This is a genomic window from Pseudomonas saliphila, assembly GCF_008638345.1.
Taxonomy (GTDB): Bacteria; Pseudomonadota; Gammaproteobacteria; order Pseudomonadales; family Pseudomonadaceae; genus Halopseudomonas; species Halopseudomonas saliphila.
This window is the reverse complement of record NZ_VTVA01000016.1, coordinates 57,672-110,949: the sequence shown is the minus strand read 5'-3', so window position 1 is coordinate 110,949 and position 53,278 is coordinate 57,672. Positions and strand designations below refer to the sequence as shown.

At 58.3% G+C, this 53,278-nt stretch carries 51 protein-coding genes (1 of these 51 running past the window's edge); 33 read left to right on the top strand and 18 right to left on the bottom strand.

All coding sequences use genetic code 11. The features are described 5' to 3' along the window. Window positions 1-83: 83 nt before the first annotated feature. The 4 genes from FHK95_RS16025 to FHK95_RS16010 form a co-directional block, all read right to left on the bottom strand. Window positions 84-1,247, bottom strand: a complete 1,164-nt coding sequence (locus FHK95_RS16025; RefSeq protein WP_150305637.1) for an isovaleryl-CoA dehydrogenase — start codon at window positions 1,245-1,247, stop codon at window positions 84-86. A gap of 187 nt (window positions 1,248-1,434) precedes the next feature. Next, window positions 1,435-2,448 carry a zinc-binding alcohol dehydrogenase family protein gene (locus tag FHK95_RS16020; protein ID WP_150305636.1) on the bottom strand — a complete coding sequence of 338 codons (1,014 nt, stop codon included), beginning with the start codon at window positions 2,446-2,448 and terminating at the stop codon, window positions 1,435-1,437. 210 nt (window positions 2,449-2,658) lie between these two features. After that, on the bottom strand, window positions 2,659-3,717 hold the full coding sequence (locus FHK95_RS16015; RefSeq protein ID WP_150305635.1) for an aminopeptidase: 1,059 nt from the start codon (window positions 3,715-3,717) through the stop codon (window positions 2,659-2,661). A 2-nt stretch (window positions 3,718-3,719) separates the two neighbouring features. Further along, the gene (locus tag FHK95_RS16010; RefSeq protein ID WP_150305634.1) at window positions 3,720-4,628 is read right to left on the bottom strand and encodes a LysR family transcriptional regulator; all 909 of its coding nucleotides are present in this window, start codon (window positions 4,626-4,628) and stop codon (window positions 3,720-3,722) included. Window positions 4,629-4,752: 124 nt separating this feature from the next. On the opposite strand from FHK95_RS16010, the gene trpB reads away from it, so the two are divergent. Then, the gene (gene trpB / locus FHK95_RS16005; RefSeq protein WP_150305633.1) at window positions 4,753-5,967 is read left to right on the top strand and encodes a tryptophan synthase subunit beta; all 1,215 of its coding nucleotides are present in this window, start codon (window positions 4,753-4,755) and stop codon (window positions 5,965-5,967) included. Next, complete coding sequence (trpA, locus tag FHK95_RS16000; RefSeq protein ID WP_150305632.1) at window positions 5,964-6,776, top strand: tryptophan synthase subunit alpha; 813 nt, start codon at window positions 5,964-5,966, stop codon at window positions 6,774-6,776. Before trpB ends, trpA begins: the two co-directional genes overlap by 4 nt. Before the next feature lie 37 nt (window positions 6,777-6,813). On the opposite strand, the gene aroE is transcribed toward trpA, so the two are convergent. The 5 genes from aroE to FHK95_RS15975 all read right to left on the bottom strand — a co-directional run bounded on the left by aroE (window position 6,814) and on the right by FHK95_RS15975 (window position 11,371). Then, the gene (gene aroE, locus FHK95_RS15995; RefSeq protein ID WP_150305631.1) at window positions 6,814-7,620 is read right to left on the bottom strand and encodes a shikimate dehydrogenase; all 807 of its coding nucleotides are present in this window, start codon (window positions 7,618-7,620) and stop codon (window positions 6,814-6,816) included. Next, complete coding sequence (gene hemF, locus FHK95_RS15990) at window positions 7,620-8,543, bottom strand: oxygen-dependent coproporphyrinogen oxidase (protein ID WP_150305646.1); 924 nt, start codon at window positions 8,541-8,543, stop codon at window positions 7,620-7,622. The genes aroE and hemF overlap by 1 nt, the downstream gene beginning before the upstream one ends. Before the next feature lie 18 nt (window positions 8,544-8,561). Next, the gene (locus FHK95_RS15985; RefSeq protein ID WP_150305630.1) at window positions 8,562-9,119 is read right to left on the bottom strand and encodes an L-threonylcarbamoyladenylate synthase; all 558 of its coding nucleotides are present in this window, start codon (window positions 9,117-9,119) and stop codon (window positions 8,562-8,564) included. Window positions 9,120-9,179: 60 nt separating this feature from the next. After that, window positions 9,180-10,280, bottom strand: a complete 1,101-nt coding sequence (dprA, locus tag FHK95_RS15980; protein WP_150305629.1) for a DNA-processing protein DprA — start codon at window positions 10,278-10,280, stop codon at window positions 9,180-9,182. A 65-nt stretch (window positions 10,281-10,345) separates the two neighbouring features. After that, window positions 10,346-11,371, bottom strand: coding sequence for a LysM peptidoglycan-binding domain-containing protein (locus FHK95_RS15975; protein WP_150305628.1), 1,026 nt, complete (start codon window positions 11,369-11,371; stop codon window positions 10,346-10,348). Window positions 11,372-11,519: 148 nt separating this feature from the next. On the opposite strand from FHK95_RS15975, the gene def reads away from it, so the two are divergent. The 5 genes from def to FHK95_RS15950 all read left to right on the top strand — a co-directional run bounded on the left by def (window position 11,520) and on the right by FHK95_RS15950 (window position 17,232). Further along, complete coding sequence (gene def / locus FHK95_RS15970; protein ID WP_150305627.1) at window positions 11,520-12,032, top strand: peptide deformylase; 513 nt, start codon at window positions 11,520-11,522, stop codon at window positions 12,030-12,032. Window positions 12,033-12,098: 66 nt separating this feature from the next. Then, window positions 12,099-13,052, top strand: coding sequence for a methionyl-tRNA formyltransferase (gene fmt, locus FHK95_RS15965; protein ID WP_150305626.1), 954 nt, complete (start codon window positions 12,099-12,101; stop codon window positions 13,050-13,052). Next, window positions 13,049-14,401, top strand: coding sequence for a 16S rRNA (cytosine(967)-C(5))-methyltransferase RsmB (rsmB, locus tag FHK95_RS15960; protein ID WP_150305625.1), 1,353 nt, complete (start codon window positions 13,049-13,051; stop codon window positions 14,399-14,401). The genes fmt and rsmB overlap by 4 nt, the downstream gene beginning before the upstream one ends. After that, on the top strand, window positions 14,398-15,771 hold the full coding sequence (trkA, locus tag FHK95_RS15955; protein WP_150305624.1) for a Trk system potassium transporter TrkA: 1,374 nt from the start codon (window positions 14,398-14,400) through the stop codon (window positions 15,769-15,771). Before rsmB ends, trkA begins: the two co-directional genes overlap by 4 nt. A 12-nt stretch (window positions 15,772-15,783) precedes the next feature. Next, window positions 15,784-17,232 (top strand): TrkH family potassium uptake protein, encoded by a 1,449-nt coding sequence (locus FHK95_RS15950; RefSeq protein ID WP_150305623.1) that lies wholly within the window; start codon window positions 15,784-15,786, stop codon window positions 17,230-17,232. Window positions 17,233-17,272: 40 nt separating this feature from the next. Here the strand turns inward: FHK95_RS15950 and FHK95_RS15945 are convergent, their stop codons facing one another. The 3 genes from FHK95_RS15945 to FHK95_RS15935 are packed head-to-tail and all read right to left on the bottom strand — an operon-like array spanning window position 17,273 to window position 19,100. Continuing rightward, window positions 17,273-17,542 carry a PilZ domain-containing protein gene (locus FHK95_RS15945; RefSeq protein ID WP_150305622.1) on the bottom strand — a complete coding sequence of 90 codons (270 nt, stop codon included), beginning with the start codon at window positions 17,540-17,542 and terminating at the stop codon, window positions 17,273-17,275. A 39-nt stretch (window positions 17,543-17,581) separates the two neighbouring features. Then, complete coding sequence (locus FHK95_RS15940) at window positions 17,582-18,469, bottom strand: lysophospholipid acyltransferase (protein WP_150305621.1); 888 nt, start codon at window positions 18,467-18,469, stop codon at window positions 17,582-17,584. 49 nt (window positions 18,470-18,518) lie between these two features. Then, window positions 18,519-19,100, bottom strand: a complete 582-nt coding sequence (locus tag FHK95_RS15935; protein WP_150305645.1) for a DNA-3-methyladenine glycosylase I — start codon at window positions 19,098-19,100, stop codon at window positions 18,519-18,521. Window positions 19,101-19,272: 172 nt separating this feature from the next. On the opposite strand from FHK95_RS15935, the gene glyQ reads away from it, so the two are divergent. The 5 genes from glyQ (at window position 19,273) to FHK95_RS15910 (ending at window position 25,168) form a co-directional block, all read left to right on the top strand. Continuing rightward, window positions 19,273-20,220 carry a glycine--tRNA ligase subunit alpha gene (gene glyQ, locus FHK95_RS15930; RefSeq protein ID WP_150305620.1) on the top strand — a complete coding sequence of 316 codons (948 nt, stop codon included), beginning with the start codon at window positions 19,273-19,275 and terminating at the stop codon, window positions 20,218-20,220. Further along, window positions 20,220-22,274 (top strand): glycine--tRNA ligase subunit beta, encoded by a 2,055-nt coding sequence (gene glyS, locus FHK95_RS15925; protein WP_150305619.1) that lies wholly within the window; start codon window positions 20,220-20,222, stop codon window positions 22,272-22,274. Before glyQ ends, glyS begins: the two co-directional genes overlap by 1 nt. 9 nt (window positions 22,275-22,283) lie before the next feature. Further along, the gene (gene gmhB / locus FHK95_RS15920; RefSeq protein ID WP_150305618.1) at window positions 22,284-22,817 is read left to right on the top strand and encodes a D-glycero-beta-D-manno-heptose 1,7-bisphosphate 7-phosphatase; all 534 of its coding nucleotides are present in this window, start codon (window positions 22,284-22,286) and stop codon (window positions 22,815-22,817) included. Window positions 22,818-22,819: 2 nt separating this feature from the next. Further along, window positions 22,820-23,554 (top strand): lysophospholipid acyltransferase family protein, encoded by a 735-nt coding sequence (locus FHK95_RS15915; protein ID WP_150305617.1) that lies wholly within the window; start codon window positions 22,820-22,822, stop codon window positions 23,552-23,554. Window positions 23,555-23,992: 438 nt separating this feature from the next. After that, window positions 23,993-25,168 (top strand): glycoside hydrolase family 5 protein, encoded by a 1,176-nt coding sequence (locus FHK95_RS15910; RefSeq protein ID WP_150305616.1) that lies wholly within the window; start codon window positions 23,993-23,995, stop codon window positions 25,166-25,168. 286 nt (window positions 25,169-25,454) lie between these two features. On the opposite strand, the gene FHK95_RS20075 is transcribed toward FHK95_RS15910, so the two are convergent. The 5 genes from FHK95_RS20075 to dnaA all read right to left on the bottom strand — a co-directional run bounded on the left by FHK95_RS20075 (window position 25,455) and on the right by dnaA (window position 32,078). Then, window positions 25,455-25,631 (bottom strand): hypothetical protein, encoded by a 177-nt coding sequence (locus FHK95_RS20075; protein ID WP_178114825.1) that lies wholly within the window; start codon window positions 25,629-25,631, stop codon window positions 25,455-25,457. A gap of 278 nt (window positions 25,632-25,909) precedes the next feature. Beyond that, window positions 25,910-28,324: a DNA topoisomerase (ATP-hydrolyzing) subunit B gene (gyrB, locus tag FHK95_RS15905; RefSeq protein ID WP_150305615.1), complete on the bottom strand. Its 2,415-nt coding sequence runs from the start codon at window positions 28,322-28,324 to the stop codon at window positions 25,910-25,912. 19 nt (window positions 28,325-28,343) lie between these two features. Then, a complete protein-coding gene (recF, locus tag FHK95_RS15900) occupies window positions 28,344-29,438 on the bottom strand; it encodes a DNA replication/repair protein RecF (protein WP_150305614.1) in 1,095 nt (364 codons plus the stop codon). An 8-nt stretch (window positions 29,439-29,446) separates the two neighbouring features. Beyond that, a complete protein-coding gene (gene dnaN / locus FHK95_RS15895; protein WP_150305613.1) occupies window positions 29,447-30,550 on the bottom strand; it encodes a DNA polymerase III subunit beta in 1,104 nt (367 codons plus the stop codon). Window positions 30,551-30,602: 52 nt separating this feature from the next. Continuing rightward, window positions 30,603-32,078: a chromosomal replication initiator protein DnaA gene (gene dnaA / locus FHK95_RS15890; protein ID WP_150305612.1), complete on the bottom strand. Its 1,476-nt coding sequence runs from the start codon at window positions 32,076-32,078 to the stop codon at window positions 30,603-30,605. 589 nt (window positions 32,079-32,667) lie between these two features. On the opposite strand from dnaA, the gene rpmH reads away from it, so the two are divergent. The 5 genes from rpmH (at window position 32,668) to mnmE (ending at window position 36,604) form a co-directional block, all read left to right on the top strand. Continuing rightward, a complete protein-coding gene (gene rpmH, locus FHK95_RS15885) occupies window positions 32,668-32,802 on the top strand; it encodes a 50S ribosomal protein L34 (protein ID WP_150305611.1) in 135 nt (44 codons plus the stop codon). 14 nt (window positions 32,803-32,816) lie between these two features. After that, the gene (gene rnpA / locus FHK95_RS15880; protein ID WP_150305610.1) at window positions 32,817-33,215 is read left to right on the top strand and encodes a ribonuclease P protein component; all 399 of its coding nucleotides are present in this window, start codon (window positions 32,817-32,819) and stop codon (window positions 33,213-33,215) included. Then, window positions 33,208-33,459 (top strand): membrane protein insertion efficiency factor YidD, encoded by a 252-nt coding sequence (gene yidD / locus FHK95_RS15875; RefSeq protein WP_206668599.1) that lies wholly within the window; start codon window positions 33,208-33,210, stop codon window positions 33,457-33,459. The genes rnpA and yidD overlap by 8 nt, the downstream gene beginning before the upstream one ends. After that, window positions 33,456-35,153, top strand: coding sequence for a membrane protein insertase YidC (gene yidC, locus FHK95_RS15870; protein WP_150305608.1), 1,698 nt, complete (start codon window positions 33,456-33,458; stop codon window positions 35,151-35,153). The genes yidD and yidC overlap by 4 nt, the downstream gene beginning before the upstream one ends. A gap of 80 nt (window positions 35,154-35,233) precedes the next feature. Beyond that, the gene (gene mnmE / locus FHK95_RS15865) at window positions 35,234-36,604 is read left to right on the top strand and encodes a tRNA uridine-5-carboxymethylaminomethyl(34) synthesis GTPase MnmE (RefSeq protein WP_150305607.1); all 1,371 of its coding nucleotides are present in this window, start codon (window positions 35,234-35,236) and stop codon (window positions 36,602-36,604) included. 41 nt (window positions 36,605-36,645) lie between these two features. On the opposite strand, the gene FHK95_RS15860 is transcribed toward mnmE, so the two are convergent. Continuing rightward, window positions 36,646-37,980, bottom strand: a complete 1,335-nt coding sequence (locus tag FHK95_RS15860) for an amidohydrolase (RefSeq protein WP_150305606.1) — start codon at window positions 37,978-37,980, stop codon at window positions 36,646-36,648. 500 nt (window positions 37,981-38,480) lie between these two features. Between FHK95_RS15860 and mnmG the strand changes: the two genes are divergently transcribed. The 16 genes from mnmG to FHK95_RS15780 form a co-directional block, all read left to right on the top strand. After that, window positions 38,481-40,379 (top strand): tRNA uridine-5-carboxymethylaminomethyl(34) synthesis enzyme MnmG, encoded by a 1,899-nt coding sequence (gene mnmG / locus FHK95_RS15855; RefSeq protein WP_150305605.1) that lies wholly within the window; start codon window positions 38,481-38,483, stop codon window positions 40,377-40,379. A gap of 5 nt (window positions 40,380-40,384) precedes the next feature. After that, window positions 40,385-41,044 (top strand): 16S rRNA (guanine(527)-N(7))-methyltransferase RsmG, encoded by a 660-nt coding sequence (gene rsmG, locus FHK95_RS15850; protein ID WP_235906809.1) that lies wholly within the window; start codon window positions 40,385-40,387, stop codon window positions 41,042-41,044. A gap of 9 nt (window positions 41,045-41,053) precedes the next feature. Further along, complete coding sequence (locus tag FHK95_RS15845; RefSeq protein WP_150305603.1) at window positions 41,054-41,857, top strand: ParA family protein; 804 nt, start codon at window positions 41,054-41,056, stop codon at window positions 41,855-41,857. 21 nt (window positions 41,858-41,878) lie between these two features. Beyond that, on the top strand, window positions 41,879-42,739 hold the full coding sequence (locus FHK95_RS15840) for a ParB/RepB/Spo0J family partition protein (protein WP_150305602.1): 861 nt from the start codon (window positions 41,879-41,881) through the stop codon (window positions 42,737-42,739). A gap of 202 nt (window positions 42,740-42,941) precedes the next feature. Further along, the gene (locus FHK95_RS15835; RefSeq protein WP_150305601.1) at window positions 42,942-43,346 is read left to right on the top strand and encodes a F0F1 ATP synthase subunit I; all 405 of its coding nucleotides are present in this window, start codon (window positions 42,942-42,944) and stop codon (window positions 43,344-43,346) included. A 14-nt stretch (window positions 43,347-43,360) separates the two neighbouring features. Continuing rightward, window positions 43,361-44,215, top strand: a complete 855-nt coding sequence (atpB, locus tag FHK95_RS15830; protein WP_150305600.1) for a F0F1 ATP synthase subunit A — start codon at window positions 43,361-43,363, stop codon at window positions 44,213-44,215. A 63-nt stretch (window positions 44,216-44,278) separates the two neighbouring features. Then, window positions 44,279-44,518, top strand: a complete 240-nt coding sequence (gene atpE, locus FHK95_RS15825; RefSeq protein ID WP_150300005.1) for a F0F1 ATP synthase subunit C — start codon at window positions 44,279-44,281, stop codon at window positions 44,516-44,518. A gap of 91 nt (window positions 44,519-44,609) precedes the next feature. Next, window positions 44,610-45,080: a F0F1 ATP synthase subunit B gene (locus tag FHK95_RS15820; protein ID WP_150305599.1), complete on the top strand. Its 471-nt coding sequence runs from the start codon at window positions 44,610-44,612 to the stop codon at window positions 45,078-45,080. Window positions 45,081-45,092: 12 nt separating this feature from the next. Beyond that, on the top strand, window positions 45,093-45,629 hold the full coding sequence (locus FHK95_RS15815; protein ID WP_150305598.1) for a F0F1 ATP synthase subunit delta: 537 nt from the start codon (window positions 45,093-45,095) through the stop codon (window positions 45,627-45,629). A gap of 15 nt (window positions 45,630-45,644) precedes the next feature. Continuing rightward, window positions 45,645-47,189 carry a F0F1 ATP synthase subunit alpha gene (atpA, locus tag FHK95_RS15810; RefSeq protein WP_150305597.1) on the top strand — a complete coding sequence of 515 codons (1,545 nt, stop codon included), beginning with the start codon at window positions 45,645-45,647 and terminating at the stop codon, window positions 47,187-47,189. Window positions 47,190-47,244: 55 nt separating this feature from the next. Then, window positions 47,245-48,105, top strand: a complete 861-nt coding sequence (gene atpG / locus FHK95_RS15805; RefSeq protein ID WP_150305596.1) for a F0F1 ATP synthase subunit gamma — start codon at window positions 47,245-47,247, stop codon at window positions 48,103-48,105. A gap of 50 nt (window positions 48,106-48,155) precedes the next feature. Beyond that, window positions 48,156-49,532 carry a F0F1 ATP synthase subunit beta gene (gene atpD / locus FHK95_RS15800; RefSeq protein WP_150305595.1) on the top strand — a complete coding sequence of 459 codons (1,377 nt, stop codon included), beginning with the start codon at window positions 48,156-48,158 and terminating at the stop codon, window positions 49,530-49,532. 42 nt (window positions 49,533-49,574) lie between these two features. Continuing rightward, window positions 49,575-50,018 (top strand): F0F1 ATP synthase subunit epsilon, encoded by a 444-nt coding sequence (locus tag FHK95_RS15795; protein ID WP_150305594.1) that lies wholly within the window; start codon window positions 49,575-49,577, stop codon window positions 50,016-50,018. Window positions 50,019-50,215: 197 nt separating this feature from the next. Continuing rightward, window positions 50,216-51,580 carry a bifunctional UDP-N-acetylglucosamine diphosphorylase/glucosamine-1-phosphate N-acetyltransferase GlmU gene (glmU, locus tag FHK95_RS15790; RefSeq protein WP_150305593.1) on the top strand — a complete coding sequence of 455 codons (1,365 nt, stop codon included), beginning with the start codon at window positions 50,216-50,218 and terminating at the stop codon, window positions 51,578-51,580. 187 nt (window positions 51,581-51,767) lie between these two features. Then, on the top strand, window positions 51,768-52,952 hold the full coding sequence (gene cfaB, locus FHK95_RS15785; protein WP_150305592.1) for a C17 cyclopropane fatty acid synthase CfaB: 1,185 nt from the start codon (window positions 51,768-51,770) through the stop codon (window positions 52,950-52,952). Window positions 52,953-53,048: 96 nt separating this feature from the next. Then, window positions 53,049-53,278: the 5' portion of a DUF192 domain-containing protein gene (locus tag FHK95_RS15780; RefSeq protein ID WP_206668598.1), read on the top strand. 232 nt of this gene lie beyond the right edge of the window; 230 of the gene's 462 nt are visible here — the first part of the coding sequence; it begins with the start codon at window positions 53,049-53,051; its stop codon lies off the right edge, out of view.

Here is a 53,278-nt window from a genome sequence, read left to right as displayed (position 1 = left end):
CAGTCTCGCCTGCGCTACGCCAAGGGTTCAGGTCGCCGCAAAACCCTCTGTTTAGGCGGACCTCTTTAAGCCCCGGAATGCTCTCAGCGCGTCTCATTAAACAGCTCCCGCCCAATCAGCATGCGCCGTATTTCACTGGTGCCCGCGCCGATTTCGTAGAGTTTGGCGTCGCGCAGCAGGCGGCCGGTGGGGTAGTCGTTGATGTACCCGTTGCCACCGAGAATCTGAATGGCATCCAGCGCCATTTGCGTGGCGCGTTCGGCGGTGTACAAAATGACCCCGGCGGCATCCTTGCGCGTGGCTTCGCCGCGGTCACAGGCCTGCGCCACGGCATACAAATAGGCGCGGCTGGCGTTGAGCTGGGTGTACATGTCAGCGACCTTACCCTGAATCAGCTGAAATTCGCCGATGGCCTGACCGAACTGCTGACGCTCGTGAATATAGGGCACCACAGTATCCAGACAGGCCTGCATGATGCCCACTGGTCCGCCGGACAGCACCACGCGCTCGTAGTCCAGACCACTCATCAACACCCGCGCGCCACCGTTGAGTTCGCCGAGCAGATTGTCCTCAGGCACCTCGACATCATCGAAAAACAGCTGACAGGTATTGGAGCCACGCATCCCCAGCTTGTCGAACTTGTCGCCCCGGCTGAAGCCGAGCCAATCGCGCTCGACAATGAACGCGCTGATGCTGCGCGATCCGCCCTCAGGTTCGGTTTTGGCGTAAATCACATAGGTATCGGCATCCGGACCGTTGGTAATCCAGGTTTTGCTGCCGTTGAGCACAAACCGGTCGCCGCGGCGCTCGGCGCGCAGCGACATGCTCATCACATCCGATCCGGCGTTGGGTTCGCTCATCGCCAACGCACCCACGTGCTCGCCGCTGATCAGTTTGGGCAGATAATGCGCCTTCTGTTCGGCGGTGCCGTTGCGGTTGATCTGGTTGACGCAGAGATTGGAGTGCGCGCCATAGGACAGGGCGACTGAAGCAGAGCCGCGGCTGATTTCCTCCATGGCGATAACGTGGGCCAGGTAGCCCAGTCCGGCGCCACCGTATTGCTCGTCAACCGTGATTCCGAGCAGGCCAAGGTCGCCGAAACGGCGCCACATGCCGGCAGGAAACTGATTATCACGATCAATAGCAGTCGCCTGCGGGGCCAACTCTGCCGCGACAAAGGACTGCACCTGGTCGCGCAGCATGTCCAGCGTTTCACCAAGGGCGAAGCCCAGGCTTGGGTAACTCATGATTCCACCTGCCTGTTTTTTATTGTAGGGAGCAATGCCGTTCTGCGGCATCCGGACGTCAAGCACCGTCGGCAAGGCCAACGCCGATTACGATCAGGCGTCAGCCAAACACTAACAGATTAGGTAAAACCGAAGAACGCCGCCAGAGGCCAGTTCGATGGAATCGATCGCGGCGGCGCCGACGCGGCTAGTCAAAGCCCTCGAGCACGATCTTGCCCCGGGATTTATGGCTTTCCAGCAGCCGGTGAGCGCGGATCAGGTTGGCGGCATTGATGACGCCGAAGTGTTCAGCCAGCGTGGTGCGTAATTTGCCCTTGTTCGCCATGGCCGCAATGCGGTCCAGCAGCAGCCCCTGCGCATGCATATCCGATGTCTGATGCAGGCTGCGGGTAAACATGAATTCCCAATGCAGGGAAATACTTTTGGGCTTGAGTTTGCGTATATCCAGCGTCTCGAAATCATCAATCAGCGCGAGCTTGCCCTGCGGCGCCAGACATTCAACGTATTGATCAAAATGTTCGGCGGTGTGGGTCAGCGAGGCCACCATGGTCACCGGGCCGAGCCCCTGAGCGTGCAGTTGCGGCAGAAAAGGCTGGCTATGGTCGATGATGAATTTCGCGCCAAGTTCCTGCACCCACTCGACGCTTTCGGGGCGCGCAGCGGTGGCGATCACTTTCAATCGCGTCAGGCGGCGGGCCAGTTGAATCAGCACGGAACCAACGCCACCGGCGGCGCCGACGATCAAGAGACTCTGTCCGGCGCCGCCACCCTCAGGCACACCGAGACGATCAAACAGCAATTCCCAGGCGGTGATTGCCGTGAGCGGCAGCGCGGCGGCTTCGGCGTCGCTCAAACTTTCCGGGGCATGGCCAACGATGCGCTCGTCGACCAGTTGATATTCGGCATTGCTGCCCGGGCGGTTAACTGCGCCGGCGTAGAACACTCGGTCACCCACCGCGAAGCCACTGATTTCCTCGCCGATGCCTTCGACAATGCCCACGGCGTCCCACCCAAGGACTTCGGCAACATCTGATGCCGGCTCGCGGGTGCTGCGGATTTTGGTGTCGACTGGATTGACTGACACGGCATTGATTCTGACTAAAAGGTCCCGGGGTCCGGGAGAGGGGATCGGCAAATGGATGTCGATGAGCGCGTCTGAACGATTGATGTCGCCAGCCTGATGATATCCAACTGCTTTCATGGGTAGGCCTCGGTTGCGTTATTTTTCTGTAGAGTACCATGCTAGACGCTTCGCAGTGGAGTCGGACAAATATGCAAAGTGTCTCATCGGCCCATTATTGCACTACTGGACCGCTGAAAAGTATCGATTCGACGCACCTGTTTAACGGGACGGGGCGCGGTGCTCCATCGGCTATAAGCACGAAAACGCGGAACAACCGGTCGACTGTTATTAGCGGCCAGCGAGCTGAGCGAGACGTCGGGTTCTGTCCGCTTCCGGCAACTGACCAAGCTGTTCAACAGCCGCATAAAACGCTGACCAATCTTGCCCCACTTGTTGAAAAAGTCGTGCAAACGCTGGCACCCATTGATCATACAGGCCGAATGGCAGCAGAGCGGCATTATTCAGGGAATCTCCGAACCACTGATCGAATCCGGCGAAGCCCTCCCATTGTTCGTCGCGCAGCGCCCGGTAATCAGCCTGCAGGCGTGCAAAACGCTCTGTCTTGGCGGCGCGTTTATCGGCGTCGTTCTGTTCGCTGGCGTAGAGCGCCGCCAGATCTTCGCGGGCCGCCAGGACCAGTTCGGTAAGCTGCTGTTGGCGCCGGTCTAGCGTCATGTCCGGCGGCGGCAAGCCCCGGGACGCGCGCCATTCACGCAGCCCTTGCTCGCCAACAAAGCTGGCGAAGGACTCGTTGAACGCGGTGTCGTCCTTGATATAGAACTGCTGGTGCGCCAACTCATGGAAAATCAGTTTGGCCATGTAGTCATCGTCCCAGTGCATCATCGAGCTGAGTACCGGGTCGTCGTACCAGCCCAGCGTGGAATAGGCCGGCACACCGCCGACGAACACATCCATGCCCTGCTCACTCCAGGCAGAGGCTTCCTGGTGGGCGCTGGCTTCCTCGAAATAGCCCTTGTAGGCGACACACCCGGCTACCAGGTAACAATGCTCCACCGCATCCAGCGAGAACTCCGGCGTGATAAACAGATTCCACACTACATAGGTGCGGGGCAAGGCGGTGTAGCGGGTATAGCTGGGGTTATCCGGCAGGGCGAGCGCGTCACTGGCGAAACGTCGTGCCTGCAGTGCGGCGGTCAACCGGTCCTGCAGATGCGGGTCGGCGGCGGGATCCTCAACAATGGCGTGGATCGGCACGCTGTCACGAATCACCGCGCGCTGGCCTTGCCACGCCTGATGGGCATATTCCACCGTACTGCAGCCGGCGAACAGGCCAGCCAGCGCCAACAATGCAATGCTTCGGATGGATCTGGCGAGGGTCATTCGCATCTTTACTCCGCTGAACCGGGATTGGTCGAGTCGAGATTGCGCTTCAGCCATCCAGCCAACAGCTCTGCCTGGCGTTGCGGTTGTCTCGCGGGCACCCAGAGCGCCAGCTGACTGGTTGTTTCGACAAACCCCCAGGGCGCCAGCAATCTTCCAGCAGCGACATCATCAGCGACCAGAAGTGCTGGCGCGATGGCCACGCCGAGGCCTGCGAGGGCCGCTTCGAGCAGATAATACAGGTGCTCGAAACCTTGTCCGGTGTGCAGCGATGCCGCGTCCAGCCCAGCCGCGCGTGCCCAGTCAGTCCAGGCCTGCGGACGTGACAAGGTATGCAGCAGGGGCTCGGCGGAGAGACCGGCGGCGCTTTGACTCTGCAACACCGCAGCGCGCGTATAACCGGGACTGAATACCGGCCCGATCCGCTCGTTAGTCAGGGGGTACACCCGCATATCCGCCGGCCAGGGTGGCGGCGCGAACAACAGCGTAGCGCTGACGCCGGGGCGGCGCGGATCCAACTCGCCTTCACTGGCGGACAAATGCAAATTGAGCTCCGGCAACTCGGCATTCAGGCGATCGAGACGGGGGATAAACCAGCGCGCCAGCAGACTGCCCGGGCAGGCCAGCAGGAACGGAGCGCCTACCCGCAGCTCGGCTATTTCCGCACAGGTGACGCGCAACAGATCGAAGGCATCACGACTGCCATCGCGCAACCGTCTGCCGGCGGGGGTTAACCGCACGCCGCGACCGGACTTTTCGAACAGATTGACCCCGAGCTCCTGTTCCAGCAACCGTATCTGGCGACTGACAGCACCGTGGGTAACGTTCAGCTGCTCTGCGGCCAGGCTCACGCTTTCCAGGCGAGCGGCCGCTTCGAAGGCTTTCAGTGCATTGAGCGAGGGCAGATCGCGGGTCATGGATATGTCACTTTTTCTCACGTGTTGCAGCTATCTTATCGATTTTTTCCGGTGTTTGCCTGGCTTAGTATCCTTGGCATGCCTTGTCGCAGCCGCGACACCAAAAGATAACGAGGAACCAGTCATGCAGACAGCCACACCGCGTTTCAGTCAGGGCGCCGACGCCCAGGGCCAGTTCGGCACCTTCGGCGGTCGCTTCGTCGCGGAATCCCTCATGCCGCTGATTCTGGAGCTTGAGCAGGCGTTCAATACCGCCATGGCCGAGCCCGGTTTTCTGGCCGAACTGGATCGTTTCCAAGCCGAATTCGTCGGGCGACCCAGCCCGCTGTATTTCGCCGAGCGGCTGACTGCGCTCTATGGCGGAGCAAAGATCTACTTCAAGCGTGAGGAGCTCAATCACACCGGCGCGCACAAGATCAACAATTGCATCGGGCAGATTCTCCTGGCGCGGCGCATGGGCAAGACCCGCATCATCGCCGAGACCGGCGCCGGTATGCATGGCGTGGCCACGGCCACCGTAGCAGCCCGCTTCGGCCTGCAATGCGTGGTGTACATGGGCGCAACCGATATCGAGCGCCAGCGTGACAACGTGGCGCGCATGCGCTTGCTGGGCGCCGAAATTGTCCCCGTTACCTCCGGCACAGGCACCTTGAAAGATGCCATGAACGAGGCGCTACGCGACTGGGTCACCAATATCGACGACACCTTCTATCTGATCGGAACCGTCGCCGGGCCGCATCCCTACCCGACCATGGTCCGTGAATTTCAGGCCGTGATTGGCCGCGAGACGCGCCAGCAAATGCTCGACCGCGAGGGGCGTCTACCAGACAGTCTGGTGGCCTGCATCGGTGGCGGCTCCAACGCCATGGGCTTGTTCCATGCCTTTCTGGACGATGCCACCGTGCGCATGATCGGCGTTGAAGCTGCCGGAGAAGGCCTCAAGAGCGGCAAGCACGCTGCCAGTCTAAAGGGCGGCTTCGCCGGTGTGCTGCATGGCAACCGCACCTATCTGTTGCAGGATGACGACGGCCAGATCACCGATGCCCATTCCATCTCGGCCGGGCTCGACTATCCCGGCATCGGTCCCGAGCATGCCTGGTTGCACGAGCAGGGCCGGGTGGAATACACCGCCATCGATGATAAGCAGGCGCTGGAGGCCTTTCACACCTGCTGTCGTCAGGAAGGCATCATCCCTGCGCTGGAAACCGCGCATGCCCTCGCCGAAGTATCCCGGCTGGCACCGCAATTGCCGGCTGATCACCTGATGGTGGTCTGCCTGTCCGGGCGCGGCGACAAGGATATGCCTACCGTGCTGCGTCTGATGGAGGAACAAGCATGAATGCCCGTATCCAGGCGCGTTTCGCGCAACTGACCGCTGAAAACCGCGCCGCGCTGGTCACTTATATCTGCGCCGGCGACCCTGACTACGACACCAGCCTGAAACTGCTCAAAGGCTTGCCGGGCGCAGGCGCCGACATCATCGAGCTGGGCATGCCGTTCAGTGATCCCATGGCAGATGGCCCTGCCATTCAGGCCGCGGCGCTGCGCGCCCTGCGCGCCGGCCAGACCCAGCGTAAAACCCTGGAAATGGTGCGCCAGTTTCGCCAACACGATAAGACCACACCACTGATCTTGATGGGGTATTACAACCCGATACACCGCTACGGTGCAGCCGATTACATGCGTGATGCCAGCGAGGCGGGCGTTGATGGGTTACTGGTCGTCGATCTGCCCGCCGAGCACGACGCCGAGCTGGGACCACTGGCGCGGCAATACGGCATCGACATGATCCGCATGGCAACCCCCACCACCGATGCCCAGCGCTTACCCAAGGTTCTTGCCCAGGCCAGCGGCTTTCTCTACTACGTTTCGCTTAACGGCGTGACTGGGGTAGGCCAGGCGGATGGGGCGCGGGTACGCGATGCAATCGGCGCCATCAGGCAGCAGTCTGCGCTACCGGTATGCGTGGGATTCGGCGTGCGTACTCCGCAACAGGCCGCCAGCTTCGCCCGCGACGCCGAGGGGGTAGTTGTGGGCTCGGCACTGGTGGACTGTATCGAACGCGCGGAGACAGGAGAAAAAGCCCTCGAGGCGGTACTGGAGCTGACCGGGCAACTGGCTGCAGCGGTGCTATCGGCGCGGCAGTGATGCTGCGCAGCTGAGCGCAGCAGTTCTCAGCGGTTTCCTAGCGCAGGGCCGTCAGCACCGGAGCGGTATCTGGGCGTACTCCCCGCCAGAGCAGGAAGGCTTCGGCTGCCTGCTCGACCAGCATCCCCAGCCCGTCAATACAACGCGCGGCGCCCTGTTCGCTGGCCCAGCGATTGAATGCAGTCGGTTCCTTGCTATACATCATGTCGTAGCACCAGGTATGTCCCGGGCGAATCAGATCCGGAGACATCGCCGGCACTTCGCCGTGCAGGCTGGCCGAGGTGGCATTGATGATCAGGTCCACCGGCTCTTCGATCCAGTCGAATCCCGCGGCGCTGATCGGCCCCATATCAGCGAAGATGGCCGCTAGATGCTCGGCTTTTTCCACAGTGCGATTGACGACACAGAGCTGTTCCGGGGCAGCCTCGAGTAACGGCTGCAGCACCCCGCGGGACGCTCCACCCGCGCCGACCAATAATATCTTCAGGCCCGCCAGCGAGAGTCCGGCATTGTGCTGAATATCGCGCACCAGACCCTTGCCATCGGTGTTGTCCCCCAACAGCTGGCCATCGGGCAGACGCAGGATGGTGTTCACCGCCCCGGCACGCTCGGCAGCGGCGGTGCGCTGATCGACAATCGCCCAGGCCTGCTCTTTGAAGGGCACGGTGATGTTCACGCCCTGACCTGTCGCCAGAAACTCGCGCAGGGTGCCAGTGAAATCATCCAGGGGTGCCAGCAGCGTCTCGTAGGACAGCTGTTGCCCGGTTTGCTCAGCAAACATCCGGTGAATCAGCGGAGACTTGCTGTGCTCGATCGGGTTGCCGATCACGGCGTAATGGTCCATCAGGAGTGCTCCTTCAGCCAATCGCGGGCGAGCAGGAAGTCTTCGACAAGGCGCGCCTCGGGGCTGCCCGGTTCCGACTGCCAGTTATAGCCCCAGCGTACCGTGGGCGGCAGCGACATGAGAATGGATTCGGTACGCCCGCCGGTCTGCAGCCCGAACAGGGTGCCGCGGTCGTACACCAGGTTGAATTCGACGTAGCGACCACGGCGGTATTCCTGAAACACCTTTTGTTCGGCAGTGTAGGTCTGCAACCTGCGCCGTTCGACGATAGGCAGATACGCTTCGAGATAGGCATCGCCAATGGCGCGCATGAATTCGAAGCTGCGCTCGAAACCCCACTGGTTTACATCGTCGAAGAACAGGCCGCCGATTCCCCGCGCTTCCTGCCGATGCTTCAGGTAGAAATACTCGTCACACCAGGCCTTGAAGCGAGGGTAGACATCCTCGCCGAAGGGCGCGCAGGCATCCCGGGCGACGCGATGCCAATGCACGCAATCTTCTTCATGTGCGTAGTAGGGCGTCAGATCAAAACCGCCGCCAAACCACCAGACCGGATCCGCATCCGCCTTCTCTGCAATGAAGAAGCGCACATTAGCGTGGGAAGTCGGTATGTGCGGGTTCTCCGGATGCATGACCAGCGATACCCCCATCGCCTGAAAATGCCGGCCGGCCAGCTCCGGACGGTGCGCTGTCGCCGACGGCGGCATGCCCGCGCCGAAGACGTGGGAGAAGCCCACGCCGCCTTTCTCCAGCAGACCGCCATTCTCGATGATCCGCGAGCGTCCGCCACCGCCGCCCGGGCGTTGCCATTCATCTTCGGCGAAGTGCGCCTGACCGTCGATCTGTTCCAGGGCTGCGCAGATGCGATCCTGCAGCCCGGTCAGATAGGACTTTACGGCGGCAACATCGGCGGGTTGGGGGATCTCTTTCACAGCGGACTCTCAGGCAGGGCGAATGATGGCTTCGGTTCTCAGGTCCCTGATGATACTCGGATTGCGCTGGCCTCCCAACGGGCCGACCACGACGTCATCCAGTGCGCCATGGAAATACTGCTCTATTCGCAGCCGCGAGCGGGCCGGCGGTCGGCCTGCCGGATTGGCAGAAGTGGACACCAAGGGGCCGGCCACCGCGCACAACTGCCGTACGGTCGGATGATTCGTCACCCGCAGCGCGACCGTATCATGATCCCCGGTTATCCACGGCGGCAGTCGACCCCCATGCGGCACCAGCCAGGTATTGGCGCCCGGCCACGAGAGCCGTAACTTGGCCAACTGTCCGTCGGGCAGATCCCATAGCAGGAAGTCGAACTGTTCAATGGCGCCGGCGATCAGGATAAGACCCTTTTCCACCGGGCGCTGCTTAAGGTTAAGCAGACGCTCTACGGCATCGCCCTTCCAGGGATTACAGCCCAAGCCCCACACTGCTTCAGTCGGATAGGCTATGACACCGCCCGCGTGTAGAACTCTGTCCACCTGCCTGATTCGCCAGTTCGCCAACATGCCATGCCTCGTCTCGATTACCAGTAACGACAGTATCCGAGCCAGACGGGCGGCTCAAGATCAACGGCGCGAATAACCGTGCGGCGTCTGCTGCACGATGCCTTCCAGCTCAAGCTCGAGCAGGTCCTGCAATACCCGCTGCACTGGCACACCGCTGTGTTGACTGAGCCAGTCGGCACTGACCGGATCATGACTCAGCCATTTAGCGAGGGGATGCTCAGTCCTGCTTGCGGCGGCAGGTTCGGCAAGGGCTGCGGTAAGTGGGACATGCAATACGTTGAGCACATCCTGCACGGTCTCCACCAGCGTAGCGCCTTCACGGAGCAGGCGGTGACAGCCGCGCGCCTGGGCATTGTGGATCGAGCCGGGCATGGCGAAGACCTCGCGGTTCTGCTCCAGTGCCAGACGGGCGGTGATCAACGAACCGCTGTTGAGGCTGGCCTCGACCACCAGCGTGCCCAGACTCAGGCCGCTGATGATGCGGTTGCGCTTGGGAAACTGGCTCGCATGCGGCCCCATCGCCGGCGCCAATTCCGAAACCAGTGCACCGCCATTGGCCAGAATGTCCTCGGCCAGCCGGCGGTGGCGCTTGGGATAACAATTTTCCAGCCCGGTGCCCCAGACGGCGATGGTCTGTCCGGCAACATCAAGCGCGCCCTGATGACAGGCGCCATCAATCCCCAGGGCCATACCACTGGTGACCACCAGACCACTTTCGGTAAAGCTGCGCGCAAAGGCTCTGGCTGTCGCGGCGCCATGTGGCCCGGGATGTCGGGTACCGACCATGGCCAGCTGCGGATCTATCAACAGTGAAATATTGCCGCGCACGAAGAGCACCGGCGGCGGGTCGGCAATCTCGCGCAATAATGGCGGATAGTCCGGTGACTCAAGGCACAGCAGATGACAATCGGGCGCGTCGAGCCAGGCCAACGCGGCATGGATGCGGTCACATAACGCCGGATCGCCTTGTTGCAGTGTCTGGATGCTCGCCTGCAACCGGGGGCTCACGCCCACGCGCTGCAAGGTCATGAAATCGGCAGCAAGGGCTTCGGCAGGAGAAGGAAAATATTCGAGCAGACGCTGCAGGGAGCGCGGCCCGAGACCATCGAGCATGGACAGGGCGAGCCAGGCCTGCCGCGGGTCGGACAGCTGAAGTGCCATGGATCATCCTTGATAAAGAAGCGGCGCCGATTGGCGCCGCTAGGTACTGGATTACTGCCTGGCGTTTAGGGATTACGGACCTTGTCCATGATCGCCAACTGACGACTGGCGTTGAGGACGATTCCGTAGCTCATCCGATCGTAGACGCGGAACACCATCATCAAACCGCCACGCTCATCGGGCAATTGCACCTGCTGATTCTCGATGCGGTCACGCACCACTTCGCCGGTCTTGTAGATCGCCAGCACGTTACCTTCCTTCAGGCCATCCTGGGCGCCCTTGTTCAGCAGCACCACATCATACTGACCGATCTGGGTCACGCCGTTCGGCACGTCGAGAATCAGCCCGTTGACTTCCTGATCCGGGTCGCTGGGGAAGAACGTGGACGCCACTGCGCGCTCCTCGGTCTCCATCATACGGTCACCGATCCGCACTTCCTGACGGCTGCGGGTGATATTGAGCGTGGTGATATCGCGCTCGGTGTCCAGGACCTGACCGTTGCCGATTTCCTGCACATGGATGCCGAGGAATTCGCCGCTATCGGGATCAGTATAGGAACGACCACGTCGGTAGATGCCGTAGGCAACCACGTTCTCGTCGGTTTCACCGCGGGCATACACCCGGTTGCCAGCACCGGCGACAACGCTCTCGGCTTCGCCGCCGATCATGTAGGGCGCGCGTTCCAGTGCTGCGTCATCGTTGAGAATCCGGCCAGCATCGAGGAACGCGTTGATCGCCTCGAGCGGAATGGTCGGGATGGCCTCGGCAACCGGACGTGAACGGATGGTCGGCGACAGCTTGATGGTGCCACCCTGCCCACGATTGACTGTCAGCCGTGGCTGGCCATCAACGTAGATCAGCGAAATGATATCGCCAGGGTAGATCAGATGAGGATTGTCGATTTGCGGGTTGGCATGCCAGATTTCTGGCCATTTCCATGGCAAACTGAGGAATCTTCCTGATATGTCCCACAACGTATCGCCCTTCACAACCTGATACCGTTCCGGGTGATCTTCCTTGAATACCGACTCCTGCGCTTGAGCTAAAAAGCTCGAAGCCACCAACAGGAGGCCGAGTAATGTTTTCCTCATGACACGAATCCCTTTATTATGTAGGTCAGCACCTGAGGTCTGAGTACATACTCCTGCGCTACGAGGAGCCAGACCCGCTTTATTTCCTAGCTGCGATCATCTTAGCAGCACAACTTATATCTGATCCACAAGTGCATCACAAACCGATATGGCTATATTAAATATTCTTGAATTTCCTGATCCGCGACTGCGTACTGTCGCCAAACCGGTGGTCGAAGTTGACGATACGGTGCGCCAGCTAGTCAGCGATATGTTCGAAACCATGTACGCAGCGCCGGGCATTGGCCTGGCGGCGACTCAGGTCAACGTGCATCAGCGCATAGTGGTCATTGATGTGTCCGAGAATCTGGACGAACCGCTGGTGTTCATCAATCCCGAGTTCGAGCCGCTGACCGAAGACCTCGAAGAGATGCAGGAGGGCTGTTTGTCCGTCCCCGGCTTCTATGAAACGGTCACACGCCCGGAGCGCGTGCGGGTCAAGGCGCTTGATCAGGACGGCCAGCCGATTGATCAGATCTGTGAAGGCCTGCTGGCGGTCTGCATTCAGCATGAGTGCGACCATCTGAACGGCAAGTTGTTCGTCGACTACCTTTCCAACCTCAAGCGTGACCGTATCCGCAAGAAGCTGGAAAAGCAGCATAAACTGCAGGCCAACGGCTAAGCCTGGCCGCACCCTGGTAGACAGTCACAAGGCTTGCTTCGGCAAGCCTTTTCTTTACGGATCCCCATGAAAGCGTCAGACCTTCGCATCATCTTCGCCGGCACGCCCGAGTTCGCCGCGGCCCATCTTCAAGCCTTGATCGACCAGGGTCTGAATATCGTGGCGGTGTATTCCCAGCCCGACCGACCTGCGGGCCGTGGCCACAAGCTGGCTCAGAGTGCGGTGAAAAAACTAGCGCTAGAGCACGGGCTGCCGGTTTACCAACCGCAGACCCTGCGCAACGCCGACAGCCAGACTGAGATGGCTGCACTGCAGCCGGATGTATTAGTAGTGGTTGCCTATGGGCTGATTCTGCCGCAGGCGGTGCTGGATATTCCGCGACTGGGCTGCATCAACAGCCATGCTTCGCTGCTGCCACGCTGGCGTGGCGCAGCGCCGATCCAGCGTGCAATAGAGGCAGGTGATAGCGAGTCAGGCGTGACCGTCATGCAGATGGAAGCAGGGCTGGACACCGGCCCGATGCTGCTCAAGGCGGTTACGCCGATCAGCCCTGAGGATACCGGCGGCAGTCTGCATGACCGGCTTGCCCAGATGGGCCCGCCGGCGGTAATTGCCGCGATAGAACAATTGGCCAGCGGTGGGGCCAAGCCAGAAATCCAGAACGACAGCCTGGCCACCTACGCACACAAATTGGGCAAGAGCGACGCCCGGATTGACTGGAACCGACCAGCTGTCGAACTTGAGCGCATGATCCGCGCCTTCAATCCCTGGCCACTGGCCCATGCACGCTGGAATGATCAGCCGCTCAAGGTGTGGGCTGCACGGCCGGAAGCGGGGAAGGGTTCGCCTGGGGAAGTGCTTGCAGTGGACAAGGCCGGCCTGCTGATCGCTTGCGGCGATGGCGCGCTGCGTCTGACCCGGGTGCAACTGCCCGGTGGCAAACCCCTGGCGTTCGCCGATCTGTATAACGCACGACGCGACCAGTTCACCCCGGGGCTGACATTGGAAAACGGTCAGTGAGTCCCCGCCTGGCGGCGGCCAACGCGCTGACGCTGGTCATGGCTGGCAAGGCGTCCCTCGGGACCAGCCTGCCGGGCCAACTGAACCAGGTGGTTCCGCGTGATCACGCGCTGACCCAGGAATTGGCCTTCGGCACCGCACGCTGGTTCTTTCGGCTCGACGCGCTGGCCAACCGCCTGCTGGACAAGCCACTCAAGCCGGCCGACCGCGACCTGCAGGCGCTATTGCTGGTGGGTCTCTATCAATTGTTCTATACCCGCATTCCCGCCCACGCCGCGATCGACGAAACCGTCAGCGCCGCCAAGACGTTAAAGAAACCCTGGGCCAAGGGCATGCTCAACGCCGTATTGCGCCGCGCGCAGCGTGAAGCCGATGAGCTGTTTACCGAGATGGCGCGCGATCCGGTGGTGCGCCTGGCGCATCCTCGCTGGCTGCAAAAGCAGCTCAAGGCGGACTGGCCGCAGCAGTGGGAAGCCATCTGCGAGGCGAACAACGCGCACCCTCCGATGACGCTGCGCATCAACCAGCGCCGGACCGAACGCGATGCCTATCTAAACCAACTTGAACAAGCCGGCCTCGCCGCAGAGGCCTGTGTCTACAGCCCAGTGGGCATCCGGCTGCTGCAGCCCTGCGACGTGCAGCTGCTGCCAGGGTTTGCCGACGGACAGGTCAGCGTGCAGGACGAGGCAGCGCAACTGGCCGCGCCACTGCTGGAAGTCCGGCCCGGCGATCGGGTGCTGGATGCCTGCTGCGCGCCAGGCGGCAAGACCTGCCAGATCCTCGAGCAACAACCGGCATTGACTGAACTGGTGGCGCTGGATCTTGAGCCCGCGCGCCTGCTGCGGGTACAGGAAAACCTCGATCGACTGGGCCTCTCCGCCACGCTCACCGCGGCCGATGCACGCGACATCGATGCCTGGTGGGATGGGCGTCCGTTCAACCGTATCCTGCTCGACGCGCCCTGTTCCGCCACGGGCGTGATCCGTCGTCATCCGGATATCAAGCTGGCCAGACAACCGGCCGACATTACTGAACTGGCGACGCTTCAAGCGAGTTTGCTCGATGCACTGTGGGACACACTGGAGGTCGGCGGCATTCTGGTTTATGCCACCTGCTCGGTATTGCCTGAAGAGAATACCCGGGTGGTGGAGGCGTTCCTGCAGCGCGAACCGGGCGCTCGCGAAGTGTCGATCGGCGCAACCTACGGTGAACCGCAGCCCTGCGGCCGGCAACTGTTGCCACAAGATAACGGTCATGATGGCTTTTATCTGGCCAAATTGGTCAAAATAGCCGCTACTACCCACTGCGACAGGTTGTCTGTCGAAGATAAGGAGCCGTCTGCGTCATGAAGATCATCATTCTGGGTGCCGGTCAGGTGGGTAGCAGTCTGGCATCCGAACTGGCCAGCGAAGCTAACGACATCACAGTGATCGACACCGACGCGGTCCGTTTGCGCGATCTGAGTGATCGACTGGACATCCGCACTGTGGTCGGCCGCGGCTCATTTCCCACCGTACTGCGCCACGCCGGGGCCGACGACGCCGACATGCTGATCGCCGTCACCAGCAGCGACGAAACCAACATGATCGCCTGTCAGGTGGCCTACACCCTGTTCCGTACACCGACCAAGATCGCGCGCATACGTGAATCGGCGTACCTGGCCCGTGGCGGCCTGTTTCACAACGATGCGATACCTATCGATGTATTGATCAGTCCCGAACAGGCGGTGACTACTTATATCAAACGCCTGATCGAGAATCCCGGCGCCTTGCAGGTGCTGGACTTCGCGGAAGGCAAGGTTCAGCTGGTGGCCGTTCGGGCCTATTACGGCGGACCGCTGGTGGGTCAGGAGCTGCGCTTCCTGCGTCAGCATATGCCTGGCGTGGAAACGCGGGTCGCTGCGATTTTCCGCAAGGATCGCCCGATCATCCCCAAGGGCGATACCGTGATTGAAGCTGACGATGAAGTGTTCTTTGTGGCCGCCACACCCGATATACGCGCCGTCATGAGTGAGCTCAGACGCCTGGACAGCACCAACAAGCGTGTGCTGATTGCCGGCGGCGGCAATATCGGCGAACGTCTGGCCGAAGCCATGGAGACGCGATATCAGGTCAAGATCATTGAAAAGAACAAGAGCCGCGCGGATTACCTGGCACAGAACCTCGACCGCGCCGTGGTGTTACACGGCAGTGCCTCGGACAAGGAGCTGCTGATTGAAGAAAACATCGAGGAAGTCGATATCTTCTGTGCGGTCACCAATGACGACGAAGCCAACATCATGTCATCCATGCTGGCCAAGCGGATGGGCGCGCGCAAGGTCATGGCGCTGATCAATAATCCGGCCTACGTCGATCTGGTGCAGGGCGGCGAGATCGATATCGCCATCTCGCCATCACAGGCCACTATCGGCACCTTGTTGGCGCACGTGCGACGGGGCGATATCGTCAACGTCCATTCCTTGCGACGCGGCGCCGCCGAGGCGATCGAGGCTGTGGCACACGGCGACTCGCGGTCGTCCAAGGTCGTCGGTCGGGCCATCGGTGAAATCGATCTGCCGCCGGGTACGACCATTGGCGCCATCGTTCGCAGCGATCAGGTGCTGATTGCGCGCGACGCCACCGTTATCGAGTCCGAGGACCACGTGATCATGTTCGTGATCGACAAGAAACACATCCGTGATGTCGAGCGCCTGTTCCAGGTCGGGCTGACATTTCTCTAAGGTACCGTCTGCATGCAGTATCCACAGATCCAGCGCATCATCGGTATTCTGCTGATGTTGTTTTCCACCACCATGCTCCCCTCGGCCGGGGTGGGCTGGTTCTATGGAGAGCATGCCCGTGAAGCCTTCGTCACCGGCTTTCTGATTACCTTTGCGGTGGGCGTGCTGGCGTGGCTGCCGGTTCGCGGTAGACGCAACGAACTGCGCACCCGCGATGGTTATCTGATTACCGTCCTGTTCTGGCTGGTACTTGGGCTGTTCGGCGCGGTGCCGCTCTACCTGCTGGACATGCCGGATCTGACCGTAGCCGATGCGGTGTTCGAATCCTTCTCGGGGCTGACCACCACCGGGGCGACGGTCATTACCGGGCTCGACACGCTACCCCGGGCTCTGTTGTTCTACCGCCAGCAACTGCAGTGGTTCGGCGGCATGGGGATCATTGTGCTGGCGGTGGCCATCCTGCCTCTGCTGGGTGTGGGGGGCATGCAGCTCTACCGCGCCGAGATGCCCGGCCCGCTGAAAGAGAACAAGCTGACGCCGCGGATTGCCGAGACGGCCAAGGTGCTCTGGCTGATCTATACTGGGCTGACGGTGGCCTGTGCGCTGGCCTACTGGCTGGCGGGGATGGAGCTATTCGACGCCATCGGTCACAGCTTCTCGACTGTGGCCATTGGTGGGTTCTCGACCCATGACCTGAGCATCGGCTACTACGACAGCCCCGTTATCGAGCTGATCTGCATGATCTTTCTGATCATCTCGGGAATCAACTTTGCCCTGCATTTTCTGGCCTGGCGTTTCCGTTCACTGAAGAGCTATTGGCAGGACCCTGAGTGCCGATCCTATCTATTGATACTCGCCGCACTCTTCGTCGTCTGCTGCGCCATGCTGATCCATGTAGAGTACTTCGATACCTGGACATCCATCCGCTACGCTGCATTCCAGACCATTTCGATCGCCACAACAGCCGGCTTCAGTGTCACCGATTTTTCGGTGTGGCCGACTGTGCTGCCGTTCCTGCTGCTCTACGCCAGCTTCATCGGTGCCTGCGCAGGCTCCACTGGCGGCGGCATGAAGGTCATCCGCGTCATCCTGCTATACAAGCAAGGCACGCGTGAAACCAAACGCCTGCTGCACCCGCACGGGGTATTTCCGGTCAAGCTCGGTAACAAGCCGGTGCCGGATCGGGTGGTTGAGGCGGTATGGGGATTCTGTGCGGTGTACGTGTTCGCCTTTGCCGTGATGTTCCTGATCCTGCTCGGCACTGGCCTGGACTTCGTCACGGCATTCTCGGCGCTAGCGGCCTGTATCAACAATCTCGGGCCGGGCCTGGGGGATGTGTCCGCGCACTATGGGAACCTGTCCGCCACGGTGAAATGGATACTCAGCTTCGCCATGTTGCTGGGACGGCTTGAGGTCTTCACGCTGATCATATTGCTGACACCCATGTTCTGGCGGCGCTAGCCACGCCGGGCTCAACGCTGCCCGATCAGGCACCAGCCACTTACTCCTCGTCGAGGAACGCCAGTCCCGCGCCTTCGCCTGCGATGACCCGCTGAACCATCATACGCAGCACCGGCGCCTCGATCGGCATGTCCTGCACCTGCCCCTGGACCTCAGAGCCGGGGGCGAGTGACGCCAGATCAGCGTTTTCCACGAATACCCCACCGTCGGACAGATCGCGGGTCTGCCCGTACACATCGCCCAGGTCGGGATGGCTGATCTTGATCCGGCATTTCATCATGGTGCGTGGATGCTGACGCTGATTGGCCATGTTCAGGCTCCTGTTATTGTGTTTTTGTCCCAGTCGCACTCAGTACCAGCGCTTCTCGCCGGCAGGCCGCTTCTTGAAACGTTTCATGCTCCACATGTACTGACTTGGCCACCGACGGACGTAGCCTTCGATCACCGCACTCATGGCGGCTACTGCTTCGGTCTCGTCCTCACTGTAAAGCGCCTCGGGCGCCTCTTCCAGAATGATTCGGAATCCACTGTGGTCTGGCAGTCGTATGCAATGCAGGAACAGCGCCCGTGCCTTGCCGCCCCTGACCAGCCCCGGAACAAACTTCCCGGTCAGCGCCTGCACTGCAAAGAAGGGTACGAACACGCCACTCTTCAGTGCCGGCTCCGGATCCGCCGGAATGCCCACTGCGCCGCCCTTGCGCACTTCACGGATGACGCTGGTGATACCTTCGCGGGTCGACGCTGCGACCTGGTTACCGAGCTGCGTGCGCTGAAGCTTGAGCAGATCATCCACAGCTTTCTGCTTGGGTGGCCGATAGAAGATAAGCGGCGAGCATTGCGAGCAGTAGTAGTGGTTGAGTACTTCCCAGTTGCCCAGATGGCTGGTGATACAGACCACACCATCGCCCGATGCCAACGCCGCCTGCAGCAGGTGCTCGCCCTCGACTTCCTTGACGTAACTCAGCGTCTTGGCCGGTTTCCACATCCAGGCACAGGCACTTTCCGCGACGCTGCGACCGGTGTTGATCAGCGTCTCACCGACCAGCGCTTCGCGTTCCTCGGCGCTCAACTCGGGCATGCAATGGGCCAGGTTGGTGCGCACCACTTCCCGGGAGCGATTGGGCAGCTTCCAGGTGAGCCAGCCCATGCCCGCACCCAGACGCTGCGCCCAGCGGAACGGCAGCATGGAAAACAGTCGGAGAAAGCCGACAATCAAAGCGCCCTTGAGCCGTTCCACAGGTAACCCCACACAGTCTGGAAAAAAGTATTGTAATGGCAGCGGCGCGTCAGGGCGAGACACCGCCAGATGATCGCGTAAGCGCGGGGTAGCGAAAGCAGTCTTTTGTGTGGTCCATGACCATGCCGGTAGCCTGCATGAAGGCATAACAAATAGTCGGCCCGACAAAGGAAAAGCCGTTTTTTTTCAGTGCCTTGCTCATTGCCTCCGCTTCGAGGGTAATGGCCGGTACCTCAGCGATGCTGGTGAAGTGATTGATGCGCGGCGCGCCGCCGACAAATTGCCACAGCCACTGCGCCGGGTCGGTCTGCTCCCTGAGTGCCAGCCATGCCCGTGCGTTTTGCCTGGCTGCGCGGACCTTCAACCGATTGCGGATAATCCCCGGATCCGCCATCAGCTGCAGAAGATCGTCATCCGTTTGATTGGCCATGAACTCGAGATCGAAACCGCGGTAAACCTGACGGTAACGCTCGCGTTTCTTGAGGATGGTGATCCAGGACAAGCCCGCCTGCAGGCCGTCCAATACCAGCTTCTCGAACAGCCGATTAGCATCAAACTCGGGGACACCCCATTCAGTGTCATGGTAGGCCTGATAAATTGGATCGTCAGAACACCACTGGCAACGGATGATGGGCGTTACGGATGTGATCATGGGCGCTTCGCTGTCTCAGTTGTCGAGCTGCAAGTGTACCCCAGCAGCGGTTGAGCTTTGAGTCGTCGACCAGGCCTTGGTCTCCGCCTGTATGTCACCCCTGTCTGAATGTATACTTCCGCCTTTCTTTACAGCCTAACCGGGTGAAAACGTGACTCAGACCAATCCAGCCGTCCATACCTTTCAAGGACTTATCCTTGCCCTGCAGAGTTTCTGGGCAGAGAAGGGTTGCGTGATTCTGCAGCCCTACGATATGGAAATGGGCGCCGGGACCTTCCATACAGCGACTTTTTTGCGTGCGATCGGCCCGGAGACCTGGAATGCAGCCTACGTTCAGCCCAGCCGCCGCCCAACTGATGGCCGCTACGGCGACAACCCCAACCGGCTGCAGCATTACTACCAGTTCCAGGTGGTGCTCAAGCCGAATCCCGATGATATCCAGGAACTGTATCTGGAGTCGCTGAAGCACATCGGCGTGGATCCACTGGTGCATGACATCCGCTTCGTTGAAGACAACTGGGAATCGCCAACCCTGGGCGCCTGGGGTCTGGGTTGGGAAGTCTGGCTCAACGGTATGGAAGTCACCCAGTTCACCTACTTCCAGCAGGTAGGCGGTATCGAGTGTTATCCGGTGACCGGCGAGATTACCTACGGCCTTGAACGGCTGGCAATGTATCTGCAGGGCGTCGACTCGGTCTACGATCTGGTGTACTCCGATGGCCCCTTGGGCCGAGTGACCTACGGCGATGTGTTCCACCAGAACGAAGTGGAACAATCGACCTACAACTTCGAGCACGCCAACGTCGACAAGATGTTCGAGCTGTTCGACTTCTATGAAGGCGAAGCCAACCGCCTGATTGCCGCGGAACTGTCGCTGCCGGCCTACGAAATGGTCATCAAGGCGTCGCATACTTTCAACCTGCTGGATGCACGCCGCGCCATCTCCGTTACCGAGCGTCAGCGCTACATTCTGCGGGTGCGCGGACTGTCCCGCGCCATCGCCCAGAGTTATCTGCAGGCCCGGGCGAAACTCGGCTTTCCCATGGCCACCCCCGCATTGCGTGATGAAGTACTGGCCAAACTGAAGGAGGCCGAATAATGCTGCCGCTCGATTTTCTGGTAGAACTGGGTACTGAAGAATTGCCGCCCAAGGCGCTCAAACGCCTTGCCGAAGCCTTTCAGCAAGGCGTCGAGAAGGGCTTGAAGGACGCCGGGCTGAGCTATGATTCAGCGCGCTACTTCGCCGCTCCGCGTCGACTGGCTGTATTCATCGGGCAACTGGCTACCCAGCAGCCTGACCGCATCAGCCAAATGGATGGCCCGCCCGTGCAGGCGGCCTTTGATGCCGAGGGCAATCCGACCAAGGCCGCTCAGGGCTTCGCCCGCAAATGTGGAGTCGAGGTCTCGGAGCTGGACCACAGCGGCCCGAAACTGCGCTATGTGGAAACCATTCCCGGACAACCCGCGCACGATCTGCTGCCCGATATCGTCGATACGGCGCTGGCGGCGTTGCCGATTCCCAAACGCATGCGCTGGTCTGACCGCAAGACCGAGTTCGTCCGCCCGACCAAGTGGTTGGTGATGATCCAGGGCGACTCGATGATCCCCGGCGAGATCCTCGCTCAACAGGCTGGACGGACCTCACGCGGCCACCGTTTCCATCATCCCGATGAAGTGCGCATCACCACGCCGGCCAGCTACGCCGACGATCTGCGTGGGGCGAACGTGATTGCCGATTTCAACGAGCGCCGCGAGATGATTCGCCATCGCGTTGAACAGCTTGCCGCCGAACAGCAGGGGACGGCGATCATCCCCGATGACCTGCTGGATGAAGTCACCGCCCTGGTCGAATGGCCTGTGCCGCTGGTGTGCAGCTTTGAGGAACGTTTCCTCGAGGTCCCCCAGGAAGCGCTCATCTCGACCATGCAGGACAACCAGAAATACTTCTGTCTTCTGGATGCCAACGGCCGTTTGCTGCCACGTTTTATCACGGTTGCGAACATCGAAAGCCATGATCCAGCGCAGATTATTTCCGGCAACGAGAAAGTCGTGCGTCCGCGGCTGACCGATGCCGAGTTCTTCTTCAAGCAGGACCAGAAGCAGCCGCTGGAAAGTCACAACACACGCCTGGCCAATGTGGTGTTCCAGGCTCAGCTTGGCAGTGTGTACGACAAGGCTGTGCGCGTCTCTAACCTGGCTGCATTCATCGCCACTCGAATCGGCGGCGACCCAGAGCAGGCGGCCCGCGCCGGCCTGCTGAGCAAATGTGATCTGTCGACCGAAATGGTCGGCGAATTCCCCGAACTGCAGGGTATCGCCGGCTACTATTACGCCCGGCATGACGGGGAAGCGGAAGATGTCGCGCTGGCGCTGAATGAGCAATATATGCCGCGCGGCGCGGGTGGCGAGCTGCCGACAACGCTGACCGGCTCGGCGGTCGCACTGGCAGACAAGCTCGATACCCTGGTCGGTATTTTCGGCATCGGCATGCTGCCCACCGGCAGCAAGGATCCCTACGCACTGCGCCGTGCTGCGCTTGGCGTGTTGCGTATTCTGATCGAGAAGAAGCTGGAGCTGGACCTGCATACCGCGCTGGAAACAGCTGTTGCCCAGTACGGCGAATCAGTGACGGCCGAAGGGCTAGTCAATCAGGTGCAGGACTTCATCTTCGACCGCCTGCGTGCGCGCTACGAAGATGAGGGCATCGACGTTGCGGTGTACCAGTCAGTACGCGCCGTCACCCCCACCTCGCCACTGGATTTCGATCAACGTATACAGGCCGTGCAAGCCTTCCGCCGGCTGCCGGAAGCCGAAGCGCTGGCCGCGGCCAACAAGCGCGTCGCCAACATTCTGTCCAAGGCCGACATCGCCATCGAGACCACCGTCGATTCAGCCTTGCTCAACGAACCGGCCGAGGTGGAACTGGCCAGGGCAGTCCAGGACGCCGAGCGGGCAGCCGAACCACTGGCACGCAATCGCCAGTACACCGGCAGCCTGGAATCACTCGCGACGCTGCGTGAGCCAGTCGATGCGTTCTTCGATCAGGTACTGGTGAATGCCGAGGATCCTGCGATCAAGGCCAACCGTTATGCCTTGCTGGCCCGGCTGCGTGGCTTGTTCCTGGGGGTAGCGGACATTTCGCTGCTGGGTTGATCAAGGTTTATGAAACTGATAATTCTGGACCGCGATGGCGTCATCAACCGGGACTCCGACGATTTCGTCAAAACGCTGGATGAATGGATTCCGTTACCTGGCTCGATCGACGCCATAGCGGCGCTGAGCCGCGCCGGCTGGACTGTTGCGGTCGCCACCAACCAGTCCGGAGTGGCGCGGGGGTATTTCACCCGGGCCACACTGGAGGCCATGCACCAACATCTGCAGGAGCTGGTGGCTGAGCAGGGCGGTCGGATTGATTTGATTGTGCATTGTCCGCACGGGCCCAATGACGGCTGCGACTGCCGCAAACCCCTGACAGGCCTGTTTGAACGTATCGCTGCGCATTTCAACATTCCCCTGGACGGCGTTCCGACAGTCGGGGACAGCCTGCGGGACTTACAGGCAGGCGCAGCGGTGGGCTGCCGTCCCATTCTGGTCCGCACCGGAAAGGGCACCGCTACCGAGAAAAAATCGCTGCCGCCTGGCACCCTCGTATTTGACGATCTGGCCGCCGTGGCCGCTCACTTGCTGGAAGCCTGAACATGTCCTTTTTGATGCCCCTGCGCGTCACGCTCTTTTATCTGTTGCTGTCTGCCAGCGCCGGAATATGGGGATTGCTGATGCTCATCGTAGCGCCTTTTTTGTCCCCACACTGGCGCTATACCCTGATCGTTGGCTGGTGGAGCCGCATGGCGATCTGGCTGACCCGGCACCTGGTCGGGATCCGCTATGAGGTCATTGGTCGCGAGAATATTCCCGATCAGGTAGGGGTGGTGCTGGCTAATCATCAAAGCACCTGGGAGACCTTCTTCCTGCAACAGGTGTTTCATCCGCAGACGCAACTGATCAAGAAAGAGCTGTTATATGTTCCTTTCTTCGGCTGGGCCTTTGCGTTGGCCAAGCCCATCGCCATTGACCGCAGCAAGGGTCGCGATTCGCTCAAGCAACTTGCAAAAGTCGGCGGCGAGCGGCTGGCGGAGGGATTCTGGATTCTGGTCTTTCCTGAAGGTACCCGTGTGCTGCCTGGTACTACCATCAAGTTTTCCCGCGGCGGCACTGCACTGGCCTGCAGCAACAACGTACCTGTAGTACCGGTAGCGCACAATGCCGGTGAATTCTGGCCCAAGGTTGGCTGGGGCAAGCGCCCTGGGACGATCACGGTCAAGATAGGCCCTGCAATGTATCCCACCGGCAGCGACCCGCGGTCTATCGTCGAGCTGCACAAGCGCGCCGAGCAATGGGTCAATGAAGCCCTGACTGACATGCGCACACGCTAGTGTCGACTTAAGCTCGACACGCACTACCCAGCACGCAATATTCTTCAGCCCGGCAGTGAACACAACGCCGGGCCGAGACCTCTTTATTGAGCCTGCCTCAGCCTCCCGTTTGAACCCAACACGTCGGAAAAAGCCGACAAGACCAAACATCGAGAAACAAGGCATTAGGCCATGAAGCACGGGGGTTTGCGGCTGACCATCAGGCATATAAAGTGCCGGTTACAGGGTCATCCGAGGGCCTGAATTGGCGGTCTTTGCCGCTGCGTTTTGCGACACCAGTCACCCTTCCTGACCCCCAGCCAAACCTTGGTCACACTCTGGCATCGCCTCGGCCACAAATCGCCATCTGCCTCTTACTATCTTCTGCCCCGATCCCAATCGAACAAGAAGGTTTTACCCATGAGGACAGACAACCTCCATCCCCTGCAAAGATGGCTGATGCCTGTCGCGCTTGGTCTGATTGTAGTTTCCAGCCAAGGTTGTCGTAGCGGCAGTGACGATAGCGAACCCGAATTTGACGATCCCGGCGTCGAACAAATCGAACAACAACCGGAGCCGACGCCAGACGCGACTATCGGCGATGACAGCACCGAGGCCAAGCAATCAGTCAGCGCCAAGACTGTTCAAAAGGAGCGCGCTGGGGACATTGATACCGGTGGGCCGATTGCTCTGATCGGTCTCAACGTCGCGGGGGCCGAGTTCACCAGCAGCGAACTACCTGGCAAGGAGGGCACGCATTATTTCTTCCCACCGGATGCCTACTTCGATCGTTGGGCGGCAAAAGGTATCACCTCAGTGCGTTTTCCGATCAAGTGGGAACGCCTGCAGCCAACGCTCAACGGCAAATTGGACGAAGTTTATGCCGGTCACATCGACGACATGCTCGATCAGGCCGAGCAAAATTACATTGATATCTTGCTCGATGTGCACAATTACGCCCGCTATCGCGGTAACGTGATCGGCACCGAAAAAGTACCGGTAGCGGCCTTCAGAGACCTGCTGTCGCGTATCGCCAAGCGGTGGAGCGATCATCCCGCGCTATATGCTTACGACATCATGAACGAGCCCTACGGCGCCGACGATAAATGGCCGGCGGCGGCCCAGGCGGGTATTGACGGGGTACGCAAACACGACAGGCTGAAGCCTATCTTCATCGAAGGCACCTCCTGGTCGAGCGCTGCCCGTTGGCCGAAGTATGCTGATGCGCTACTGGAACTGGACGACCCGACGAATAACCTGGTTTTCTCAGCGCACGTGTATCTGGATCCGGATGCCAGCGGCAGCTACAAACAAAGCTATGACAAGTTCGACCCCATGGTCGGCGTTAACCGGGTGAAACCGTTCGTCAACTGGCTCAAGGAAAACTATAAGCGCGGACATATTGGCGAGTTTGGCGTGCCGAATGATGCCCAGTATCTGAAGGCCATGGATAACATGCTCGGCTACCTGCAGGAAAATTGCATCCCGGTGAGCTATTGGGCGGCGGGTCCATCCTGGGGCACGTACAAGCTCTCGGTAGAACCCGGCAAGGACGGGAAGGACAAGGCGCAATGGGAGGTGCTGAAGAAATATGTCGATACCGGTAACTGCACAGAGTACGGGCCACTTCCCTAGGCATGTTTTGTCCACTTGATCAGGCCAGCTCTTGCTGGCCTTTTTTGTGAGCATAACGGCTTAGCGACTCTGGCATAGGGTTGGACATGGATGTTCGCGGTGGGGAGACCATTAGTCTTATAGACCGTTTCAGAGCCTTGCAATCAGACAAGTGGTACTACGTCACATTAATTCGGCACTAGAATGTTATTTATGAGCCATCGGGGCGGCTCATACCATAACAATCCAGCAGAACAAAAAAATGGTAGCAAGATTCTGGCCGTTCGGTCTTTTCCCCAAAAACCGATCAGATATCGAGAAGTGACCAGCCATATCCCGGCTCCACATCCAGCCGTTCGAGATGAATGGGATATTTGTTAAGCGCCTGAATAGGGAAGTAATGCTCATGATACAAGTCGATAATCACATCGCTCAGCTTCAGCTCCGTATCGAAAAAGCCCGGTGGTTTGTTGAAATGGGTCAACAGGCACTCGACCGAAGTCCCGATGACTGTGAGTTATTGATTTCACACGAGAATATGCTCGCGCATCTGCAGTCTCTGGAAGGCCAGATCCGCAGCATGCTGCATTCCATGTCGGAATCGATTCATACCGAACAACCCGAACAGGCCGTGCAACCGCTTAGACAAGCGGCAGGCTAGACCCACACGTTTCTTGCTGAACATTAAGGAAAAACCCCGGCGGAGCTGATGCCCGACCGGGGTTTTTCTGTTGGTGAAACACCAACCTTATATCGCTTCGTTTAAACGTCCAGATTAGACACCGCAAGCGCATTGGCTTCGATAAACTCGCGCCGTGGCTCTACATGGTCGCCCATCAAGGTATTGAAGATTTGATCGGCGGCAATGGCATCTTCGATGTTCACCCGCAACATACGACGACTCTCGGGATCCATGGTGGTCTCCCACAGCTGATCCGGATTCATCTCGCCCAGCCCCTTATAGCGCTGAATAGTGTGGCGTCTGGCCGTTTCGTTCATCATCCATTCCAGACCTTCCTTGAAATGGGTGATCGGCTTTTTCTTCTCGCCGCGCTGCATATAGGCACCGTCTTCGAGCAGGCTTTGCAGTTTCTCCCCCAATTCGGCCATGGTGCGGTAATCGTTGCTCGCGAACAGATCGCGATTGAACGTGTAATAGCTGGATAGGCCATGGGATATCGATTCGACTTGCGGCAACCATAGGTTGCGTTCGCGGTCTTCGCGCAGGCTGACATTGAACTGCTGACCCGATTTCTCGCCGGTCTTGACCATTGTCTCGAACTTGCCGATCCACTCTTCCATAAACGCCTTGTCCGAGACGTTGTCCGCGGTGAGGCGGGGGAGATAGATGAAATGCTCCATCAACTCGAGCGGATACAGCCGTGACAGTCGATCCAGGGTCTTCATGACCGAGCGGAATTCCTGAACGATTTTTTCGAGATGCTCACCGGTAATGCCCGGCGCATGCTCGTTAACAAACAGATAGGAGTCCTCGAGCGCCGACTGCGTGAGGTAATTCTGCAGCGCCTCGTCATCCTTAAGATACTGTTCCTGCTTGCCTTTCTTGATCTTGTAGAGCGGAGGCTGAGCGATATAAATATAGCCCCGCTCGATCAGCAACGGCATCTGCCGGAAGAAGAACGTCAGCAACAGGGTCCGGATGTGCGAACCGTCAACGTCCGCATCGGTCATGATGATGATGTTGTGGTAGCGCAGCTTGTCGATATTGAATTCGTCGCGCCCGATACCGCAGCCTAGGGCTGTAATTAGGGTGCCCACTTCAACGGAGGACAGCATCTTGTCGAAGCGCGCTTTTTCGACGTTGAGGATCTTACCCTTGAGCGGGAGAATCGCCTGGGTCTTCCGATTGCGGCCCTGTTTGGCTGAACCGCCGGCGGAATCACCCTCCACTATGTAAAGTTCAGAGAGTGCCGGGTCCTTCTCCTGACAATCGGCCAGTTTCCCGGGGAGTCCGGCAATATCCAGGGCGCCCTTACGGCGGGTCATTTCCCGTGCTTTGCGAGCGGCCTCACGCGCACGTGCGGCGTCAATCATCTTGCCGACAACGGCCTTGGCTTCGTTGGGCCGCTCCAGCAAATAATCCGCAAACTGCTTGTTCATTTCCTGCTCAACCGCGGTTTTCACCTCGGATGAGACCAATTTGTCCTTGGTCTGGGAAGAGAACTTGGGATCTGGCACCTTCACAGAAATGATCGCAGTCAGGCCTTCGCGGGCATCGTCACCGGAGGTGCTGACCTTCATTTTCTTCAGCAGTCCTTCCTGTTCGATATAACTGTTGAGCGTACGCGTCAGTGCACTGCGGAAGCCGGCGAGGTGGGCGCCGCCATCGCGCTGCGGAATGTTGTTGGTGAAACACAACAGACTCTCGTTGAAGCTGTCGTTCCACTGCATCGCAACTTCAACAGCGATGCCGTCGTCACGCTGCACGTTGAAATGGAACACGGAGTTGACAGTGGTCTTGTTCACGTTCAGGTAATCGACGAAGGCGCGTAACCCACCCTCGTACTTGAACAACTCGTGCCGACCGGTGCGTTCGTCGGTCAGGTTGATGCCCACCCCGGAGTTCAGGAACGACAGCTCGCGAAGGCGCTTGGCGAGTATGTCCCAGGAGAAACTGATGCTAGTAAAGGTTTCGGCCGAGGGCTTGAAGTATATCTGCGTGCCGTTGGTATTAGCGTCACCGATGGCCTTGAGAGGCGCCAGGGGGACGCCGTGGGAGTAATCCTGCTCCCATACCTTACCTTCCCGCCGGACCGTCAGTACGAGCTTCTCAGAGAGCGCATTGACCACGGACACGCCTACGCCGTGAAGACCACCGGATACCTTGTAGCTGTTCTCATCAAACTTACCGCCCGCGTGAAGCACGGTCATGATCACTTCCGCCGCCGACACACCCTCTTCGTGGGCGTCTACCGGAATCCCGCGGCCGTTGTCGTTCACCGTGATGGACTCATCGGCGTGGATGATGATGTTGATGTCCGTACAGTGACCTGCAAGGGCTTCATCGATAGAGTTATCGACCACCTCAAAGACCATGTGATGGAGACCGGTACCGTCGTCCGTGTCCCCGATGTACATGCCCGGGCGTTTGCGCACCGCATCGAGGCCCTTCAGGACCTTAATACTTGAGGAATCGTAAGCTCTTTCTTCTGTCATCTTGTAGTCACTCCAGACGTCATTCGGTCTGCATAATTTGACCATGTTCCACGTGGAACATGGCCCGAGGTGTTGCGTCTTGCCAGCAATTAGACAGCTGCTCCGGCTCAACACAACTAATAAAAACCTGGCACTCAAGCGCTTCCAACAATGCGCACAGCGCCTTCCTATGTTGCTGATCGAGCTCGGAAGGCAAGTCGTCGATAAGAAACACGCAGTCTTTCAGCTTGTCACTTTCCCGCAGCAAATAGCCTTGTGCGATTTTTAGTGCACATACAACCAGCTTCTGTTGGCCCCTGGAAAGCACATCAACCGCGTTCATACCCTGGATACGTAGCCGAAGGTCAGCACGCTGTGGCCCGGCTTGCGTATGGCCAAGCTGTGCATCGCGCTCGAATTGGGTATCCAGTACATCGCCCAGCGCCCGATCCTTATCCCAGCCACGGAAGTAACTAAGCTTCAAATCAGGCAGGTCGATCAGCTGAGCAAGCACCTGTTCGAAAGCGGGCTTGAGGCGCTTCAGATAGGTTTGCCGATACCCATCGATCTGCTCCCCGGCCTGGATAAACTCAGCGTCCCAGGGGCTAATCATCGAACGTTCGATTCTACCACGCCGGAGCAATGAATTCCGTTGCTTGAGGCTTTTTTGCAATCGCTGCCAAGCGGACAGGAACCGATGTTCCACGTGGAACACTCCCCAATCAAGATACTGACGGCGTTGTTTGGGGGCGCCTTCAAGCAGTTTGAAACTGTCAGGATTGATAACCTGCAGCGGAAGGGTTTCAGCGAGTTGAGCAGTGCTACGCGCCGTTTGACCGTTAAGACGGATCTGGTACTCCGCTTGCCTGGTGCGCGTGATGCCCATGGAGCACAGCTGTCCGGAATGCAGTGCGACCTCGGCAAAAACCGTACAGGCTTCCTGCTCGTGCTGAATCACGGGGTGAAGTTTGGTACTACGGAAGGAGCGGGCCATGCCCAGAATATGAATCGCTTCCAGAAGACTGGTTTTACCGCTGCCGTTAGAACCAGAAATGATGTTAATGCGGGGGGAAGGGTAAAGCGTTACCGGGTGCAGATTGCGCACCCCGGTAACGGCAAGGCGCTTAAGCGGCATTGGTTGGACTAGAGACGCATGGGCATGACGACATACAAGCAGTCGTCATTTTCGGACTCTTGCACCAGCGCGCTGCTATTAGCGTCAGCCAGGATCATCTTCACGTGTTCGCTGCCCAGAACGTTCATTACATCCAACAGATAGCTAACGTTAAAGCCAATTTCCAACGAAGCGCCCGAGTACTCAACGACAATCTCTTCCTCGGCTTCTTCCTGTTCAGGGTTGTTCGCCTGAATTTTCAACTGCCCTTCGCTAAGCATCAACCGAATGCCGCGGTATTTCTCGTTGGACAGAATGGCCGTACGAGAAAAGGCGTTACGCAGCGTTTGCCTGTCGGCCAGCACCACCTTGTCGCCGCCACGTGGCAATACCCGCTCGTAATCGGGGAATTTGCCGTCTACCAGTTTGGAGGTAAAGGTAAAGTCGCCCGTGGTCGCGCGGATGTGATGTGAACCCAGTGTAATGTTGACCAGGTCATCAGCCTCGCCCAGCAACCGTGCCAGCTCGAGGATGCCCTTGCGCGGCACAATCAGCTGGTAGCGCTCCTGATAGTCAATACCCGCATCGACCGTACACATCGCCATGCGATGGCCGTCGGTAGCGACTGAACGCAGCTGGCCGTTGTTGATTTCCAGCAGCATGCCGTTCAGGTAGTAGCGGACATCCTGCTGCGCCATCGCAAAGCTGGTGCGCTCAATCAGCCGACGGAGTTTGTTCTGACTCACGGCGAAACTCATCGCGCCAGGACTGTCCTCGACGTTCGGGAAATCTGCGGCAGGCAGCGTGGCCAGGGTAAAGCGACTACGACCTGCCTTGATCACTGCTTTATTGTCATCAACCTTGACGTTCAGGGTCGCGTCATCAGGCAATGATTTGCAGATATCCATGAGCTTGCGCGCGGGCACGGTAATCTCGCCGGCCTCGGCGCCGTCTTCCAGATTAATGCGACCGACAAGCTCAACTTCCAGGTCAGTGCCGGTGAGTGACAGGGTGTTGCCGTCGACTACAAGTAAAACGTTCGACAGCACCGGAAGGGTCTGCCGCCGCTCTACAACACCGGCCACCAGTTGCAGGGGCTTTAACAGGGCTTCGCGCTGGATGGTGAATTGCATTGTCTTCCTTCGACCTCGTGCAGGATGGCTTGGTTGCCAGGCATCACCTTGATCAGGTGGTCAATGTCCTGAGCAAATTTTTATAATCTTCGCGGATGTCGGCATCGATTTCACGCAACTCGGCGATTTTACGGGTCGCATGCAACACCGTCGTGTGATCGCGACCGCCAAAGGCGTCGCCGATCTCCGGAAGACTGTGGTTGGTCAGTTCCTTGGACAAAGCCATGGCCACCTGACGCGGGCGTGCTACCGAACGCGAGCGGCGTTTGGATAACATATCGGATAGTTTGATCTTGTAATACTCGGCAACAGTGCGCTGAATATTGTCAATGCTGACCAACTTGTCGCGCAGGGCAAGCAAATCCTTAAGCGATTCGCGGATCAGCTCAATGGTGATATCGCGCCCCATGAAATGCGCGCTGGCAATCACCCGTTTCAACGCGCCCTCCAGCTCACGCACGTTGGAACTGATGCGCTGCGCAATAAAAAAAGCAGCGTCATGCGGCAGGTCGACTCGCGATTGCTCCGCCTTCTTCATCAGGATCGCCACTCGCGTCTCAAGCTCGGGGGGTTCGACCGCGACCGTAAGACCCCAGCCGAAGCGCGACTTCAGTCGCTCTTCAAGGCCATCAATTTCCTTGGGGTAACGGTCGCTGGTCAGGATGACCTGTTGATTGCCTTCCAGCAGCGCATTGAAGGTATGGAAGAACTCCTCCTGGGAGCGCTCCTTCTTGGCGAAGAACTGGATGTCATCAATAAGCAGCGCGTCTACCGAGCGGTAATAACGCTTGAAATCGTTGATGGCGTTCATCTGCAACGCCTTGACCATATCCGCAACGAAACGCTCCGAATGCAGATAGACAATCTTGGCCGCAGGGTTCTTCTTCAACAGATGGTTGCCGACTGCATGCATCAGGTGCGTCTTGCCCAGGCCCACGCCCCCGTAAAGGAAAAGCGGGTTGTAACCATGCTTGGGATTATCGGCGACCTGCCAGGCGGCAGCCCGGGCGAGCTGGTTCGATTTACCCTCAACGAAGTTTTCAAAGGTGAAACTGCGATTGAGGTAACTCGTGTGCTTGACGACCGACGGGCCTGAGTCAGCGCGCTGCGGAGGATGCGGGTCATATTCGGCTTGCCGTGGGGCGTAAGCCGACGGCTCGGGCTGGAAACCCTGGGAAATCACCTGGGTCCGCGGTGTAACCGGAGCGGTGGCAGTATTGGGGCTTTGTCGATTGGTCTCGGCGCGCACTGCCGGGCTCTGCGCATTACCGGTGGAGGTTGCACGACGACTACCGATCAACAAGGACAGCAGTGGCGCCTGACCCTGGGACAGATCATCGAGCAACTCCTGGATACGATTCAGGTATTTGTCATTGACCCAATCCAGCACAAACCGGTTCGGTGCATAAAGGCGCAATTCATTGTCGTCGCCATCCACCTGCAAGGGACGAATCCAGGTATTGAACTGCTGAGCAGGTAGCTCATCACGTAAAAAATCGATGCATTGCTGCCAGAGTGCAACAGACACTAAATCCCCCGATGCGCTAAACCCTAGCGGCTTGTTTTTGAATGAAAACAGTGCACGTCACTGTGCAGCCATTCTGGCCGTGCCAAGCTCTGCATTCTAGCTGGAACCCCCCGACTTATCCACACCGATCCATGCATCCTGCGTGTATCGCCGCAGCACATTCAGCCGGAAAGAAAGCAGGATGAAAAAGGCGTAGATCATCGAGACCACGCGCCCTTAAAGCTTGTGCACAACCTCGGTTAAGCCTTGTCCACAAGCAGGTGGATAACCCGGGCATGAAACGGCCTGTGGATATCAGGCCTGGTTATCCACAGCGGGTCCACATCAGTCAGACCCATCCCGAAACAGCTTCTCCACCAGGTTATGCTCCGCTGAATCGCCCACGATCCCTGGCGTAAAGCGGCTTATCCACAGAAAAACCGCTGCTCATTTACATCAACATCATTAATCTTTTAAAAAGAATTATTCTTATATTGTTTATTTAAGTATGGGATGAGAATCGAATTGACCCAACCGCTCTTCTTCTCTAGAATCACCGGTCCCTTGAAGGGGCTCCCAGCTCTGGCATGAATCAATCAGGTATCTGAAGATGAAAAGAACATTTCAACCCAGCGTTTTGAAGCGCAAGCGTAACCATGGTTTCCGTGCTCGTATGGCCACCAAGAACGGTCGCGCCATTGTGGCTCGTCGTCGTTCGAAAGGCCGCAAGCAGCTAACAGCTTAAGCCCGGGATCACAGGTGGATCTCGGATTCGGTCCTGAATGCAGGCTACTTACGCCTGCTCAATTCAAGAGCGTATTCGATGGAGCCACATGTAAGACCTCGGGACCCAACCTGCTATTGCTGGCCAGACGTAATGGCCTGGGTCATAGTCGGTTGGGTTTGGTCATTGCCAAGAAGAGTGTCCGCCGTGCGGTAGACCGCAACAAGGTCAAACGCATCGCTCGTGATTCCTTCAGACACCACCGTGCTGAACTGGAAGACCTGGACATAGTTGTTCTGGCCCGTAAGGGCTTGGGCGATATTGATAATGCGGCGTTACATGCCCTGTTCGCAGATATGTGGCGTCGGCTTATCAAATCGGCTGGCAAACAGCATCAATCACGCCGTTCCGGATCTCCATCATCCAATGCGTAACCTCGCGCTCGGACTGATCAAGATTTATCGATACGCTATCAGCCCGCTGATGGCGAATCATTGTCGTTTCTATCCAACCTGTTCTTGTTATGCCCAGGAAGCCATCGAGCAGCACGGTTTTCTTCGCGGCTGCGCAATGAGTGCGCAACGGCTTTCTCGTTGTCATCCATGGAACCCGGGTGGTTACGATCCCGTACCGTCAAAGCCTGCTCACCGTACTTCCCAGATGGCCAACAAACCATGAACATGCAACGAAATATCCTCATAGCTGCCTTGCTCGTGATCACTTATCTCATGGTGCTGCAGTGGAATAACGACTATGGCGATGTGGACCTGCCGCCTGCTGTCTCCGAAACCACTCCAGCCAGTGGAGATGATCTACCGGACGTACCGGAAATAGATCAAAGCCTGACAGCAGGCAATGATGATGTGCCCGATGCCAGCGCGCCGATGACCGCTGAAAGCAGCACGCCGGTCGCGTCCACTGCTAACGGTGCCGACCTGATCAAGGTTGAAACCGATGAGCTTCACGTCAGCATTAATCCGGTTGGCGGTGATATCGTTTCGTTGTCCCTGCCGGGCTATCCGACTCGCAAGGACCGGCCCGACCTGCCTTTCCAGATCCTCGAACAATCATCCAATCGCACCTATATCGCCCAGAGTGGCCTTGCCGGACAGAACGGGCCAGACGCTCGCGAAGCCGGGCGTCCGACGTATAGTGTCGAACAGAATTCCTATGTACTGGAAGATGGCAGTGACAGCCTGGCCGTCGATCTGCGTTTCGAGGAAAACAACGTCAGTTACACCAAGCGTTTCACCTTCACGCGCGGTGACTACCTGATCGGTGTCGAATACATCGTTGATAACCAGAGCGAAGCTACCTGGAACGGTAATCTGTTCGGTCAGATCAAGCGTGATGGCAGCGGCGATCCCTCCAGCTCAAGCGCAACGGGCATGGCGACCTACCTCGGCGCCGCCTACTGGGCAGCGGATGAATCCTACGAAAAGATAAGCCTGGGCGATATGGATAAAGCCCGTCTGCGCGAGCCAGTTGAAGGCGGCTGGGTCGCCTGGCTGCAACATTACTTCGTAAGTGCCTGGGTACCCGCTAAAGACCAGACCAATGTGTACCAGACTCGGAAAGACAGTCAGGGTAACTACATTGTCGGCTTCATCAGCCCTGCAGCCAGTGTCGCCGCCGGTCAGCAAGCCAGCCTTTCTGCTGATTTCTATGCCGGTCCGAAGATACAGGATCGTCTCGAGCAGATCTCCGAAGGTCTTGAACTGACAGTGGATTACGGTTTCCTCTGGTGGATTGCCCAGCCGTTGTTCTTCGTGCTGAGTCTTATCCACAGCTTCGTCGGCAACTGGGGTTGGAGCATCATCCTGCTCACCATCCTGATCAAAATGGTGTTCTTCCCGCTTTCGGCGACCAGCTATCGCTCCATGGCCAACATGCGTCGAGTCGCTCCGAAGTTGGCGGCTTTACGTGAACAGCATGGCGATGACCGTCAGAAGATGTCGGGCGCCATGATGGAGCTGTACAAGAAAGAGAAGATCAACCCGTTAGGTGGCTGTCTGCCGATCCTGGTGCAGATGCCGGTCTTCATCGCCCTGTACTGGACGCTGATGGAGAGCGTGGAAATGCGTCAGGCCGAATGGCTGGGATGGATTGTGGATCTGTCGCAAAAGGATCCCTACTTCATTCTGCCGATTCTGATGGGCGCGACCATGTTTATCCAGCAGCAGCTCAATCCCGCGCCGCCAGATCCGATGCAGGCGAAGGTAATGAAGATGCTGCCGATCATCTTCACCTTCTTCTTCCTGTGGTTCCCGGCTGGTCTGGTTCTGTACTGGGTGGTCAACAACATGCTGTCGATCGCGCAGCAGTGGTACATTACCCGCCAGATCGAGAAAGGCGCAGCAGCCAACGCCTGATTGCTGGCAGCTCGTATAAACGCCCCGATTTCGGGGCGTTTTGCTATCTATATTCGGTAAATTCCATTCAGGAGCGCGCCATGCATCGCCGTTATCACACCGACACCATCGCGGCTATCGCCACCGCACCAGGCCAGGGCGGTGTGGGCATTGTGCGCGTATCCGGGCCAGGTGCCCTGAAGATAGCCAGCCAGGTATCGCGGCTGACACCGACGCCCCGACATGCCCACTACGGCACACTATGGACCGATGATCAGCCTCTCGACCAGGGGTTGACGCTGTTTTTCCCCGGCCCCCACTCCTTTACCGGCGAAGACGTGCTCGAATTGCATGGCCATGGCGGACCGGTGGTCATGGATCTGCTGCTCAAGGCGTGCGTCGGATGCGGAGCGCGCCTTGCCCGGCCCGGTGAGTTCAGTGAGCGGGCCTTTCTGAATGACAAACTCGATCTGACCCAGGCCGAGGCCATTGCCGACCTGATCGAAGCCAGCTCCGAACAAGCTGCGCGCAACGCGGTGCAATCACTTCAGGGTGCGTTCTCGCAACGCGTGCAGGGGCTTACCGAAGCCTTGACCAACCTGCGTATCTATGTGGAAGCCGCTATCGATTTTCCGGAAGAAGAGATCGACTTTCTGGCTGACGGTCATGTCCTTTCCCAGCTACAGGCTGTGCGCCAACGCGTGACGCAAGTACGCAGCGAGGCAGGCCAGGGTGCGCTGTTGCGCGATGGCATGAATGTGGTAATTGCTGGCCGGCCCAATGCCGGAAAATCCAGCCTGCTGAACGCACTGGCCGGACGTGAAAGCGCCATCGTTACCGATGTGGCCGGCACCACGCGGGACATTTTGCGCGAACATATCCACATCGATGGCATGCCACTGCACATTATCGATACGGCCGGGTTGCGCGACACCGAAGATCGGGTGGAGAAGATTGGCGTGGAACGCGCCATGGCGGCGATAAACGAGGCCGACCGCATTCTGCTGGTGGTGGATGCCTCTCAGCCGGAAGCGCTGGACCCCGATCAACTGTGGCCAGAATTCCTGCTGCAGCGACCGGATCCGCGCAAGGTCACCCTGATCTATAACAAGACCGACCTGACCCAGGAACCGGTAGGTCAGAGCCTGGCCCAGGATGGCAGTGTCATTCTGCACCTGAGCGCCAAGCAGGGGGAAGGTATCGATCTACTGCGTGAGCATCTGAAAACCTGCATGGGTTATCAACAGACCTCTGAGAGTCTGTTCAGCGCTCGACGCAGGCATCTGGAAGCCCTGGAGCAAGCCAGCGAGCATGTGGACCACGGCCATAAGCAACTGACGCTGATGGGCGCAGGGGAGCTGCTGGCCGAGGATTTGCGCATGGCGCAACAGGCACTAGGTCAGATCACCGGCGATATGAGTGCCGATGATCTGCTCGGGAAGATTTTCTCGAGTTTTTGCATCGGCAAGTGAGCAGTTCTGCGGAGCCGCGTGTATACGCCGCTCCGCACATCTCACTCTCCCGCTTTGTGTAGATAGCTCACCGCCATGGAGGCCATGGCCCGAGCGCCTACTACCAGCGCGTCTTCATCCACGAAAAACTCCGGGTTATGGTTTGGCGCAGCCTCGGCAGGGTCCTGATCCGGAGGTGTAACACCGAGGAAAAAGTAGAACGCCGGCACCTCCTGCGCATAGAAGGCAAAATCTTCAGACGCGCCCTGCAACTGAGCCTGCGCCGTACCGCTTTCGGTCATCTTTTCCAGCACAGGTGCCATCAGCTCGGTTAATTCAGCGTCATTGACTGTGGTTGGATACATCGGGGTGACAGACACTTCGGCCGTGGCGCCGGCGCTTTCGGCAATCTTCTCTGCACTGGTTTTGATATCCCGACCCACCTGGGCGCGCACCTTCTCGTCGTAGGTGCGGATGGTGCCGCTCATTTCCACCCGTTCCGGCACGATATTCGGGCCCGAGCCGCCATGAATCGAACCGATGGTTACCACCACCGGCGATTGGGTCAGATTGGCCTTACGGCTGACAACCGGCTGCAGCCCGGTGATGATCTGGGCGGACGTGACAATCGGATCTACGGTATCCCAGGGCATACCCCCGTGGCCTTGCTTGCCAGTCACGTTAATACCCAGCATGTCGCTGCTCGCCAGGCTGGCACCCGTGCGCCAGCTAAGCGCTCCAGAGCGACCGGGCATGACGTGAACGGCGAAGATCGCCTCAGGTTTTTGATCCTCGAACAGACCTTCCTCGAGCATCAACTTGGCGCCCCAGCTTCTGCCCTCACCGGGTTGAACCAGACTAGAACCTTCCTCGGCGGGTTGAAAAATGAACATGACAGTCCCCGGTATCTCCTCCTGCATGCCGGTCAGAACCTCAGCGGCAGCCATCAGCATAGCGGTATGCGCATCATGGCCGCAGGCATGCATGACCGGGGTTTCCTCACCGAAGTAGGTGCCGGTGGCCTGTGAAGCAAACGGCAGTCCTTCCGGCTCTTTAACGGGCAAAGCATCCATATCTGCACGTAGCGCTACAGTTGGCCCCGGCTGCCCACCCTTGAGGATGCCGACCACGCCCGTACGGCCAACCTCGGTACGGACTTCCATACCGAGTTCGCGCAGATGTTCGGCGACGAGCGCAGCTGTTCGCGTCTCCTGCTCGCCCAATTCCGGATGCTCATGTATGTCACGACGCCAGGAGATGAGTTGTTGCTCGACGGCGTCCGTGCGGTCGCGGATGTCGGACAGTACCTCCTCAGGTGCAGCCTGTGCGTGGCCGGCGAAAATGCTGGCAGCCAAAAACAATGATGCTGATAAAGGGAATAGTTGGTGGCAAGTCATGACGGTGTCCTGGTTGGTTTACTTATGTTTACCCTAGCTCAGGGTACCAATGGCACGTTACCGCTGAGCTGAATACTGGTTTTTTGAGCCGAAAACACGGCAGTGAGCCCTGTGTACAACCGGCCCTAAGATCGGTCCATAACCCTGTGCATGAGTAGGGCTGAAACCACCCTGTGGATAACACCCCTGGTTATACACAGGAAGCGGACCCATCCGGGCAAGGGTTACCAGCAGGTGGGGCACAGCCTTATACTTCTTACAAGTAATTGATTAAACGAGGCTTTATTCGGTTATGCACAGAAAATGGCTTCACCATATACAGTATTAACATAAAGCTTTTTAAATACTTGTCTTGATATATGTATTAACAATCGAGGGATTTCCACGCCACACCCTTGTTCAAAAAATAAACAGCTGCGGGCTGCAATTTTTTGGGACTGGGCCTATAATCAGCCCCTTTTTCCGACGCCAGGACTGGATCCTGGCAACGAGGTGCACTGTTGGATTTCCCGAGTCGTTTTGACGTAATCGTGGTGGGTGGTGGTCATGCCGGTACTGAAGCCGCGTTGGCCGCTGCCCGCATGGGATCAAAGACCCTACTGCTGAGCCATAACGTCGAGACCCTGGGGCAGATGAGCTGCAATCCGGCCATTGGCGGCATCGGCAAAAGTCACCTGGTCAAGGAAATTGACGCGCTGGGCGGCATAATGGCCCGCGCCACGGACCAGGCCGGTATTCAGTTTCGGGTACTCAACAGCCGTAAAGGCCCGGCCGTTCGGGCTACCCGGGCCCAGGCAGATCGCGTGCTGTACAAGGCTGCTATCCGCCACGCTCTGGAAACCCAACCCAATCTGTGGATATTCCAACAGGCCTGCGATGATCTGATCGTCGAGCAGGATCAGGTCCGCGGTGTGGTGACCCAGATGGGTCTGCGTTTTCATTGCGACAACGTGGTACTGACCACCGGAACCTTCCTTGGGGGTCTGATCCACATCGGCATGGATAATTACTCCGGTGGCCGCGCCGGCGATCCCCCCGCCATCAGTCTGGCCGCGCGTCTGCGTGAATTGCCGCTGCGGGTTGACCGTCTGAAAACCGGAACCCCGCCGCGCATCGATGGCCGCACGGTGGATTTCAGCCAGATGACTGCGCAGCCGGGTGACACGCCGATTCCGGTCATGTCGTTCCTGGGTAATGCCAGTGAGCATCCCGAACAGGTCAACTGCTGGATCACCCACACCAACGCGCGCACCCACGAGATCATTCGCAACAATCTCGACCGCTCGCCAATGTACACCGGCATGATCGAAGGTATTGGCCCGCGGTATTGCCCGTCGATCGAGGACAAGATCCATCGGTTTGCCGACAAGGATCAGCATCAGGTCTTTATCGAACCCGAAGGCCTGACTACCCATGAGTTGTACCCCAACGGCATCTCGACCTCGTTACCTTTCGATGTGCAGCTGCAGGTGGTGCAGTCGATCAAGGGGATGGAAAATGCCCACATCCTGCGTCCGGGTTACGCCATCGAATATGACTATTTCAACCCGCAGGATCTGAAGTATTCGCTGGAAACCAAGGTCATCGGCGGCCTGTTCTTCGCCGGCCAGATCAACGGCACCACCGGGTACGAAGAGGCCGCAGCCCAGGGTCTGCTGGCGGGCATGAACGCCGCGCGCCGGGCCCAGGGGCAGGAAAGCTGGTGTCCACGGCGCGATGAAGCCTACATCGGGGTACTGGTCGATGATCTGATTACCATGGGTACGCGCGAGCCGTATCGCATGTTCACCTCCCGTGCCGAATACCGGCTGGTACTGCGTGAAGATAACGCCGATCTGCGTCTGACCGAAAAAGGCCGTGAGCTCGGTCTGGTCGATGACCAACGCTGGAGCCGGTTCAGCGACAAGCGAAACGCTATCGAGCTGGAGCAGCAGCGTCTGCGCAGTACCTGGGTGCAGCCGACCAGTGAAATTGGCAAGACCTTTGCCGAGCGTTTTGCCACACCACTCAATCATGAATACAGCCTGCTGGATCTGCTACGCCGACCCGAAGTGACCTACCCGGTCCTCTGTGAAATCACCGGTGAATTGGATATCGCGACCGATGTGGCCGAACAGGTCGAGATCCATGCCAAGTACGCCGGTTACATCGAGCGGCAGCAGGAAGAAATCAACCGCCTTCGCCAGAACGAGGAAACGGCATTGCCGCTCGATCTGGACTACCAGGCACTCAGCGGGCTGTCCAACGAGATCAAGCACAAACTGGCCGACGTTCGGCCGCAGACCCTCGGTCAGGCATCGCGCATTCCCGGCGTTACGCCCGCAGCAGTCAGTCTGTTGCTGATCCATCTGAAGAAACGCAGCGCCGTAGGCAAAAGCAGTCTGGCCAGGGAGGCCTGAACGGCATGACCGACCATGCGACGCAATTGGCCGAGGGCGCACGGCAACTGAATATCCCGTTGAGCGACGATCAGGCCCGCCAGTTGTTGGCGTATCTGACCTTGCTCAACAAGTGGAACAAAGCTTACAACCTGACTGCTGTGCGTGATCCGGCCGAGATGGTGAGCCGCCACTTGCTGGACAGTCTCAGTATTCTCCCCTTCGTTGACGGCAATAGCTGGCTGGATGTGGGCAGCGGCGGGGGCATGCCGGGGATCATCCTGGCGATCATGCGCCCTGATGCGCATTTCACCCTGCTCGACAGCAACGGCAAGAAGACTCGCTTTCTGACCCAGGCCAAGGTTGAACTGCGTCTGGCCAATGTCGAGGTGGTCAACAGTCGAGTCGAAAGCTTCCTGCCTGGAAAGGCCTTTGACGGCATCGTATCCCGCGCCTTCAGCTCCATGGCCGATTTTGTCGAACTGACCCGCCATCTGAGCGATACCCACACCCGCTGGTTGGCCATGAAAGGCTTGTATCCGGATGAGGAACTGATCGCCCTGCCGGACGATGTCGAAGTCCTGCGCAGCGAACAATTAACAGTCCCCGGTTGCCAAGGCAGCCGACATCTGCTGATACTGCGACGGTTGATCCAGCCTGAACTGGCACAGCCTGGAAACGGATAGGAGGTCGATGTGGGAAAGGTATTGGCATTGGCCAATCAGAAAGGCGGCGTCGGCAAGACCACCACCAGCGTAAACCTGGCGGCTTCGCTTGCTGCGACCAAACGTAAAGTACTGCTTATCGACCTCGATCCCCAGGGTAATGCCACCATGGGCAGCGGCGTCGACAAGGCGGATCTGGAAAATTCCGTATATGAACTGCTGACAGGTCAGTGTTCCCTGGCCGAGGCGTTGTGCCGTTCCGAGACGGGAAACTACGATCTGCTACCGGCCAATGGCGACCTGACCGCAGCGGAAATCGAGTTGCTCGAGTCTGACTTCCGTGAGCACCGTCTGCGCATGGCGCTGGACAGCGTGCTTGGCAACTACGACTTTGTTCTCATCGACTGTCCGCCCTCGCTGAACATGCTGACTATCAATGGCCTGGTCGCCGCCGACGCGGTGATCATTCCGATGCAATGTGAGTATTACGCACTGGAAGGCTTATCGGCGCTGGTCAATACCATCCAGCGCATCAGCGCAAAACTCAATCCGTCGCTGCAGATCGAAGGGTTGTTGCGGACTATGTATGACCCGCGCAACAGTCTCACTCGGGAAGTATCCGCGCAGTTGACCACGCATTTTGGCGACCAATTGTACAAAACCGTGATTCCACGCAATGTCCGCCTTGCTGAAGCTCCCAGCTACGGTATGCCGGCACTTGCTTATGACAAGCAGTCGAGGGGTGCGGTGGCTTATCTGGCCATGGCCGGCGAGCTGATCCGGCGCAGTAAGCAGGCTGACAAGGTCCGTGCTGTGACAGACGCAACCGAATAACAGAAAAAGGACAATACAGGCATGGCGGTCAAGAAACGCGGCTTGGGACGAGGACTCGATGCATTGCTTGGGCAACCGTTGCCCGCCAATCAGGATGTCGATAGTCAGGATCACCAGCTCAAGGAAATCCCGATAGATCTGATCCAGCGCGGCAAATACCAACCGCGCCGTGATATGGATCCCCAGGCGCTCGAAGAGCTGGCCAACTCGATCCGGGTCCAAGGCGTCATGCAGCCAATAGTGGTGCGCCCCATAGACGGGGATCGTTATGAAATCATTGCCGGTGAGCGCCGCTGGCGAGCCACGCAGCTGGCTGGTCTGGATGTGATTCCCGCGGTTATCCGCGAGGTGCCGGATGAAGCTGCCATCGCCATGGCACTGATCGAGAACATTCAGCGCGAAGATCTCAATCCTATTGAAGAAGCGATCGCCTTGCAGCGTCTGCAGCAGGAATTCGAGCTTACTCAGCAGCAAGTAGCCGACGCAGTTGGCAAATCACGGGTAACCATTACCAACCTTTTGCGACTGATGTCCCTTGCCGAGGACGTTAAATTACTGCTTGAGCGCGGCGACATTGAAATGGGTCACGCCCGCGCCTTGCTGGGTCTGCCCCCGGAACAACAGACCCAGGCAGCACGCCAGGTAGTAGCCAAAGGCCTCACGGTGCGCCAGACCGAGGCATTGGTAAGACAACTGTTGAATCCACGACGTGACGCCTCGGAAACACGTCAGAACCCCGATATTGAGCGCCTTCAGCAGGATCTGGCAGAACGGATCGGGGCGAATGTGAGCATCCAGCATGGTGCCAAGGGCAAGGGCAAGCTGGTTATCAGCTACAGTTCGCTCGATGAACTTGATGGCGTGTTGATGCACATTAAATGAGCCGTTGGGCAGGCAGAACGCAGAATGGATTTTCGACCGGAACGCAGCGTTGCTGCAATCCAAACGGATTTCCCCGCGGCTGTTGAACCCAAGGTTTAATCCACATATACTCCTCGCGCTGTTTTGACTGGCGCAAATTGCACCAGTTTATTGCATTAATTAACCCGGAGATGAGGCCGAGGCTAATCACCGAGGCGGGAAAATGGACGCAAGAACGCCCAACAAAACCCCGTTTCATAGGTTGCCCGCATTCCCGGTTTTAGTAGCGCAAGCAATTATGGCTGGACTGGTCGCGCTGACCCTGTGGATTTTCCAGGGCCAAGTGTCCGCTTGCTCAGCTTTGTTGGGAGGGATGATAGCCCTCGTGCCCAACGCCTATTTTGCCTATCGGGTGTACCGCTACAGCGGAGCTCGATCGGCCCGTGCCATCGTCAGCGAACTGTATTCCGGCGAGGCAGGCAAACTGATATTGACGGCAGCGCTCTTTGTGCTGGTGCTATTGGCAGTTAAACCGCTTGAGGTCCCCGCGCTATTTGCCGGCTACCTCGCGGTACTGGCAGTGGGAGCCAGCGCAATGCTGATCGTCAGAAGCTTTCCAAAGCATTAGTGTCTGAGGCAAATATGGCAACTTCATCAGCTGAGTATATCCAGCACCATTTGCAGAATCTTACCTTCGGTAAGCTGCCTGGTGGCTACGTTCGTGCAGACGGCAGTGTCGTCGAAGATACAACCTGGACCCTCGCCAAAAGCGGGGCCGAAGCAACCGACATGGGTTTCATGGCGGTGCATGTCGATACCCTGGGTTGGTCCGTCTTCATGGGTCTGATCTTTCTTGGTCTGTTCCGCTACGTAGCGAGCCGAGCAACCGTCGACACGCCCCGTGGCGCCCAGAATATGGTCGAAATGGTTGTCGAGTTCATCCAGAACATCGTGCGCGATACCTTCCACGGCAAGAGTCCTCTGGTAGCCCCCCTGGCGCTGACCATTTTCGTCTGGGTGTTCCTGATGAACTCCCTGAAGTGGATCCCGGTCGATTACATTCCGGGCCTGGCCCATGCAATGGGTCTGGATTACTTCAAGATCGTGCCGACAGCTGACCCGAATGGTACCTTCGGCCTGTCACTGGGCGTGTTCATCCTGATCATCTTCTACAGTATCAAGATCAAGGGTGTAGGGGGCTTCGTACACGAGTTGTCCTTCACCCCGTTCAAGCACTGGTCGTTGATCCCGTTCAACCTGTTCCTCGAAATCCTCGGTCTGCTGACCAAGCCGCTAAGTCTGGCGTTGCGACTGTTCGGCAACATGTATGCCGGCGAGGTGGTATTCATTCTGATCGCGTTGTTGCCCTTCTATCTGCAATGGGGCTTGAACGTGCCGTGGGCTATCTTCCACATCCTGGTAATTCCGCTACAGGCCTTCATCTTCATGGTGCTGTCCGTGGTGTATTTGAGTGCTGCCCATGAGGATTCTCACTAGGCAGCAGGAACCGTGTTCAACCAACGATAAACTTGAACTTCAACTTGAACCTTAGGAGTAATTATGGAACTCGTTATCATTGCTGCCTCCATCATGATCGGTCTGGGCGCTCTGGGTACTGGTATTGGCTTCGCCCTGCTGGGTGGCAAACTGCTGGAATCCACTGCGCGTCAGCCTGAACTGGGGCCGAACCTGCAAACCAAGACCTTCCTGATGGCCGGCCTGCTCGACGCCGTACCCATGATCGGTGTTGGTATCGCGATGTACCTGATCTTCGTTGTTGCTCCTGGTATGGGCGCCTGATCGGACGATTCGGAAACCCGGCAGGCAACCCCTGCCGGAGATGATCGTTTCGTTCATCGGAATACAACGAAATAGCACGAGGTAAATCGCTGTGAATATTAATCTGACGCTGTTTGGTCAAACGATTGCCTTCGCTATTTTTGTCTGGTTTACCATGAAGTTCGTATGGCCACCGATTACCCAGGCCATGCAGGAACGCCAGAAAAAAATCGCCGAAGGTCTGGATGCGGCTGGTCGCGCCCAGCGTGACCTGGGTCTTGCCCAGGAGAAGGCTTCCAATACTCTGCGTGAGACCAAGGAACAGGCTACTCAGATCATCGAGCAGGCTAACAAGAGTGCCAACCTCATTGTCGAGGATGCGAAACAGCAGGCACGTTCCGAGGGTGAGCGCCTGATTGCGGCTGCCAAGGTCGAAATCGAGCAGGAAATGAACCGCGCCAAGGATCAACTTCGCGCTCAGGTTGCCATATTGGCGATCCAGGGTGCCGAGCGGATTCTGGAATCCGAAGTGGATCCCAAGGCCCATAGTGAGCTGGTCAACAAACTGGCCTCACAACTCTAAGCGAGGCGAGCTATGGCTACAATCAATACGCTAGCTCGACCTTATGCAAAAGCTGCTTTCGAAGTCGCTTCATCCTCCAACAAGCTGGATGCCTGGTCAGGCATGCTGGCTGTGGCGGGTGCGGTGGTCGCGGATGCAGCTTTTGGCTATAGGGTGCGCAATCCGGCAGTGACCGCAGAGCGTAAGGCTGAAGACCTGCTCATGGTAGGCGAAGGTCAGTTTGACGCGGAGTTCGGCAATTTTGTCCGGGCGCTGGCTGATAACGATCGCTTGCTTCTGATTCCGGTTATCGCCGAGCTCTACGAGCAGCACAAAGCCGAACACGATCGCAGCATTGCAGTGGAGGTGGAATCCGCCTTCGAACTGAATGACGATCAACAGAAAACGCTGGCTACCGCGTTGTCGAAGCGGTTAGACCGCACAGTAACTCCCCATGTGACCATCAACCCGGCCCTTATTGGCGGTGTGTTGATTCGTGCGGGTGACCTGGTCATCGACGGTTCGGTCCGCGGCAAGCTTGCAAAGCTGGCCGAAACGTTGAAATCCTGATTTGAGGGACATGGCATGCAGCAATTGAATCCTTCCGAAATTAGCGAAATTATTAAACAGCGCATCGAGAAACTCGATGTGACTTCGCAGGCCCGGAATGTAGGCACTATCGTCAGCGTATCTGACGGTATCGTGCGTATCCACGGCCTAGCTGACGTAATGTACGGCGAGATGATCGAGTTCCCTGGTGGCCTGTACGGTATGGCCTTGAACCTGGAGCGCGACTCTGTCGGTGCGGTTGTACTGGGTGATTACCTGGGTCTGAGCGAGGGCATGACTGCCCTGTGCACTGGCCGCATTCTGGAAGTACCAGTCGGCCCCGAGCTGCTCGGTCGCGTTGTTGACGCACTGGGCAACCCGATCGATGGCAAGGGCGTTATCGACGCCAAGCTGACCGATGCGGTTGAAAAAGTAGCCCCTGGCGTGATCTGGCGTAAGTCGGTCGACCAGCCGGTTCAGACTGGTTACAAATCAGTCGATGCGATGATTCCAATCGGCCGTGGCCAGCGTGAGCTGATCATCGGTGACCGTCAGACGGGTAAGACCGCCATGGCGATCGATGCGATCATCAACCAGAAAGATTCGGGCATCAAGTGTGTCTACGTGGCGATTGGTCAGAAGCGTTCGACCATTGCTAACGTGGTTCGCAAGCTGGAAGAGAATGATGCAATGGGTCACACCATTGTCGTCGCCGCTTCCGCGTCCGATCCGGCTGCACTGCAGTTCCTGGCACCTTACGCCGGCTGCACCATGGGCGAATATTTCCGCGACCGCGGCGAAGACGCTCTTATCGTGTATGACGATCTGTCCAAGCAGGCTGTTGCCTACCGTCAGATCTCGCTGCTGCTGCGTCGTCCGCCGGGCCGTGAAGCTTATCCTGGTGACGTGTTCTATCTCCACAGCCGCTTGCTTGAGCGCGCATCGCGCATCTCGGAAGAATATGTCGAGAAGCTCACCAACGGTGCAGTGACCGGCAAAACCGGCTCGCTGACCGCATTGCCGCTGATCGAAACGCAGGCCGGTGACGTGTCTGCCTTCGTACCGACCAACGTGATTTCGATCACCGACGGTCAGATCTTCCTTGAGTCGAACCTGTTCAACGCGGGTATCCGTCCGGCCGTAAACGCCGGTGTCTCGGTATCCCGGGTAGGCGGCGCGGCTCAGACCAAGATCATCAAGAAGCTGTCCGGTGGTATTCGTACCGCGCTCGCCCAGTACCGTGAACTGGCAGCCTTTGCCCAGTTTGCCTCCGACCTGGACGAAGCAACCCGTAAGCAGCTTGAGCACGGTCAGCGTGTAACCGAACTGATGAAGCAGGGCCAGTACGCGCCCATGTCAGTCGCCGAAATGGCAATCAGTTTGTATGCGGCTGAGAAAGGCTTCCTGACCGACGTCGAGCTGAACAAGGTTGGGGCGTTCGAGAAGGCGCTGCTCGCTTACTTCAAACGTGACAAGGCCGATTTGCTGGCCCAGATCAACGTGAAGGGCGACTACAACGACGAGATCGAAGCCGGTATCAAGTCTGGCATCGAGAACTTCAAGGCGACCCAGAGCTGGTAAGCCCACTGCGGGGTGCGACATGGTCGCATCCCGTATCGTGCAATTGAGGTGTGACATGTCAGGCGCAAAAGAGATTCGCGGTAAGATCGCGAGCATTAAAAGTACGCAAAAGATCACCAGCGCCATGGAAAAGGTGGCGGTCAGCAAAATGCGCAAAGCTCAACAGCGCATGGCTGCCAGCCGTCCATATGCTGAGCGTATCCGTCAGGTAATTGGCCATCTGGCCAACGCCAACCCGGAGTATCGCCATCCGTTCATGCGTGAGCGTGAAACCAAGCGGGTGGGCTATATCGTGGTCAGCACGGATCGTGGTCTTGCTGGTGGCTTGAACACTAACCTGTTCAAGGCGCTGGTTCAGAATATGAAAGAGTGGCGTGACCGCAACGTTGAGACCGAGCTGTGCGTGATTGGCAGCAAGGGCGCTGCGTTCTTCCGTAGTTACGGTGGAAACGTGGTAGCGGCCATCAATGGCCTCGGCGAGCAACCGACACTGAATGACCTGATTGGCAGCGTTAAGGTGATGCTTGATGGCTACCACGAAGGACGTATCGACCGTCTGTTCCTGGTTTCCAACAAGTTTGTTAACACCATGGTGCAGCAACCCCAGGTAGAGCAGCTGATTCCGCTCGTTCCGGCTGACAAGGAAGAACTGCAAAAGCAGTGGGACTACGTCTACGAACCGGACGCACGCGAGCTGCTCGACGGATTGCTGGTGCGCTACATCGAGTCACAGGTCTATCAGGCGGTGATCGAGAACAATGCCAGTGAGCAAGCTGCCCGAATGGTTGCCATGAAAAGCGCTACGGATAACGCAGGGGATATCATCGATAACCTGCAGCTTATCTACAACAAGGCGCGTCAGGCAGCAATCACTCAGGAAATTTCGGAAATCGTCGGCGGCGCCTCCGCGGTCTGACGCGACCCGGTCTAGCGATTACGGTTTCATACCACTTAGAGGAACCAAACATGAGTAGCGGACGTATCGTTCAAATCATCGGCGCCGTCATCGACGTGGAATTCGCACGCGAAGACGTACCGAATGTGTATGACGCGCTGCACGTTGACGAAAAGGGTCTGACCCTGGAAGTCCAGCAGCAATTGGGCGACGGTATTGTACGTACCATCGCCATGGGTACCACCGAAGGTGTCAAGCGCGGCCTGGCCGTCAGCAGCACCGGTGCAGCCATCAGCGTTCCCGTGGGTATCAAGACCCTGGGCCGGATCATGGATGTACTCGGCAACCCGATCGACGAAGCCGGTCCGATTGGCGAAGAAGAGCGCTGGGGCATTCACCGTCCTGCGCCGTCTTACGCCGAGCAGGCAGGTTCGAACGAACTGCTGGAAACCGGCATCAAGGTAATCGATCTGATCTGCCCGTTTGCCAAGGGCGGTAAAGTCGGTCTGTTCGGTGGTGCCGGTGTCGGCAAGACCGTAAACATGATGGAACTGATCCGTAACATCGCCATCGAGCACAGCGGTTATTCCGTATTTGCTGGTGTGGGTGAGCGGACTCGTGAAGGGAACGACTTCTATCACGAGATGAAGGATTCCAACGTACTGGACAAGGTAGCGCTGGTATACGGCCAGATGAACGAGCCGCCGGGTAACCGTCTGCGCGTCGCTCTGACTGGCCTGACCATGGCTGAGAAATTCCGTGACGAAGGCCGTGACGTACTGTTGTTCATCGACAACATCTACCGTTACACACTGGCCGGTACGGAAGTATCCGCACTGCTGGGTCGTATGCCTTCCGCGGTAGGTTATCAGCCAACACTGGCTGAAGAGATGGGTGTTCTGCAGGAGCGCATTACCTCCACCAAGCAGGGCTCCATTACGTCGATTCAGGCGGTATACGTACCGGCCGATGACTTGACTGACCCCTCGCCAGCCACCACCTTCGCCCACCTGGATGCGACCGTAGTACTGTCCCGTGATATCGCCTCCCTGGGTATTTACCCTGCGGTAGATCCGCTGGACTCCACTTCTCGTCAGCTGGATCCCCAGGTGATTGGTCAGGAGCACTACGATACTGCCCGTGGCGTTCAGTATGTTCTGCAGCGTTATAAAGAGCTGAAGGACATCATCGCGATTCTGGGTATGGACGAGCTGTCTGAAGAGGACAAGCAACTGGTAGCCCGCGCTCGTAAGATCCAGCGCTATCTGTCGCAGCCGTTCTTCGTGGCTGAAGTCTTTACCGGTGCACCGGGCAAGTACGTTTCGCTCAAGGATACTATTCGTGCCTTCAAGGGCATTCTGGATGGCGAGTTCGACCACCTGCCCGAGCAGGCGTTCTACATGGTCGGCACCATCGATGAAGCCATCGAGAAAGCGAAGAAAATGTAATGCTAGCGCCCGCGCAAGCGGGCGCAGAATCGAGGCAATGAAATGGCTATGACAGTGCACTGCGATATCGTTAGCGCGGAAGAAGAGCTGTTTTCAGGCCTGGTCGAGATGGTCGTAGCACACGGCAACATGGGTGATCTGGGTATTCTGCCCGGTCACACGCCGTTGCTGACCGACCTCAAGCCGGGTCCGGTTCGGGTGATCAAGCAGGATCGCAGCGAAGAGGTGTTCTACATCTCTGGCGGGTTCATCGAGATTCAGCCGAGCATGGTCAAGGTGCTTGCCGACACGGCTATCCGTGCAGGTGACATTGACGAAGCAGCTGCCGTCGAGGCGAAAAAAGCTGCCGAGGCCGCGCTGAGCGAGAAAGGTGCCGAGTTTGATTATGGTGCCGCTTCCGTGCGACTTGCCGAGGCCGCTGCGCAATTGCGTACCGTGCAGGAGCTTCGCAAAAAGTATGGCGGACCAGCAGTTAACAACCGCTGAGTTCAGACAAAGGCAGCTTCGGCTGCCTTTTTACTGTCTGGCTATCTGGTCAGATCCACAGAAAGCGAAACGGCTAGACCGCTGGAACAGACCAACGGGCTTCCCAGAGTTGGCATCCATCCCGGGCGTCGCTTGCGGCCATCGGCTCGCGGCTTCTATCATTGCCCTCATCAATACCACATCCCAGGAACGGATCAATGAATCTGCACGTAGTCATCCTCGCCGCGGGACAAGGCACCCGCATGCGTTCTGCCTTGCCCAAGGTTCTCCATCCGATAGCGGGTAAGCCCATGCTCGGCCACGTCATCGATTGTGCCCGGCAACTATCGCCAATGAAGATCCACGTGGTTATCGGCCACGGCGCCGAACAGGTGCGCGAGACGCTTGATGCGGCGGATATCAACTGGGTGATGCAGACCGAGCAGTTGGGCACCGGCCACGCGGTGGCGCAGGCGTTGCCGCATATTTCGGCCGCCGAGCAGATTCTCGTGCTGTACGGCGACGTGCCCTTGCTGCGCGCTGAAACCCTCAGCAGGCTGAGTCAGCAGGCCGGGAGCGCTAGCCTGGGTTTGTTGACCGTGGAGATGGCGAACCCGACGGGCTACGGACGTATCCTCCGTGATGCGACCGCAAGCGTACAAGCGATCGTCGAGCAGAAAGACGCGAGTCCAGAGCAACTGCTCATCACTGAAGGCAACACCGGCATCATGGCATTGCCGGGCACACGCGCGGCCGATTGGCTGGGCAGTCTGTCCAATGACAATGCCCAGGGCGAATATTACCTGACCGATGTAGTGGCTCTGGCAGTGTCCCAGTCAGTCGCCGTGGAGGTCGCACAGCCTGACGACGAGCTCGAAGTGATGGGCGCCAACAACCGGCAACAGCTGTCCGTGCTCGAGCGCGCCTGGCAACAGCAGCAAGCGCTGCGGCTCATGGAGCAGGGTGTAACCCTGGCTGACCCGGCGCGCCTGGATGTGCGGGGCGAGGCCATCGTCGGTCGCGATATCTTCATGGATATCAACGTGGTGCTGGAAGGACGCGTGACCATCGGTGATAACGTCCATATCGGTCCGAATTGCGTACTCAAGGATTGCCAGATTGACGCCGGTACGGTTATCAAGGCGTTCAGTCACATCGAGGGCGCACAGGTCGGCGAACGTTGCGACATCGGGCCTTATGCACGCCTTCGACCCGGTACGGTGCTGCAACGCACGGCCAAGGTGGGCAATTTTGTCGAAACCAAAAAAGCCGAGATTGGTGAGGGTGCGAAGATCAACCACCTGTCCTATGTGGGCGATGCACGCGTCGGCAAGCATGCCAATGTGGGGGCAGGCACTATTACCTGCAACTACGATGGTGTGAACAAGTTCATGACGCTGATTGGTGAGGGTGCGTTTATCGGGTCCAACACTGCCTTGGTGGCGCCCGTCAGCGTGGGCGATCTGGCCACGACTGCAGCCGGTTCCACCATTACCGCCGATGTTCCCGCTGGAGCCCTGGGCGTCGCCCGTGGTCGGCAGCGCAATATCGAAGGCTGGAAGCGCCCCACCCGCCAAAAGTGACCCACGCAGGCCCGCACCCGGTTTCTGTGCGGGCCCACCTCCCTCGTCCTGCAAGCGAAGCGGCAATCCGCGTTCAACGTTCGGTCTCGACGCACCTCAGCCGTCGCTCGGTTCGTACAAAATAGATATTTGCGCAGGCTCATCTATATTCAATGGGTATATCTGACCTGAACAGGAGATATCCCTGATGTTTGCGCAACTATCGGAAAGCCTCAGCCGGCTCAAACTGCCGCTGAGGGTCGAGATGAAGGGCGGTCCGAGCATGGATCTTGGCCCCTCACCCACCGTCACACTTGAGATCAACGATCTGTCGCTGCTGGCGGAGCTGAAGGAACCGAGTCTGGATAAGCTGGGCGAGGCCTACATCGACCAGCGGATCGAAGTGCGTGGACAGATTATGGATGTCATCGAGGTCGCGGATCGCCTGAGTCAGGGCCTGCTCGGTGAGGCCAGTGAGAAGCCGCCGGAACGCACTGCGCACGACAAGCAGCTGGACGCTGAGGCTATTGCCTACCATTACGATCTCTCCAATGATTTCTACAAGCTCTGGCTCGATCCGGAGATGGTGTATTCGTGCGCCTATTTTCACAGCCCGGATGACAGCCTGGCCCAGGCTCAAATACAGAAGCTGGACCATCTGTGTCGCAAGTTGCGCCTCCAGCCGGGCGAGCGTTTGCTGGATGTTGGTTGCGGTTGGGGCGGGTTGGCCAGGCACGCGGCCAAGCATTACGGAGTGCAGGTGTACGGCATCACCCTGAGCAAATCGCAGCTTGAACTGGCAAACGATAGAGTAAGCCGTGAGGGCCTGACCAAGGAGATCCAGCTGGAGTTGTTGGACTACCGTGATCTGCCGGCAGACGGTTCGTTCGACAAGGTCGTCAGCGTGGGAATGTTTGAGCATGTCGGCCATGCCAATCTGCCGGAATATTTCCGCATCCTGTTTGAGCAGCTCAAACCGGGTGGCCTGGCACTGAACCATGGCATCACTGCCAGACATGTCGATGGTAGGCCTGTTAGCCGTGGCGCAGGCAAATTCATCGGGCGCTACGTGTTTCCCCACGGAGAACTACCCCATCTATCCACCGCGATAGCCCAGATGAGTGATCAGGGGCTGGAAGTGGTTGATGTGGAAAGTCTGCGCTTGCACTACGCAATGACGCTGGAACATTGGAGCCGCAATCTGGAAAATGGTCTGGTGGACGCAGCGAGCTTCGTTCCGGACAAGACGCTGCGGATCTGGCGGATCTATCTCGCAGGCTGTGCATATGGCTTCAAACGCAACTGGATGAACCTGCATCAGATACTGGCGGTCAAGCCACGTACTGACGGTGGGCATTCGCTGCCCCTGACCCGGGCGGACCTCTATCGCTGACGGGTCCGTGTAGAACCTGATTCTGGCTGAAGGCTACGCCTGCTGTTACATTCTCAGGCTACCGGTTTTGGATCCGGACTGATTAAAGGATACGTAGTGAAAAAAATCTGGCTGATCCGGATGTGCTCGCTGGTGGCCTTGCTAGCGGTAATGACCGTACAAGCAGATCCGCTGCAGGTTGAACTGGGTGGCGAGGTCTTTGATTTGGAGCTGGTGGATGATCCGGCAAGTCGTCGTCAGGGGCTGATGGGTAGAGAGCATCTGGCTGCCAACGAAGGCATGCTGTTTGATTTCCCACCGGACACGACCCCGGCGATCTGGATGCG

Bases quoted from the DNA above. Each gene is read 5' to 3' on its own strand.
- recF (WP_150305614.1), bottom strand. From the start codon at position 29,438: ATGCCGCTTAAGCGCCTTGCCGTTACCGGGGTGCGCAATCTGCACCCG.
- atpD (WP_150305595.1), top strand. From the start codon at position 48,156: ATGAGTAGCGGACGTATCGTTCAAATCATCGGCGCCGTCATCGACGTG.
- atpG (WP_150305596.1), top strand. From the start codon at position 47,245: ATGTCAGGCGCAAAAGAGATTCGCGGTAAGATCGCGAGCATTAAAAGT.
- dprA (WP_150305629.1), bottom strand. From the start codon at position 10,280: ATGGCACTTCAGCTGTCCGACCCGCGGCAGGCCTGGCTCGCCCTGTCC.
- atpE (WP_150300005.1), top strand. From the start codon at position 44,279: ATGGAACTCGTTATCATTGCTGCCTCCATCATGATCGGTCTGGGCGCT.
- FHK95_RS15835 (WP_150305601.1), top strand. From the start codon at position 42,942: ATGGACGCAAGAACGCCCAACAAAACCCCGTTTCATAGGTTGCCCGCA.
- atpA (WP_150305597.1), top strand. From the start codon at position 45,645: ATGCAGCAATTGAATCCTTCCGAAATTAGCGAAATTATTAAACAGCGC.
- yidD (WP_206668599.1), top strand. From the start codon at position 33,208: ATGCGTAACCTCGCGCTCGGACTGATCAAGATTTATCGATACGCTATC.
- FHK95_RS15950 (WP_150305623.1), top strand. From the start codon at position 15,784: ATGCAGTATCCACAGATCCAGCGCATCATCGGTATTCTGCTGATGTTG.
- FHK95_RS15975 (WP_150305628.1), bottom strand. From the start codon at position 11,371: ATGAGGAAAACATTACTCGGCCTCCTGTTGGTGGCTTCGAGCTTTTTA.
- glyS (WP_150305619.1), top strand. From the start codon at position 20,220: ATGCTGCCGCTCGATTTTCTGGTAGAACTGGGTACTGAAGAATTGCCG.
- def (WP_150305627.1), top strand. From the start codon at position 11,520: ATGGCTATATTAAATATTCTTGAATTTCCTGATCCGCGACTGCGTACT.
- FHK95_RS16010 (WP_150305634.1), bottom strand. From the start codon at position 4,628: ATGACCCGCGATCTGCCCTCGCTCAATGCACTGAAAGCCTTCGAAGCG.
- mnmE (WP_150305607.1), top strand. From the start codon at position 35,234: ATGCATCGCCGTTATCACACCGACACCATCGCGGCTATCGCCACCGCA.
- glmU (WP_150305593.1), top strand. From the start codon at position 50,216: ATGAATCTGCACGTAGTCATCCTCGCCGCGGGACAAGGCACCCGCATG.
- FHK95_RS15910 (WP_150305616.1), top strand. From the start codon at position 23,993: ATGCCTGTCGCGCTTGGTCTGATTGTAGTTTCCAGCCAAGGTTGTCGT.
- fmt (WP_150305626.1), top strand. From the start codon at position 12,099: ATGAAAGCGTCAGACCTTCGCATCATCTTCGCCGGCACGCCCGAGTTC.
- gmhB (WP_150305618.1), top strand. From the start codon at position 22,284: ATGAAACTGATAATTCTGGACCGCGATGGCGTCATCAACCGGGACTCC.
- trpB (WP_150305633.1), top strand. From the start codon at position 4,753: ATGCAGACAGCCACACCGCGTTTCAGTCAGGGCGCCGACGCCCAGGGC.
- trpA (WP_150305632.1), top strand. From the start codon at position 5,964: ATGAATGCCCGTATCCAGGCGCGTTTCGCGCAACTGACCGCTGAAAAC.
- gyrB (WP_150305615.1), bottom strand. From the start codon at position 28,324: ATGACAGAAGAAAGAGCTTACGATTCCTCAAGTATTAAGGTCCTGAAG.
- atpB (WP_150305600.1), top strand. From the start codon at position 43,361: ATGGCAACTTCATCAGCTGAGTATATCCAGCACCATTTGCAGAATCTT.
- aroE (WP_150305631.1), bottom strand. From the start codon at position 7,620: ATGGACCATTACGCCGTGATCGGCAACCCGATCGAGCACAGCAAGTCT.
- FHK95_RS15860 (WP_150305606.1), bottom strand. From the start codon at position 37,980: ATGACTTGCCACCAACTATTCCCTTTATCAGCATCATTGTTTTTGGCT.
- cfaB (WP_150305592.1), top strand. From the start codon at position 51,768: ATGTTTGCGCAACTATCGGAAAGCCTCAGCCGGCTCAAACTGCCGCTG.
- dnaN (WP_150305613.1), bottom strand. From the start codon at position 30,550: ATGCAATTCACCATCCAGCGCGAAGCCCTGTTAAAGCCCCTGCAACTG.
- rsmG (WP_235906809.1), top strand. From the start codon at position 40,385: ATGACCGACCATGCGACGCAATTGGCCGAGGGCGCACGGCAACTGAAT.
- FHK95_RS15985 (WP_150305630.1), bottom strand. From the start codon at position 9,119: ATGTTGGCGAACTGGCGAATCAGGCAGGTGGACAGAGTTCTACACGCG.
- yidC (WP_150305608.1), top strand. From the start codon at position 33,456: ATGAACATGCAACGAAATATCCTCATAGCTGCCTTGCTCGTGATCACT.
- FHK95_RS16020 (WP_150305636.1), bottom strand. From the start codon at position 2,448: ATGAAAGCAGTTGGATATCATCAGGCTGGCGACATCAATCGTTCAGAC.
- FHK95_RS16025 (WP_150305637.1), bottom strand. From the start codon at position 1,247: ATGAGTTACCCAAGCCTGGGCTTCGCCCTTGGTGAAACGCTGGACATG.
- FHK95_RS15795 (WP_150305594.1), top strand. From the start codon at position 49,575: ATGGCTATGACAGTGCACTGCGATATCGTTAGCGCGGAAGAAGAGCTG.
- FHK95_RS15915 (WP_150305617.1), top strand. From the start codon at position 22,820: ATGTCCTTTTTGATGCCCCTGCGCGTCACGCTCTTTTATCTGTTGCTG.
- FHK95_RS15840 (WP_150305602.1), top strand. From the start codon at position 41,879: ATGGCGGTCAAGAAACGCGGCTTGGGACGAGGACTCGATGCATTGCTT.
- FHK95_RS16015 (WP_150305635.1), bottom strand. From the start codon at position 3,717: ATGCGAATGACCCTCGCCAGATCCATCCGAAGCATTGCATTGTTGGCG.
- FHK95_RS15945 (WP_150305622.1), bottom strand. From the start codon at position 17,542: ATGGCCAATCAGCGTCAGCATCCACGCACCATGATGAAATGCCGGATC.
- trkA (WP_150305624.1), top strand. From the start codon at position 14,398: ATGAAGATCATCATTCTGGGTGCCGGTCAGGTGGGTAGCAGTCTGGCA.
- rpmH (WP_150305611.1), top strand. From the start codon at position 32,668: ATGAAAAGAACATTTCAACCCAGCGTTTTGAAGCGCAAGCGTAACCAT.
- FHK95_RS15815 (WP_150305598.1), top strand. From the start codon at position 45,093: ATGGCTACAATCAATACGCTAGCTCGACCTTATGCAAAAGCTGCTTTC.